Raw genomic sequence first — 54,868 nt, forward strand, 5'->3', positions numbered from 1 at the left:
GCAGCCGAGCCGTCGGCCGCCCAGCCCGGCGCAGCCGAGCCCGCAGCCGAGCCGTCGGCCGCCCAGCCCGGCGCAGCCGAGCCCGCAGCCGAGCCGTCGGCCGCCCAGCCCGGCGCAGCCGAGCCCGCAGCCGAGCCCGCAGCCGAGCCCGCAGCCGAGCCCGCAGCCGAGCCCGCAGCCGAGCCCGCAGCCGAGCCCGCAGCCGAGCCCGCAGCCGAGGGTGCCCCCGAGCCCGGTCCCGCCGAGCGGGAGCCCGGCGCAGCCGGCAGCCAGGCCGAGGCCGCCCCCAAGCCCGGCGCAGCCGAAAGCGCAGCCAACGCCCCCGAGCAGCCCGGCGCAGCCGACCGCGCAGCCGAAAAGCCTTCGGGGCACCCCGAGAACCACGACAACCCCGCCGGAGGCGACCCCGCATGAGCGACACTCTCGACGTCGTCCTGCGCCTCCTCGCCGTGTTCGTCGTCTTCCTCGTGCTGCCGCTCGTCATCGGGCAGACCGAGCACAAGGTCATGGCCCACATGCAGGGCCGCCTCGGGCCGATGTACGCCGGTGGGTTCCACGGGTGGGCGCAGCTCGTCGCCGACGGCGTGAAGTTCGCGCAGAAGGAAGACATCGTGCCCGCGGGAGCGGACCGGCGGATCTTCCAGATGGCGCCCGCCGTCGCGCTCCTGCCCTACCTGCTCGTGCTGGTCGCCATCCCGATAGGCCCCGGCAACGCCGTGGGGCAGTTCCTCGACGCCGGAATCTTCTTCGTGCTCGCCGTCATGGGCATCGGCGTCCTCGGTTCGCTGATGGCCGGCTGGGCCTCGGCGAACAAGTTCTCGCTGCTGGGCGGCCTGCGCACGGCAGCCCAGCTGATGGCGTACGAGCTGCCGATGCTGCTCGCCGCGGCCTCCGTCGCCATGGCGGCCGGCACCGTGTCCCTGCCCGGCATCGTGGACGCCTTCCACTGGTGGTGGGTGCCCTGGCAGATCGTCGGCGCCCTCGTCTTCTTCACCGCCGGCCTCGCCGAGCTGCAACGGCCGCCGTTCGACATGCCCGTCGCCGACTCCGAGATCATCTTCGGCGCGTACACCGAGTACACCGGCCTGCGCTTCGCCCTCTTCCTCCTCTCCGAGTACGCGGGCATCGTGGTTCTCTGTGGTCTCACCACGGTCCTCTTCCTCGGCGGCTGGCACGGCCCGTTCGGCGCCGACGGCCTCGGCTGGCTGTGGACGCTGCTCAAGACGGCCGTCCTCGCCTTCGTCGTCATCTGGCTGCGGGTCACCTACCCGCGGCTGCGCGAGGACCAGCTGCAGAAGCTGGCCTGGACCGCGCTCATTCCGCTCGCGCTGGCGCAGATCGCGCTGACCGGCGTCGTCAAGGTGGTGATCCAGTAATCATGGGCATTCCCGGATCCGGCCTCGCCAAGGGCCTGGCCGTCACCCTCCGCACCATGACCCGCCGCTCGGTGACCGCCCGCTACCCGGACGTCCAGCCCGAGCTCGCCCCCCGCACCCGCGGCGTCATCGGGCTGTTCGAGGAGAACTGCACCGTCTGCATGCTGTGCGCCCGCGAGTGCCCGGACTGGTGCATCTACATCGACTCCCACAAGGAGACGGTGCCCGCCGCCACCCCCGGCGGCCGCGAACGCAGCCGCAACGTCCTCGACCGCTTCGCGATCGACTTCTCGCTCTGCATGTACTGCGGCATCTGCATCGAGGTGTGCCCCTTCGACGCCCTCTTCTGGTCGCCGGAGTTCGAGTACGCCGAGACGGACATCCACGAGCTCACCCACGAGCGCGACAAGCTCCGCGAGTGGATGTGGACCGTGCCCGAGCCCCCCGCCCTCGACCCGGCGGCCGAGGAGCCGAAGGAGATCGCGGCGGCCCGCAAGACGGCCGAGAAGCTGGCAGCCCAACAAGCCCAGCAAGCCCAGGAGCAGGAGAAGGAGGGAGACGCATGACCGGCACCGGCACCCACGACGTGCTCGCCGCCCAGGCGCACGGCTTCCTCTCCCCGACGGGCGTCGAGATCGTCTTCCTCCTCGTCGGCGTCGTCACCCTCGGCGCGGCGATCGTCACCGTCACCACCCGGCAGCTGGTGCACGCCGCCCTCTGGCTGGTCGTCGCCCTCGGCGGCATCGCCGTGGAGTACCTGCTGCTCACGGCCGAGTTCATCGCCTGGGTCCAGGTGCTGATCTACGTGGGCTCCGTGGTCGTCCTCCTCCTCTTCGGGCTGATGCTCACCAAGGCCCCCATCGGCCGCTCCCCGGACGCCGACTCGGCGAACCGCCCGGCCGCCCTCGCGGTCGCCGTGGCCGCGGCCGCCGCTCTGGTCTGGGTGGTCGCCGACGCCTTCCGCACCACCTGGATCGACCTGCGCGGCGCACCCCAGGGCACCACCAAGGTCTCCGGAGAGATCCTCTTCCGGCACTGGGTGCTGCCCTTCGAGGCCCTGTCCGTGCTGCTGCTCGCCGCACTCGTCGGCGCGATCGTCCTCTCGCGCCGCACCGAGCGGGAGAACACCGAGCGGAAGAACGGAGCGCGCTGATGCACCTCGTCTACCCCGCCGTCCTCGCCGTCCTCCTCTTCTGCACCGGCGTGTACGGCGTCCTCGCCCGGCGCAACGCGATCCTGGTCCTGATGTCCGTCGAGCTGATGCTCAACGCCGTCAACCTCAACCTCGTCGCCTTCGACGTGTGGCTGCGCGACACGCTCCACGCCGGCCAGGCCCTCACCCTCTTCACCATCGCCATCGCCGCCGCCGAGATCGGCATCGGCCTGGCCATCGTGCTCCAGGTCCACCGCAACCGCGGCACCGCCGACATCGACCGGCTCCGCGACCTGCGCGAGCCGGACGGAGCCGGACCCCAGCAGCCGGCCGACCACGACGAGAAGGCCGAGGCCGCCGCGTGAGCACCACGACCACCGCCGTCCTCGTCCCGCTGCTGCCCTTCCTCGGGGCTGTCGGCGGCCTCCTCCTCGGCCGCCGCGCCCCCGGCTTCGTACGCCCCCTCGCAGTGCTGCCGACCCTGGCCGCGGCCGTCCTCGCCGTCGCCACCGCCTGGCAGCAGGGCGGCGGCCGGCCCGTCGACGCGGCCACCCGGCTCACCCCGACCGGGTCGGTGCCCATCGACCTCGCCCTGCACCTCGACGGCTTCGCCGTCCTCGTCGCCGTGCTCGTCGGTGTCGTCGCGACCTGCGTCCAGCTGTACTCGACCGCCTACCTGCGCGACGACCCGCGCTACCCCTCCTACGCCGCCCTCGTCTCCCTCTTCACCGCCGCCATGCTGCTCGTCGTCTACTCCGGCGACCTGATGGTGCTGCTGGTCGGCTGGGAGATCATGGGCATCTGCTCGTACTTCCTCGTCGGCCACTACTGGGAGACCGAGGCCGCGCGCACCGCCTCCCTCAAGGCCTTCCTGGTCACCAAGCTCGGAGACGTCCCCTTCCTGATCGGCATCCTGGCGCTGGCCGCCGACGCCGGAACGTTCCGGATCAACGGCATCCTCACCGCCGCCGTCTCCGGCCACCTCGCCCACCCCACCCTCATCGCGCTGCTGCTGCTGGCCGGCGTCGCGGGCAAGTCCGCGCAGTTCCCGCTGCACACCTGGCTGCCCGACGCGATGGCGGGCCCCACGCCCGTCTCCGCGCTGATCCACGCCGCGACGATGGTCGCGGCCGGCGTCTACTTCGTCGCCCGGCTGCTGCCGGTCTTCACCGCCTCCACGGCGGCCCTCGTCGTGCTGGCCGTGATGGCCGCCGTCACCATGACCGGCTCGGCGCTCGCCGCCCTCGCCCAGGACGACATCAAGCGCGTCCTCGCCTACTCCACCGTCGGCCAGCTCGGCTACATGACCGGCGCCCTGGCCGTCGGCAACCGCAGCGCCGCCGTCTTCCACCTCATCTCGCACGGCGCGTTCAAGGCCCTCCTCTTCCTCGGCGCAGGCGTGATCATCCACGCCGCGGGCACGAACTCGCTGGGCGCCATGGCCCGCACGGGCGGCCTGGCCAAGCGCATCCCCGACGCCTTCTGGACGATGACCGTCGCCCTCCTCGCGCTCGCCGCAATCCCCCCGTTCAGCGGCTTCTTCTCCAAGGAAGCCGTCCTCGGCGCGGCCGAGCACGCGGCAGGCGGCCACGCCCCCGGCATCCCGGCCGCGGCCGGCTGGACCGTCCTGATCGCCGGGCTCCTCACCGCCCTGCTCACCGCCGGCTACGCCACCCGCCTGTGGCTGATGGCCTTCCGCGGCACCGGCCCCGAGGCCGCCGACCACGGCCGCGAGCCGCTGGCCATGAACGGCGTGCTCTGGATCCTCTTCGTGCCCACCGCCGCCCTGGGCCTGGCCGCCTGGAAGCTGCCCCACTGGTTCGACGGGCGCCCGCTCACCCCGACCCTCACCACCTCCCTCCTGTCCACCGGCTGCGCCCTCGCCGGCGCCGCCGTGACCTACGCGGCCTGGCGCCGCACCAGCGTGCTCACCGCCCGCACCCCCCTGGGCGCCGTCGCCGCCGACCCGGACGCGGCCCCCGCCGTCTCCGAGGCCGAGGCCATCGCCAGCCACACCCTCGCCTACGGCCACATCGCCTCCGCCCCGGACCCGGGCGACCCCGGCAGGCTGCTGCTCGGCCCCCTGCACCGCCACGCCGCCACCGGCTTCCACCTGGACGCCGTCTACTCGGCGCTCTTCGTCCGGCCCGTGCGCGCCGCCGCCCGCCTCGCCGCCTTCCTCGACCGCGAGGTCGTCGAGACGTACGTACGCGGCGCGGGCAGCGCCCCCCGGCTGCTCGGCACGGCCGTCCGCCGGGCCCAGACCGGCAATGTGCAGACCTACCTCGGCGCCCTGCTCGCCGGCTCCGTCGTCCTGGCCGTCGCCGCCGTCCTCGTAGCCACCGGAGCCTGACAGTGAGTCACCCCGTCATGCAGATCCTCCTCGCTGCGATCGTCGCCCTCCCCCTGCTCGGATCCGCGGCCGCCCTGCTGCCGGCCCCGCCCGGCCTGCGGGGCAGGAGCCCCGAGCAGGCCGTGCTGCGCCACGGCGTCACCGTCACAGGCGCCGTGCTCGCGCTGGCCGTCGCCCTCGCCGCGGGCTTCGACCACGGTCACCCCGCGCGGATGCAGGCGACCACCGACATCAGCTGGATCCCGGCCCTCGGCATCCGCATCCACCTCGGCGTGGACGGCATCTCGCTCCCCCTCCTCGTCCTGACGGCGCTGCTGACCTTCCTCTGCGCGCTGTACAGCTACGGGTCACCTCCGCGTGAGCGGAGCACCAGCCCCAAGGCATTCGTCGCGCTGCTCCTGCTGCTCGAGGCCGGCACCCTCGCGAGCTTCGCCGTCCTCGACCTGATGCTGTTCTTCCTGGCCTTCGAGATGGTGCTCGTTCCCATGTACTTCCTCATCGCCCGCTGGGGCGGCGAGGGCAGGGAACGGGCGGCCCTGCGCTTCATCCTCTACACCGTGCTCGGCTCCGTCGTGATGCTGCTAGGCCTCCTCCTCGTCGGCATCAAGGGCGGCACCTTCGACATGGTGGCACTCGCCACTGACAACGGGTCGAAGCTCAGCCACACCACCCAGATCGTCGCGGTCGTGGCCATCGGACTCGGACTCGCCGTCAAGGCCCCGATGTGGCCCCTGCACAGCTGGCTGCCCGACGCCCACACCGCCGCCCCCACGGCCGGCTCGGTGCTGCTCGCGGGCGTCCTGCTGAAGATGGGCACCTACGGCTTCGTACGCATCGTGCTGCCGGTGGCCCCCGACGGCGCCCACGCCTTCGCGCCCTACCTCGCCGCCTTCGCGGCCGTCGGCATCATCTACGGCTCCCTGGTCTGCCTCTCCCTCGCCCGCTCCGGCGCCAAGGGCGATCTCAAGCGCCTGATCGCCTACTCCTCCGTCGGGCACATGGGCTTCGTCCTCCTGGGCATCGCCACCCTCACCCCCACCGGGATCAACGGCGCCCTCTTCGCCAACATCGCCCACGGCCTCATCACCGGTCTCCTCTTCTTCCTCGTCGGCGCCCTCAAGGACCGCTACGGCACCAGCGACCTCGACCGGCTCTCCGGCGAGCACGGCGCAGCCCTCTACGGCAAGGCCCCCCGCCTCGGCGGCCTCCTCGCCTTCGGCGCCGTCGCCTCGCTGGGCCTGCCCGGGCTCGCCGGGTTCTGGGGCGAGATGCTCGCGATGTTCGGCTCCTTCCGCCCCGCCGACGGCCTCAGCCGCCCCGCCTACCTCACCTTCATGGCCCTGGCGGGCCTCGGCACCCTCCTGACGGCCGCGTACATGCTCGTCGTGGTGCGCCGCGTCTGCATGGGCGGCAACGGCACCGAGACGGCCGGGCACAAGCCCGGCACCCCGCCCGTCGGCCCGCTCCTGGCGGACGTCCAGAGCTACGAACTCGTCTCCTGGACCCCGCTCGTCGCCCTCACCGTCCTCGCCGGGCTCTGGCCCGCGGCCCTCATCGGCCTCACCGACCCGGCCGTTCAGCAGCTCCTCCGAGGAGGCAAGTGATGGTTCCCCTCGCCGGAGGCGCCATCCAGTCCGTCGACTGGCTCGCCATCGCACCGCCCACCGTCACCGCCGTCGTGGCGCTGGCCGTCCTCGTCGCCGACCTCTTCCTGCCCGACGCCAGGAAGCCCCTCCTGGGCGCCCTCTCCATCGGCGGGCTGGCCGTCGCCGCCCTCGCCCTCATCCCGCTGCGCGGCGGCAACCGCTCGACGTTCTGCCTCACCGGCCCCGGCACCGCCCACGCCTGCAGCTACACGGTCGACCACTTCACGCTCGTCATCCAGTTCCTGGTGCTGGGCGGCGCCCTGCTCACGGCGCTGCTGTCCGTGGGCGCGATCGCCGACGCGAAGCTCCCGGCCGGCGAGTACTGGTTCCTGCTGCTGTCCTCCGCCGCCGGGGCCACCCTGCTGCCCGCCTCCCGCGACCTCGCCACCCTCGTCGTCGCCCTCGAAGTGGCCTCGCTGCCCGCCTTCGCCCTCGTCGGCCTGCGGCGCGGCGACGCCCGCTCCTCCGAGGCGGCACTGAAGTTCTTCCTCTCCTCGGTCACCGCCACCGCCGTCACCCTGCTCGGCGTCAGCTTCGTCTACGCGGCCACCGGCACCCTGCACCTGACCCGCATCGCCGACGCCCTCACCCACACCGACCCGCAGCTGACCGTCCTCGCCCAGACGGGCGTGGCCCTCACCCTCGTCGGCTTCGCCTTCAAGACCGCGGCCGTCCCCTTCCACTTCTGGGTGCCCGACACCTACGTGGGCGCCCCGCTGCCCATCGCCGCCTACCTGTCCGTCATCGGCAAGGCCGTCGGCTTCACCGGCCTCATCCTGGTCGCCGTCGTCGCCTTCCCCTCCTACGCGGACGTCTGGGCCCCCGTCCTCGCCGTCCTCGCCGCCCTGACGATGACCGCGGGCAACGTCGCCGCACTGCGCCAGCGCCCCGACCGCGCCCACAGCGCCGTACGTCTGCTCGCCTGGTCCTCCGTCGGCCAGGCCGGCTACCTGCTCGTCCCGATCGCGGCCGCCGGCTACGCCGACGACCCCGGGCACGCCATCGGCTCCACGGTCGCCTACGCCCTGATGTACGCCGTCGTGAACCTCGGTGCCTTCGCCGTCGCCGCGCTCGTCGCCCGTACGAGCCCGGAGCACCGGATCACCGACTACCGCGGCCTCTACGCCCGCAGCCCGCTCGCGGCCCTGGCCCTCGGCTTCTTCCTGCTCTGCCTGGCCGGGCTGCCGCCGGGCATCATCGGGCTCTTCGCCAAGGTGACGGTGTTCTCGGCCGCGGTCGACGCCGGGCTGGGCTGGCTGGCGGTCGTCATGGCCGTCAACGTCGTCATTGCCCTGTACTACTACCTCCAGTGGACGGCGGTGCTCTTCCGCCCGGCCGAGGGCGAGGCGCCCCAGGCCGTACGCGCCCCCGCCGTCCTGACGGCGGCCATCGCGCTGGCGGCACTCGCGGGCGTGGCCCTGTCGGGCGCCCCGCAGCTGGTGCTGCGCTTCGCCGAGGGCGCGCTGCTCTAGGGCGTGTCCGATGGGTCAGCACAGGCCCCGCGACCCCTGGCACGGCACCTCGCTGCGTTGTCGCACGACCCGAGTACGCCCAGTACGCGGGTCATGCTCCGCCTTGCGATGCTCCCCCAGCTACCGCTGGGAGGTGCCCCCAGCGCCAGACGCCGCGGGGCCCGCACTGACCCATCGGACACGCCCTAGCACTGCAGGAGAGCACCCGGGCGGCGGACGCCCTCCCCGCCGTGCACAAGGGAACCAGCGTCCCCCGCCTGGCGTTGACCAGTACGAAAGGTTCCACTGGTTCAAGGGTTCCCCTGCCGCACCACCTGGAGGGCGTACCGTGCACCGCCGGCACAACGGGCTCAGGACAGCCGTGCTCCTCGGCGGCCTGTCCGCGCTCATCATCGTCATCGGCAGCGCCTTCGGGCGGACGGGCTTGATCGTCGCCGTTCTCGTGGCCCTCGGCACCAACGCCTACGCCTACTGGAACAGCGACAAGCTCGCCCTGCGCGCGATGCGCGCCCGCCCGGTCAGCGAATTCGAGGCGCCGCAGCTCTACCGGATGGTCCGCGAGCTCTCCACGGCCGCCCGCCAGCCGATGCCCCGCCTCTACATCTCGCCGACCGAGGCCCCCAACGCCTTCGCCACCGGACGCAACCCGCGCAACGCCGCGGTCTGCTGCACCGACGGCATCCTGCGCCTGCTCGACGAGCGCGAGCTGCGCGGCGTCATCGGCCACGAGCTCAGCCACGTCTACAACCGCGACATCCTCATCTCGTCGGTCGCGGGCGCGCTCGCCTCGGTAGTGATGTTCCTGGTCAACTTCGCCTGGCTGATCCCCGTGGGCCGCTCCGACGACGACGAGGGCCCCGGCATCATCGGCATGATCATGATCATGCTGCTGGGCCCCATCGCGGCCTCCGTCATCCAGCTCGCCGTCAGCCGCTCCCGCGAGTACGAGGCCGATGCCTCCGGCGCCCGCCTCACCGGCGACCCGCTCGCCCTGGCCTCCGCCCTCCGCAAGCTCGAAGCCGGCACCCAGCGGCTGCCCCTGCCGCCCGAGCCGCGCCTGGAGACCGCGAGCCACATGATGATCGCCAACCCGTTCCGGGCGGGCGAGGGCATGTCCAAGCTGTTCTCCACGCACCCGCCGATGGGCGAGCGCATCCACCGCCTGGAGCAGATGGCGGGCCGCCAGGGCTGACGCCGGAGGCCCGTGGCCTCCGGCGCCCCGGCTTCGCGGTCCTACAGCAGCCCGTCCGTCGGGAGCGCCGGGACCGTGGGCAAGGTCGGCAGCGTGGGCAGGGTGGGCACTGCGGGAGGCGAGGGAGGCTTCGGCAGCCCGCTCAGATGCGTCAGGTCCGGGAAGTCCGGATCCGGCAGGTCGGTGAGGTCCGGGAAGTCCAGATCCGGCAGGTCGGGATCCGGCACGCCGGGCGGGCTGGGGTCGGCGGCGACGTGCCGGGAAACCGGCGCAGACGCCCCGGCGAAGGCCGGGCCGGCGGACCCGAGGACGGCGAGCGCGGTGGCACAGGCCGCGGCTCCCAGCGTGGTGGATGCGAATCGAGGCACGGTGAGCGTCCTTTCCCATCGGCAGACGTCCGAAGAGCGGTAACTCTCTCTCCTCGGCCCCCGGCGACACGGCCACCATGACGGCCATCCGGGGGACCGGCGCGCTGGTTACGCCGTCCGGGTGGCCGCCCGCCCACGACCCCGGGGCAACCACCACGCCGCGCCCCGGCGTCTCAGTGGCCAGGTAGCAGGTCGCGTGGAAGGCTGTTGGTCATGAGGTTCATCCTTAACGTCATCTGGTTGGTCCTCTGCGGACTCTGGATGGCCATCGGATATGTCGTCGCAGGCATCATCTGCTGCGTCCTCATCGTCACCATCCCCTTCGGGATCGCGTCCTTCCGCATCGCCGGCTACGCCCTGTGGCCCTTCGGCCGTACGACCGTGGAGCGCCGGGACGCCGGGGCGGGATCGCTGATCGGGAATGTCATCTGGTTCATCTTCGCGGGCTGGTGGCTGGCGCTCGGGCACATCGTCACCGGAATCGCGCTCTGCCTCACGATCATCGGAATTCCGCTGGGCATCGCGAACTTCAAGCTGATCCCGATTTCCCTGATGCCGCTGGGCCGCGAAATCGTGCCCACCGACCGGCCGTTCGCGACGCGCTGACGCTTGGCGTCAGTGCCGGGGCCGGGCCAGCTCTTCAACGAAGGCCCCGGCCATGGCCTGTTCGCCCCGGTCGTTGGGATGGAACGCCAAGGCGGGCCGGAGCGGGATCAGGCCCTCGATCCAGCGATCCCGGGGCGCCTGGCACGCGTCGTGCCCCGTCGTCGCCCCGTAGGTGTCGACGTAGCGCGCGCCCGCCGACTCCGCCTGCTGCCGGAGCATCGCATTCAGCCGTTTCTCCGTCGCCACCAGGTAAGGGACGTCGTCGTTGGCCATGCCCAGGGAGAGGCGGCAGTTGCGCCCGTCCTCCGTGGCCAGCGCCGGGAACCCGACGACGAGCACCCGGGCGTGCCGGGCTGCCCGCTCGCGGATGCCCGCGAGGACCGCGGCCACCTTGGGCGCCGTGGCGGCAATGCGTTCCGCGAGCCGGTCGGTGCCGCCCTCGGTGTAGAAGTCCTCGCACGGCTTGTCGCCCGGCTTGCTGCCGGCGGCCAGCCGGATGCAGTTGCCGATGATCTCGTCGAAGCCGATGTCGTTGCCCCCGATGCCGAGCGACACCAGCGTGGTGTCCTTGCCCACGGCATCCAGCTGCGCCGGATTGTCCTTGCCCGGCTGGGGCGACCACATGTCGTCGGTCTTCGCGCCTCCGCAACTGACGTCCGTGAAACTTCCGAAACCCAGCTCCTGGTGGGCCAGCGACGGGTAGTTGCGGTTGGACCGCAGGCACGGCCAGTGGACCTGGGCCGGGATCAGGGGGCCCGACGTGTAGGAGTCGCCCAAGGACACGTAATGCTCGCTCGCGGCCTTCGGGGCGCCGGGGCCGGGCGCCGCGACCGCGGGCACGCCGCTGCCCGCTGTCAGTGCCGCGCTCACTGCGAGCGCGGCGAGGGCCGAGCGGATGCCGTGTCTGCCGAAGCCTGCCATCACTGCCTCCTGGTGAAAGGGAAGCTTCACCATGGCCTTGCCGCGGCAGGCGGAGAGCGGTGTTCCACGGACGTGACCGAATGTCGGCTTCCTCCGTCCCGGAATCCCCGTACGAACGCCGAGGGCGCGCCAAGGTGGCGGAAAGCCACCCGGCGCGCCCTCGGCACACCCGTCGTACGGCCGGGATTCCCACCCGGCCCGTCGTCAGCGGTAGTTGGTGAACTGGATCGCGAAGTCCAGGTCCTTGCCCTTGAGGAGGGCGATGATGGCCTGGAGGTCGTCGCGGCTCTTGGAGGAGACGCGCAGTTCGTCGCCCTGCACCTGGGCCTTGACGCCCTTGGGGCCCTCGTCGCGAATGATCTTGGCGACCTTCTTCGCGTTCTCCTGCGAGATCCCCTCCTCGATCGAGGCGAAGATCTTGTACTCCTTGCCCGAGGCCTGCGGCTCGCCCGCGTCCAGGGACTTCAGCGAGATGCCGCGCTTGATCAGCTTGGACTGGAAGATGTCGAGCACCGCCTTGACGCGCTCCTCGGCGTTGGCCCGCATCTCGATCTTCTCGCCGGACCAGGCGATCGAGGCGCCCACGCCCTTGAAGTCGTAGCGCTGGGAGATCTCCTTGGCGGCCTGGTTGAGGGCGTTGTCGACCTCCTGCCGCTCGACCTTCGAGACGATGTCGAAACTGGAGTCGGCCATATTGAGTTGGCTCCTCGTACGTAGATCCATCAGGGGTGCGGCGCGGGGTGTCCCCGGCGGTGGCCGGGGGAGGCCGCCCCGCCAGCCTAGTCATCCGCCGCCCGATCGAGCGGCTGTGAACCGGGGTGCGGGACGGCTGTGAACCGAGTGGCGGACCACCCCAGGTCATCGGGTATGGTTTACGTCGTTGCCACAGAGCGGTTCGAAAGAGCGGCCGAGGGCGACAACCCATGGCGGTGTGCCCGAGTGGCCAATGGGAGCGGACTGTAAATCCGTCGGCTTAGCCTACCCAGGTTCGAATCCTGGCGCCGCCACGGAATGAGACCCCTGATCTTCGGATCAGGGGTCCTTTCGTTTTCCGGGCCGCGACGGGCCGCGACGGGCCGCGACGGGCCGCGGCGGTCCCGGCCCCGCGCCCTACCCCCGCGCCACCGCCTTCACCGCGCCCTCCAGCGGCACGTCCCCGCCGATCAGCTCCAGGGTGAGCCCCGCCGTCTCCGGCGCGTCCAGCAGCGCGGCCAGCGCCGCTGCCACGTCGTCGCGGGGGACCGCGCCCGGCCCCGTGGCGCCGGCGGAGAGGTTCACCAGGCCCGTACCGGGGTCGTCGGTCAGGGTGCCGGGGCGCAGGATCGTCCAGTCCAGGCCGGGGCGGGTGCGGATGTCCGCGTCGGCCGCGCCCTTGGCGCGCAGATAGGCGGCGAAGACCGGGTCCGTGCCAGGCGGGGGCTCGCTGCCGGCGCCCATGGAGGAGACGACGAGGAACCGCCGCACCCCGGCCGCCTCCGCCGCGTCGGCGAAGAGGACGGCCGCCGCGCGGTCGACGGTCTCCTTGCGCTCGACGCCGCTGCCCGGGCCCGCCCCGGCCGCGAAGACGGCCGCGTCGGCACCTTCCAAGTGCCTTGCCACATCGGCCGTCGACGCCGATTCCATGTCGCACACGACGGGCTCCGCACCTGCCGCGAGCAGGTCGCCGGCCTGCTCCCGCCGGCGGATGACGCCCGCCACCTCGTCCCCGCGCCCGGCGAGCAGCCGCTCCAGCCGCAGCGCGATCCGACCATGTCCACCTGCGATGACAATGCGCATGATCCGACCGTACGCCCCGTGCGCCGCCCGGGTGGTCAGGACGGGTCCGCCCCGCGCGGCGACTGCCGGGGCAGGTCCAGCGCCACCGCCGCCTGCGAGTCGCAGTACTCCCGCACCGCGCTCGTACGGGCCACCACCCGGCCCCGGTGCACCACCAGGCGGCTGTAGCCCAGGGACAGGACCCCGGCGATCCCCGCGCCGCGCACGGCGAGCAGCTCGGCCGGGAAGCCGGCCTCCACCCGGACCTCGGCCAGCCCCATCGCGGCCCTGGCCCGGACGCTTACCGCCTCGTAGGCCTGTGCGGGGCTCAGCTCGCCGTGGGAGGCCAGCAGGAAGGCGGCCTCCAGGGGGTCGCCGCGGCCCACCGCGTTGGCCGCGTCCCGCAGCGAACCGCTGCCCGCCGCGACCTTGACGCCCGCCGCCCGCAGCAGGCGCACCGGCGCGCACGTGGAGACGCGCATGCCGCCGCCCCAGACGCAGCAGTCGCCCTGCGGCAGGCACACCACCGTGACCCCGGCGGCGGCCAGTTGCTCCGCGACCCGGGCTGCCTGCTCGTACGGGAGGCGGGCCAGGCCGCCGCACGGGCCGAGGCCGACCCCGGGGCGCAGCCCGCCCGCCATGGCGGCGAGGCGGGCCAGCCGGACCGGGTCGGCGCCTTCGGTGTGCAGGTCGACGGCGCAGCCGTGCTCGGCGGCGACGGCGAGGGCGGCCTCTGCGAAGCCGGCGGGGTCGGGGTCGAGGTCGGGGCAGCCGCCGATCACGGTGGCGCCCATCTTCACGGCGTCCCGCAGCATGGCCAGGCCGTCGGCTCCGGCGACTCCGGTGAGCAGCCGGGGGACGGCGACGGCGGACACGTCCACGAGCCCGCGCAGGGCGCGCCGGGCCTGCAGGACGGCCTCCAGCGTCCGCAGCCCCTGGACGTCGCCGATACGCACGTGCGAGCGGACCGCGGTGGCGCCGTGGCTCAGCTGCAGCAGGGCGGCCTCGGTGGCCCGCCGCTGGACGTCCTCGGCGCCGAGGGAGACGGGGCCGGCGATGTCCGCGGTGAGCGCGGTGTCGTAGTGGGCGTGGGGTTCGGCGGGGGCGGGCAGCAGGAGATAGCCGCCGAGCTCGATGCGGGGGCCGGGCGCGAGGCTGCCCGCGGTGCCGACGGCCTCGATGCGGCCGCCGCTGAGCCGTACGTCCACCACCCGGCCATCGGCGAGGCGGGCCCCGCACAGCACCAGGGCGCCGTCACCGGAAGCGGCGGCGGCATCGCCGTCGGGACCTCTCGCGGGCTGTTGCTGACTGTCGGGCATCGCGCTCCTCCGGGGGCAAGATCACGCGGCGTGTTCCGAGCGTAGGCCGCGTAGGAAGCCGGTTCGAGCAGGCGGCGAATAGTCGTACTGGTGTGGTCGCCGGGACTGTGGAGAAGCGCTCGCCCGGGGCGGCCGGATACGGATTTCACCTTCGGCCGCAGACCGTGTAATGTCTTCCTCGCTCGCCCCAATAGCTCAGTCGGCAGAGCGTCTCCATGGTAAGGAGAAGGTCTACGGTTCGATTCCGTATTGGGGCTCTGGTGTGTGAGGTTCCCCGCCTTCGGGCGGGGGCCCCTCCCGCATCAAAGCGGTGTAGCTCAGTCGGTAGAGCAAGCGGCTCATAATCGCTGTGTCACCGGTTCAAGTCCGGTCACCGCTACATACAGTAGCCGATTGTGGGGTCGGTCCTCCGATCGGCTACTCTTTTATGCGTTCATCCGTCCATTCCGTCAAGGAGCACTCACGTGGCTGCCACCGACGTCCGCCCGAAGATCACGCTGGCCTGCGTGGAGTGCAAGGAGCGGAACTACATCACCAAGAAGAACCGGCGCAACAACCCGGACCGTCTTGAGATGAAGAAGCACTGCCCTCGCTGCAACTCGCACACCGCGCACCGCGAAACGCGATAAAGCACGTCTCGTTCATGAGGCCGTCCCCAGTCCCTGGGGGCGGCCTCATGGCGTATCCACCCACGGAATCCCAGTCCACTCAGGAGGTGCCGAGCCATGGCGCTCGACCAGTCCTTCGTCGGACGGACCTATCCGGCCACCGACCCCTATGAGGTCGGCCGGGAGAAGATCCGCGAATTCGCCGAGGCCGTCGGCGATGCCAATCCGGTCTACACCGACCCCGAGGCCGCCAAGGCGCTCGGTCACCCCGATGTGATCGCCCCGCCGACCTTTGTGTTCGCGATCACGTTCAAGGCGGCCGGTCAGGTCATCCAGGACCCCCAGCTGGGCCTGGACTACAACCGTGTGGTGCACGGCGACCAGAAGTTCGCCTACACCCGCCCGGTCCGCGCGGGCGACCGCCTGACGGTCACCTCGCGCATCGAGTCGGTCAAGTCCCTGGCGGGCAACGACGTGCTCTCGGTCCGTGGCGAGGTCCACGACCAGGACGGCGAGCACGTGGTGACCGCGCACACGACGCTGGTGGCACGCGCCGCCGAGGAGGCGTGATGGCCGCGAAGATCGCGTACGACGCGGTGGAGGTGGGCACGGAGCTGCCCGCCCAGGTGTTCCCCGTCACCCGCGCGGACCTGGTGCGCTACGCAGGTGCCTCGGGCGACTTCAACCCGATCCACTGGAACGAGAAGTTCGCCAAGGAGGTCGGGCTGCCGGACGTCATCGCGCACGGCATGTTCACCATGGCCGAGGCGATCCGCGTGGTGACCGACTGGGTCGGCGACCCGGGCGCGGTGCTGGAGTACGGCGTGCGCTTCACCAAGCCCGTCGTGGTCCCCAACGACGACAAGGGCGCCGTGATCGAGGTCGGCGCGAAGGTCGCGGCCAAGCTCGACGACGAGGCCCGCACGGTCCGCGTCGACCTGCTGGCCAAGAGCGGCGACCAGAAGGTGCTGGGCATGTCCCGCGCCGTGGTGAAGCTCGCCTGAGGCAGAGAGCTTGAAGTAAGGGGCGCCCGTCAATGGCGGGTGCCCCTTACTTCGCACTTGACGACTTAGTGAGTGGCCACTAACTTACTGGCCATGGTCAGGATGAGCGCGGAAGAACGCCGCGAGAGTGTGATCCGCGCCGCGATCACCGAATTCGCGCGCGGCGGCTACAGCGGCACCTCCACGGAGGTGATCGCGCGCCGCGTGGGCGTCTCGCAGCCGTATCTCTTCCGTCTCTTCCCGAGCAAGCGCGCCATCTTCCTGGCCGCCGCCGCCCGCTGCCTGGAGGACACCGGGCGGCTCTTCCGCGAGGCCGCCGAGAATGCGCCTCCTGGCGGCGTCCCGGCCGCCATGGGTGCCGCCTACCAGGACATGATCGAGCGCGACCGCGAAAAGCTGCTGATGCAGATGCAGATGTACGTAGCGGTCGCGTCCGCCGAGGCCTCCGGCGACCACGAGTTCGGCCACCCGATCCGCGAGGGCTGGCAGCAGCTGCGGGACACGATCCATCTCGCCCTCGGCGCCGACGAGGACGAGACGGCCGGCTTCCTGGCCGAGGGGATGCTCATGAACACCCTGGTCTGCCTGGGCTACCCGGCCGGACACCCGATGTGGGCCGGCCACTGCAAGGACTAGGCGCGCGGGGCGAGGGCCCCGCGGCCCGCCCTGCCGCATGCCGAGGAAATTTAGTAATCCATCACTAACAAATTCTCCATCACTCACCGACAAGACATCACGCTCCCCGGGGGGACTTTGTGAACCAGCGAGCCAGGGCCGTCTGGGCCCTGATCATCACGAGCATCGCCGGATTCATGGCGGCGCTGGACAACCTGGTGGTCACCACCGCCCTGCCCTCCATCCGCAAGGACCTCGGCGGGGCACTGGCGGACCTGGAGTGGACGGTCAACGCCTACACCCTGACCTTCGCCGTCCTGCTGATGTTCGGCGCCGCGCTCGGTGACCGCTTCGGCCGCCGCAAGCTCTTCCTCCTCGGCCTCGCCGTCTTCACCGCCGCCTCGGCAGCTGCGGCGTCGGCCCCCGGCATCGACGGCCTGATCGCCGCCCGCGCCGTCCAGGGCGTAGGGGCGGCGATCATGACGCCGCTCACCCTCACCCTCCTCGCCGCCGCCGTCCCGGCCGAGCGGCGCGGCATGGCGTACGGCATCTGGGGCGCCGTCAACGGCCTGGCCGTCGCCGGCGGCCCGCTGATCGGCGGCGGGCTGACCGAGCACGTCTCCTGGCACTGGATCTTCTGGCTGAACGTGCCCCTGGGCGTGGCCCTGCTCCCGCTCGCCCGGCTGCGCCTGGCGGAGTCCCGCGCCCCGCACGCCCGGCTCGACGTCCCCGGCACGCTGCTGGTCAGCGGCGGCCTCTTCGGCATCGTCTACGGCCTGGTCAACGCCCACTCCGACGGCTGGACCGGCACCTGGGTGCTCACCGGCCTCATCGTCGGCGGTGCGTTGCTCGGCGGCTTCGTCCACCACGGCTTCCGCAGCAAGAACCCCATGCTGCCCATGCGCCTCTTCGGCAACCGGGCGTTCAGCGCGATCAACGCCGCCGGCCTGCTGATGTTCCTCGGCATGTTCGGCGCGATCTTCCTGCTGTCGCAGTTCTTCCAGGGCGTCAGCGGCTACTCGCCCACCGAGGCGGGCCTCCGGATGCTCCCCTGGACCGGCATGCCCATGATCGTCGCGCCGCTGGCCGGCTATCTCTCGGACAAGACAGGCGGCCGCCCGGTCGTCACGGCGGGCCTCGCGCTCCAGGCGCTGGGACTGGCGCTCTTCGCCCTCGTCGTCAAGGCGGACGTCTCCTACGCAGCCGAGCTTCCGGCGCTGATCGTCAGCGGCATCGGCATGGCGCTGTACTTCGCGCCCGCCGCGAACCTGGTCATGTCCAGCGTCCGCCCCGCCGAGCAGGGGATCGCCTCGGGCGCGAACAACGCGCTGCGGGAGGTGGGCGGAGCGCTCGGCGTCGCCGTCCTGGGGTCGGTGTTCTCCTCGCACGGCGGCTACGAGACGCCTGCACGCTTCGTGGACGGGCTGACGCCGGCGCTGTGGGTCGGTGCGGCAGCGGTGGGCGTGGCGGCTGTTGCGGCGGCGCTGCTGCCCCGGCGGGCGCGTCCTGCGGCTCAGGAGCCGGAGCCGACAGCGGTGCGGGAACCCGTGGTGTCGGCGCAGGGCTGACCCTTCCCGGCCCCGGGGTCCCGGGGCCGGGCCCGCACCCCGGTCGCCCGGCGGCAGCGCCCCCGTACTCTTGTGCGCGTGCAGGAACGACACGAAGCCCCCCTCGCCCCCCTGACCACCTTCCGGCTCGGCGGGCCCGCCGCCCGGCTGGTCACCGCCGTCACGGACCACGAGGTGATCACCGCCGTCCGCGAGGCCGACGCGAGCGGCACGCCGCTGCTGATCATCGGCGGCGGCAGCAACCTGGTCATCTCCGACAAGGGCTTCGACGGCACGGCTCTGCATGTCGCCACCACCGGCTTCCGCCTCGACGGCACCACGCTCGAGCTCGCCGCCGGCGAGAACTGGTCCGACGCCGTCGCCCGCACCGTGGAGGCCGGGCTGGCCGGCATCGAGTGCCTGGCCGGGATCCCCGGATCCGCCGGTGCCACGCCCGTCCAGAACGTCGGCGCGTACGGGCAGGACGTCTCCCAGACCATCACCGAGGTCGTCGCCTACGACCGGCACGCCGGGGAGACCGTCGTCCTGCGCAACGCCGACTGCGGCTTCTCCTACCGGCACAGCCGCTTCAAGGCCGACCCGGAGCGCTACGTCGTGCTGCGCGTCCGCTTCGAGCTGGAGGACGCGGACGGGATGTCCGCGCCGATCCGCTACCCCGAGACGGCCCGCGCGCTCGGCGTGGAGGCCGGAGACCGCGTGCCCGCTGCCACGGCCCGGGAGACGGTCCTCAAGCTGCGCGCAGGCAAGGGCATGGTCCTGGACCCGGAGGACCACGACACGTGGTCGGCGGGGTCCTTCTTCACCAACCCGGTCCTCTCCCCGGAGCAGCACGCGGCGTTCCTGGAGCGCGTCGCGCAGCGGCTCGGGGACGACGTGCAGCCGCCCGCTTTCCCCGCCGGGGACGGGCTCGTCAAGACCTCGGCCGCCTGGCTGATCGACAAGGCGGGCTTCACCAAGGGCTACGGCGACGGCCCGGCCCGCATCTCGACCAAGCACACGCTCGCCCTCACCAACCGCGGGGCGGCCACCACCGAGGACCTGCTGGCCCTCGCCCGCGAGGTGCGCGACGGCGTGCACCGCGCCTTCGGCGTGACGCTCGTCAACGAGCCGGTGACCGTCGGCGTCACCCTCTAGGGGCAGACGGGCCGGGGGCTGCGCCTACGCGGCCGTCAGCCAGTCGTCCACGCCCGCCAGCAGCCGCTTCCGCAGGTCCTCCGGCGCCCTCGACGCCCGAATCGACTGCCGGGCCAGCTCCGCGAGCTCCGCGTCGGTGAAGGCGTGGTGCTCGCGCGCCAGCTCGTACTGGGCGGCCAGGCGGGAGCCGAAGAGCAGCGGGTCGTCCGCGCCCAGCGCTATCGGGACCCCGGCGTCGAACAGCGCGCGCAGCGGCACGTCGCCGGGCTTGTCGTAGACGCCCAGTGCCACGTTGGAGGACGGGCACACCTCGCACGCCACACCGCGCTCGGCGAGCTTGCGCAGCAGCCGGGGGTCCTCGGCGGCCCGCACGCCGTGGCCGATGCGGCCCGCGTGCAGGTCGTCCAGGCAGTCGCGGACGCTGCTGGGGCCCGACAGCTCGCCGCCGTGCGGAGCGGCCAGCAGACCGCCCTCCCGGGCGATCTCGAAGGCCCGGTCGAAGTCGCGGGCCAGCCCCCGCCGCTCGTCGTTGGAGAGCCCGAAGCCCACCACGCCGCGGTCGGCGTAGCGCACGGCGAGCCGGGCGAGGGTGCGGGCGTCCAGCGGGTGCTTCATCCGGTTCGCGGCGACCAGCACGCGCATGCCCAGGCCCGTCTCCCGCGAGGCGCTCTCCACCGCGTCCAGGATGATCTCCAGCGCCGGGATCAGCCCGCCCAGCCGCGGGGCGTACGAGGTCGGGTCGACCTGGATCTCCAGCCACCCCGAGCCGTCCCGGACGTCCTCCTCGGCGGCCTCCCGCACCAGCCGCCGGATGTCGTCGGGGGAGCGCAGGCAGGAGCGCGCGATGTCGTACAGCCGCTGGAAGCGGAACCAGCCGCGCTCGTCCGTCGCCCGCAGCTTGGGCGGCTCTCCGCTGCTCAGCGCCTCGGGCAGGTGCACGCCGTACCTGTCGGCGAGCTCCAGCAGGGTCGAGGAACGCATGGACCCGGTGAAATGCAGGTGCAGATGGGCCTTCGGCAGTTTGCGGACGTCGCGAACGTTCTTCATCCCAGGATCTTGCCGCACGCGCCCGTCAACGGGAAGACGCTTTCCCTGAACGGGGAGCGGACTGACAACCAATGCGGGCCCCCGGCCGCAGCCGGGGGCCCGCACGGGCAGGAGGGAGAGGGCGTTACGCCTTCGCCTCCGCCAGCAGCTTCTGGACCCGGCCGATGCCCTCGACCAGGTCCTCGTCGCCCAGGGCGTAGGACAGGCGCAGGTAGCCCGGGGTGCCGAAGGCCTCGCCGGGGACGACCGCGACCTCAACCTCGTCCAGGATCAGCGCGGCCAGCTCCACGGAGGTGGCGGGCCGCTTGCCGCGGATCTCCTTGCCGAGCAGGCCCTTGACCGACGGGTAGGCGTAGAAGGCGCCCTCCGGCTCCGGGCAGAGCACGCCGTCGATCTCGTTGAGCATGCGCACCATCGTGCGGCGGCGGCGGTCGAAGGCGACCTTCATCTCCTCGACGGCCTCCAGGTCGCCGGAGACGGCGGCCAGCGCCGCGGCCTGCGCCACGTTCGACACGTTGGACGTGGCGTGCGACTGCAGGTTGGTGGCGGCCTTGACGACGTCCTTCGGGCCGATGACCCAGCCCACGCGCCAGCCGGTCATGGCGTACGTCTTGGCGACGCCGTTGACCACGATGCACTTGTCGCGCAGCTCGGGCACGACCACCGGCAGCGAGGAGAACTCGGCGTCGCCGTAGACCAGGTGCTCGTAGATCTCGTCCGTCAGCACCCACAGGCCGTGCTCGGCGGCCCAGCGGCCGATCTCCTCGACCTGGGCGCGGGAGTACACGGCGCCGGTGGGGTTCGAGGGGGAGACGAAGAGCAGCACCTTGGTGTTCTCGGTGCGGGCGGCCTCGAGCTGCTCGACGGAGACGCGGTAGTTGGTCGTCTCGTCGGCCACGACGTCCACCGGGACGCCGCCCGCGAGGCGGATCGACTCGGGGTAGGTGGTCCAGTACGGGGCCGGGACGATGACCTCGTCGCCCGGGTCGAGGATGGCGGCGAAGGCCTCGTAGATGGCCTGCTTGCCGCCGTTGGTGACGAGCACCTGGGAGGCCTCGACCTCGTAGCCGGAGTCGCGCAGCGTCTTCGCGGCGATGGCGGCCTTGAGCTCGGGCAGACCGCCGGCCGGAGTGTAGCGGTGGAACTTGGGGTCGCGGCAGGCCTCGATGGCGGCCTCGACGATGTACCCGGGCGTGGGGAAGTCGGGCTCGCCGGCGCCGAAGCCGATCACGGGGCGGCCGGCGGCCTTGAGGGCCTTGGCCTTGGCGTCCACCGCGAGGGTGGCGGACTCGGAGATCGAACCGATGCGGGCGGACACCCGGCGCTCGGTGGGGGACTGTACGGGAGGAGTCGCAGCGGTCATACAGGCATCGTCGCAGACCCGCCGGGACGCGGTCACACGCCTTTCGGACCGCGAGCTGTTCGACGACGGCCGCCGGAGCACGTACACTCATCCGTCGTTGGCCTCTTAACCGGCGAATCCGCTCCGTGCATGCACACCGTGCTTCCGGATGGATGCGGTACGTTTAGGAGGAACCACAAAGGGTCGTAGCTCAATTGGTAGAGCACTGGTCTCCAAAACCAGCGGTTGGGGGTTCAAGTCCCTTCGGCCCTGCTACACGCATCGTCACCAGGGTGCGTGCATGCGTACGTACTGAAATGCACCGCCGTGCGGCTCACCCGGGCGCGGCACGGCCACGACCCGGATTCAGGTGAGGACGTAGTGACGGAAGCCCTTGGCTCCACCGCGACGCCTGAGAGCGGTCGTCCAGAGGACGAGGTGGCCTCCAAGAAGGGCCGCCGTGGTGGCAAGCGCGGGAAGAAGGGCCCTCTGGGCCGCCTCGCGCTCTTTTACCGCCAGGTTGTCGCCGAGCTCCGCAAGGTCGTCTGGCCCACCCGGAACCAGCTGTCGACGTACACCACTGTGGTGATCGTCTTTGTTGTCATCGTCATCGGTCTGGTGACCGTGATTGACTATGGGTTCAACCAGGCCGTCAAGTACGTCTTCGGCTGACGCTGAATCCGCGCGCAAGGCGGCCTCTGTCCGGGGACTTCCTGGAGAGAGCCGTCTCTTCGCACGTTCCACCCACATTGAAGCCAGGAAGAAGCAGCCACGTGTCTGACCCGAACCTGAACGACGCCGCCGAGCCCGTCGAGGCGACGGAGGCCGACGTGGACGCTCCGGCTCCCTCGGAGGAGATCGGCGAGGACACCGAGACCCAGATCCTCGAGGGTGCCGACAACGTGGACGAGCTGGACGCCGAGGACGCCGCCGCGGGCGAGCCCGCCGAGGAGGCCGCGGTCCACGCCGAGGACGCCGAGGACGCCGCCCTCTCCGGTGACGAGGCCGCCGAGGCCGAGGAGCCCGCCGAGGAAGAGGCCCCGGTCGACCCGATCGAGGCGCTCCGCGACGAGCTGCGCGGCCTGCCCGGCGAGTGGTACGTCATCCACACCTACGCCGGTTACGAGAACCGTGTGAAGACCAACCTCGAGCAGCGCGCCGTCTCGCTCAACGTCGAGGACTACATCTTCCAGGCCGAGGTGCCGCAGGAAGAGGTCGTCCAGATCAAGAACGGCGACCGCCGCACCGTCCGCCAGAACAAGCTGCCCGGCTACGTGCTGGTGCGCATGGACCTGACGAACGAGTCCTGGGGCGTCGTCCGCAACACCCCGGGCGTCACCGGCTTCGTCGGCAACGCCTACGACCCGTACCCGCTGACCCTGGACGAGATCGTCAAGATGCTCGCCCCGGAGGCCGAGGCGAAGGCCGCCAAGGAGGCCGCCGAGGCCGAGGGCCGTCCGGCCCCCAGCCGCAAGGTCGAGGTCCAGGTGCTGGACTTCGAGGTGGGCGACTCGGTCACTGTCACCGACGGCCCGTTCGCGACGCTGCAGGCGACGATCAACGAGATCAACGCCGACTCGAAGAAGGTCAAGGGCCTCGTCGAGATCTTCGGTCGCGAGACCCCGGTCGAGCTGAGCTTCGACCAGATCCAGAAGAACTAGTTCTTCCCGGACACACGCTTCCGACCAGGTCAGACGGGCTGCTCACAGCCTGTCTGACCTGCTCGGTTTTTGGCCGCAGCATGTTACCCGTTATCGTGGTGCGGTATGCCTGCGCGCATTGTGCGCAGGCAAAAAACTCTCACTAGGACCCGGAGAGAGCAATGCCTCCCAAGAAGAAGAAGATCACGGGGCTTATCAAGCTCCAGATCAACGCCGGTGCCGCCAACCCGGCTCCGCCGGTCGGCCCCGCGCTGGGTCAGCACGGCGTCAACATCATGGAGTTCTGCAAGGCCTACAACGCCGCGACCGAGTCGCAGCGTGGCATGGTCGTGCCGGTGGAGATCACGGTCTACGAAGACCGTTCCTTCACCTTCGTCACCAAGACTCCGCCGGCCGCCAAGCTGATCCTCAAGGCTGCGGGCGTGGACAAGGGCTCCGGCGAGCCGCACAAGACCAAGGTCGCCAAGATCACCGAGGCGCAGGTCCGCGAGATCGCCACGACCAAGATGCCCGACCTGAACGCCAACGACCTGGACGCCGCCGCGAAGATCATTGCCGGCACCGCCCGTTCCATGGGCATCACGGTCGAGGGCTGATCAGCTCCCGTCTGACCCCTCAGTGGCAGGACCAAGCGCTGGTCCGGACCACGACTCCCCGCTCAACCTTTCAGGAGCAGAAGTGAAGCGCAGCAAGACTCTCCGCGCTGCGGACGCCAAGGTCGAGAAGGAGCGTCTGTACGCTCCCCTCGAGGCCGTCCGTCTCGCCAAGGAGACCTCCGCGACCAAGTTCGACGCGACCGTCGAGGTTGCCTTCCGCCTGGGTGTCGACCCGCGCAAGGCCGACCAGATGGTCCGCGGCACCGTGAACCTTCCGCACGGCACCGGTAAGACCGCCCGGGTCCTGGTCTTCGCGACCGGCGACCGTGCCGAGGCCGCGCGTGCCGCCGGCGCCGACATCGTCGGTGCCGACGAGCTGATCGACGAGGTCGCCAAGGGCCGTCTGGACTTCGACGCCGTCGTCGCCACCCCGGACCTCATGGGCAAGGTCGGCCGCCTCGGCCGCGTGCTCGGTCCCCGTGGCCTGATGCCGAACCCGAAGACCGGCACGGTCACCCCGGACACGGCCAAGGCCGTGACCGAGATCAAGGGCGGCAAGATCGAGTTCCGCGTCGACAAGCACTCGAACCTGCACTTCATCATCGGCAAGGTCTCGTTCGACGACACCAAGCTGGTGGAGAACTACGCCGCGGCGCTCGAGGAGATCTCCCGCCTCAAGCCGTCCGCCGCGAAGGGCCGCTACATCAAGAAGGCGGTTCTGACCACCACGATGGGCCCCGGCATCGCGCTGGACCCCAACCGCACCCGCAACCTCCTCGTCGAGGACGAGACGGTCTGAGCGACCTCTCGTAGCGTGTGAGCTTCACGGGCCGGGCCCCGCACCCTTCTGGGTGCGGGGCCCGGTTGCGTTATCCGGTTGCCGCGGTGTCGGTGCGGGCGGATATCGTCCGTACAACATCGTTTATGGGGGGTCATATTCATGAATCGCCGTGCGGTACGCGTAACCACCGGTATGGCCGCCGGGCTGCTGCTCTGCGGGGCCACTACGGGCTGTTCGTCCTCGGGCGGCAGCTCCCCTGCCAAGTCCGCGTCCGCGGCCCCGTCGGAGGCCGCCTCCGGGGCTCCTGCGGCTGCCGTGCAGAGCGCGTCGAAGAAGGCCGCGGAGCTGAAGTCCCTGCGGGTCGAGATGAGCGGCATCGGCCCGGGTGTTCCGGGGCGGATGAAGGCCGAGCTGGCCATGAACATGGACCCGAAGGCCATGGAGATGAACGTGGAGCTCGCCGATCACGGGGAGGACGGCAGGTTCACGCTCAAGCTCGTCGGGGACGCCATGTACATGGGCGGCAACGAGAAGATATCCGACCGTCTGGACGGCAAGCACTGGCTGAAGATGCCCCTGAAGGGCAAGATGAAGGACGCCCTCGGCGGGATGGGCGCGGCCCACCAGGACCCGTCCGCCCAAACGGGCCTGCTCTCCGGCTCCAAGGACATCAAGAAGGTCGGCGAGGAGACCGTCAACGGCATCCCGGCCACGCACTACGCGGGCTCCGTCACGCTCGACGAGATGGCCGGGGCAGCCGGCAAGGACGGCAGCGACGCGACCAAGGAGCGCCGCCGCAAGACGGTCGAGCAGCTCCGCCAGCAGGGCATGCAGAAGCTCGACGTCGACCTGTGGATCGCCAAGGACAACCGGCCGGTCCAGCTGCGCGAGCGCGGGCAGGCCGACAAGGGCCCGCTCGACATGACGATGGTCTTCAAGGACTTCGACAAGCCGGTCACCGTCGAGGCCCCTGCGGCCGACGACACGGCCGACATGGGCGACCGTCCGGCCGGCGGCCTGGGCGAGGCCGGGAAGAGCCTCTGAGGGAAGAGCCTCTGAACCGCCCGGTCGGCGCCGATTTGCTTGTTCGCCCGTCGCTCGCGTACCTTTTGCCAGAAGCCAAAGACCGCTGGTCGTTGCTGCGTCTCCCTCGGGGGGTGTGGTGGCCGAAGGATCCGCTAGCTGCGGGCGACCTGCGCAGGTGATTGTGGTTGCACTCCCGTGAAAGACGCAAGTGATTGTGTCCGTACGGTCGAGTCACGCCCCGAGCGCCTGCGCCGGGGCGTTTCGTTTTGCCCAGGTCCCTTCTCGCGCCTAAGCGGTCCGAATCACCCGGAAGGAGGCCGAGGCTCATGGCGACGTCCGCCAAGGCCGCCGCGGTTGCCGAGCTGACGGACAAGTTCCGCAGCTCCAACGCCGCTGTGCTGACCGAGTACCGCGGTCTCACCGTGGCGCAGCTCAAGACGCTGCGCCGTTCGCTCGGTGAGAACGCGCAGTACGCCGTGGTGAAGAACACGCTGACCAAGATCGCGGCCAATGAGGCCGGGTTCCAGCTCGACGACCAGCTCTTCGCTGGCCCGACGGCTGTCGCCTTCGTCACCGGTGACCCGGTGGAGTCGGCGAAGGGTCTCCGTGACTTCGCCAAGGACAACCCCAACCTGATCATCAAGGGCGGTGTCCTTGATGGCAAGGCGCTGTCCGCCGATGAGATCAAGAAGCTTGCGGACCTCGAGTCCCGCGAGGTTCTGCTCGCCAAGCTGGCGGGTGCCATGAAGGGCAAGCAGTCCCAGGCTGCCGCGCTCTTCCAGGCGCTCCCCTCGAAGTTCGTCCGCACCGCGGAGGCGCTTCGTGCCAAGCAGGCCGAGCAGGGCGGTGCCGAGTAATTCGGCTCGCGCATTGATCAGCGCTGCCTGAACGCGCTGGTCACAGCGGGCCGTCCGCCCGCCGACATGTACATCCGGCACCTGCCGATTTAGTGGAAGGACCCGCCATCATGGCGAAGCTCTCTCAGGAAGACCTGCTCGAGCAGTTCGAGGGCATGACCCTCATCGAGCTCTCCGAGTTCGTGAAGGCGTTCGAGGAGAAGTTCGACGTCACCGCTGCCGCCCCGGTTGCCGCTGTCGCCGTCGGTGGCCCCGCCGCCGCCGCCGAGGCCGCTGAGGAGCAGGACGAGTTCGACGTCATCCTCACCGCCGCCGGTGACAAGAAGATCCAGGTCATCAAGGTCGTGCGTGAGCTGACCTCCCTGGGCCTGAAGGAGGCCAAGGACCTCGTCGACGGCACCCCGAAGCCCGTCCTCGAGAAGGTCGCCAAGGACGCCGCGGAGAAGGCCGCCGAGGCCCTCAAGGGCGCCGGCGCCTCCGTCGAGGTCAAGTGACCTTCGGAGTCTGCTGACTCTCTTCGCCGGCTTGCACCGGCAAACCAAGGGCGATCACCCATGCGGGTGGTCGCCCTTGGGCGTTCCCGCAGCGGCTGCGCACGGCCGACCCCGGGGGCGAGTATGGTGATCATCGTTGCCTCGCCGGGCGGCCCGCGGCCGTACGTCCGGCGCGGCCCCGCAGGAGCCACGAGAGGCGCCACGGGAGGCGTCCGGCGGCCGAGGGGCCTTGACGAACGGCACGCCGCGCGCGATTCTCTGGACGCGGTGACGAGCGGCGTTCACCCCGGGGTTCTGTCGATCCTCCGTCCGAGGCATGGATCGAGCGCGATCGGGGAAGTCTTGCGTCAGGCGACGAGGAACAAGAGGATCCCGGAGGGAGAGATTGGTATCGCACCGGTCTCCGGAAATCCGCTCTGGACATCAGTGGGCCAAGTGGCTACACTGACCCTTTGCGCTGCCTGTTAGCTGCTCCCTGCCCGTCACCAGGGGCATGCCCACTCTCGAGCACAGTTGATGGAAACCCCCTGAGCTGGGATTTCTCTCGTACGCGACGAGTGGGACCGGTACGCGCGTAGTGAGTCCGAGCCCTCGGAAGGACCCCCTCTTGGCCGCCTCGCGCAACGCCTCGACCGCCAATACGAACACCGGCGCCAGCACCGCCCCGCTGCGCATCTCTTTTGCGAAGATCAAGGAGCCCCTCGAGGTTCCGAACCTCCTTGCGCTGCAGACCGAGAGCTTCGACTGGCTGCTCGGCAATGCCGCCTGGAAGGCTCGCGTCGAGGCTGCGCTGGACAGCGGTCAGGACGTCCCCACCAAGTCCGGACTGGAGGAGATCTTCGAGGAGATCTCTCCGATCGAGGACTTCTCCGGGTCGATGTCGCTGACCTTCCGCGACCACCGTTTCGAGCCCCCGAAGAACTCCATCGACGAGTGCAAGGAGCGCGACTTCACGTACGCGGCCCCGCTCTTCGTCACCGCGGAGTTCACCAACAACGAGACCGGTGAGATCAAGTCCCAGACGGTCTTCATGGGCGACTTCCCGCTCATGACGCCCAAGGGCACCTTCTGCATCAACGGCACCGAGCGTGTCGTCGTCTCGCAGCTGGTCCGTTCGCCCGGTGTCTACTTCGACTCCTCCATCGACAAGACGTCCGACAAGGACATCTTCTCGGCCCGCATCATCCCCTCGCGGGGCGCGTGGCTGGAGATGGAGGTCGACAAGCGCGACATGGTCGGTGTGCGCATCGACCGCAAGCGCAAGCAGTCCGTGACCGTCCTCCTCAAGGCCCTCGGCTGGACCACCGAGCAGATCCTGGAGGAGTTCGGCGAGTACGAGTCCATGCGCGCCACCCTGGAGAAGGACCACACCCAGGGCCAGGACGACGCGCTGCTCGACATCTACCGCAAGCTGCGCCCGGGCGAGCCGCCGACGCGTGAGGCCGCGCAGACGCTGCTCGAGAACCTCTACTTCAACCCCAAGCGCTACGACCTCGCCAAGGTCGGCCGTTACAAGGTCAACAAGAAGCTGGCCGCGGACGCGCCGCTCGACGCCGGTGTGCTGACCGTCGACGACATCATCGCGACGATCAAGTACCTGGTGAAGCTGCACGCCGGTGAGGCCGAGACCGTCGGCGAGAACGGCACCACGATCGTCGTCGAGACCGACGACATCGACCACTTCGGCAACCGTCGTCTGCGCAACGTCGGCGAGCTCATCCAGAACCAGGTCCGCACCGGCCTGGCTCGTATGGAGCGCGTCGTCCGCGAGCGGATGACCACCCAGGACGTCGAGGCGATCACGCCGCAGACCCTGATCAACATCCGGCCGGTCGTCGCCTCCATCAAGGAGTTCTTCGGCACCAGCCAGCTGTCCCAGTTCATGGACCAGACCAACCCGCTGTCGGGTCTGACCCACAAGCGTCGTCTCTCGGCGCTGGGCCCGGGTGGTCTCTCCCGTGAGCGGGCCGGCTTCGAGGTCCGTGACGTTCACCCGTCGCACTACGGCCGCATGTGCCCGATCGAGACGCCCGAAGGCCCGAACATCGGTCTGATCGGCTCGCTCGCCTCCTACGGCCGGGTCAACGCGTTCGGTTTCGTCGAGACCCCGTACCGCAAGGTCGTCGACGGTGTCGTCACCGACGAGGTCGACTACCTGACCGCCGACGAGGAAGACCGCTTCGTCATCGCCCAGGCGAACGCCCCCCTCACCGAGGACATGCGTTACGCCGAGTCGCGCGTGCTCGTCCGCCGCCGTGGTGGCGAAATCGACTACATCGCCGGCGACGACGTCGACTACATGGACGTCTCCCCGCGCCAGATGGTGTCGGTCGCGACCGCCATGATCCCGTTCCTCGAGCACGACGACGCCAACCGCGCGCTCATGGGATCGAACATGATGCGCCAGGCCGTTCCGCTGATCAAGGCGGAGGCGCCGCTGGTCGGCACCGGCATGGAGTACCGCTGTGCGGTCGACGCCGGTGACGTCATCAAGGCCGAGAAGGACGGTGTCGTCCAGGAGGTCTCCGCCGACTACGTCACGGTGGCCAACGACGACGGCACGTACAACACCTACCGTGTCGCCAAGTTCTCCCGCTCGAACCAGGGCACGTCCTTCAACCAGAAGGTCGTCGTGGACGAGGGCGCCCGCGTGGTCACCGGCCAGGTGCTCGCCGACGGTCCGTCCACGGACGAGGGCGAGATGGCGCTCGGCAAGAACCTGCTCGTGGCGTTCATGCCGTGGGAAGGCCACAACTACGAGGACGCGATCATCCTGTCGCAGCGCCTCGTGCAGGACGACGTCCTCTCCTCGATCCACATCGAGGAGCACGAGGTCGACGCCCGTGACACCAAGCTGGGCCCCGAGGAGATCACCCGGGACATCCCGAACGTCTCCGAGGAGGTCCTCGCCGACCTCGACGAGCGCGGCATCATCCGCATCGGTGCCGAGGTCGTCGCCGGCGACATCCTGGTCGGCAAGGTCACGCCCAAGGGTGAGACCGAGCTGACGCCGGAGGAGCGCCTGCTCCGCGCGATCTTCGGTGAGAAGGCCCGTGAGGTCCGTGACACCTCGCTGAAGGTCCCGCACGGCGAGATCGGCAAGGTCATCGGCGTCCGCGTCTTCGACCGCGAAGAGGGCGACGAGCTGCCGCCGGGCGTGAACCAGCTGGTCCGCGTCTACGTGGCCCAGAAGCGCAAGATCACCGATGGTGACAAGCTCGCCGGCCGTCACGGCAACAAGGGTGTCATCTCCAAGATCCTGCCCGTCGAGGACATGCCGTTCCTCGAGGACGGCACCCCGGTCGACATCATCCTCAACCCGCTCGGTGTCCCGTCCCGAATGAACCCGGGACAGGTCCTCGAGATCCACCTCGGCTGGCTCGCCAGCCGCGGCTGGAAGGTCGAGGGCGACGAGGACTGGATGAAGCGGCTCCAGGCGATCGGCGCCGACGACGTCGCCGCCGGCACCAACGTCGCGACCCCGGTCTTCGACGGCGCCCGCGAGGACGAGATCGCCGGTCTCTTCGAGTCCACGATCCCCAACCGCGACGGCGAGCGCCTGGTGCTCCCGTCCGGCAAGGCCCGGATGTTCGACGGCCGCTCCGGCGAGCCGTTCCCGGACCCGATCTCGGTCGGGTACATGTACATCCTCAAGCTGCACCACCTGGTCGACGACAAGCTGCACGCCCGTTCGACCGGTCCGTACTCCATGATCACCCAGCAGCCGCTGGGTGGTAAGGCTCAGTTCGGTGGCCAGCGCTTCGGTGAGATGGAGGTGTGGGCGCTGGAGGCTTATGGCGCCGCGTACGCCCTCCAGGAGCTGCTGACCATCAAGTCCGACGACGTCACCGGCCGAGTGAAGGTCTACGAGGCGATCGTCAAGGGCGAGAACATCCCCGAGCCCGGCATCCCCGAGTCCTTCAAGGTGCTCATCAAGGAGATGCAGTCCCTCTGCCTCAACGTGGAGGTGCTGTCCTCGGACGGCATGTCCATCGAGATGCGGGACACCGACGAGGACGTCTTCCGCGCGGCGGAGGAGCTCGGTATCGACCTGTCCCGGCGCGAGCCGAGCAGCGTCGAAGAGGTCTGACGGGTCTGGTGGGGGGTTCCGACCCCGGAACCCCCCACCGTCCCCGGACCCCCAGACCACTGATGTAGAGCCCATATCCCGCCACGGCGGGAGGGCACGAACCCTGAAAGAGGGATTGACGACAAGTGCTCGACGTCAACTTCTTCGACGAGCTGCGGATCGGCCTGGCGACCGCGGACGACATCCGAACCTGGTCCCACGGCGAGGTCAAGAAGCCGGAGACCATCAACTACCGCACCCTGAAGCCGGAAAAGGACGGGCTCTTCTGCGAGAAGATCTTCGGCCCCACCCGGGACTGGGAGTGCTACTGCGGCAAGTACAAGCGTGTCCGCTTCAAGGGCATCATCTGTGAGCGCTGTGGCGTCGAGGTCACGCGCGCCAAGGTGCGTCGTGAGCGGATGGGCCACATCGAGCTTGCCGCTCCTGTCACCCACATCTGGTACTTCAAGGGCGTCCCGTCGCGCCTGGGCTACCTGCTCGACCTGGCCCCGAAGGACCTCGAGAAGGTCATCTACTTCGCCGCCTACATGATCACGTGGGTGGACGACGAGCGCCGCACGCGCGACCTGCCCTCGCTGGAGGCCCACGTCTCCGTCGAGCGCCAGCAGATCGAGCAGCGCCGCGACGCCGACCTCGAGGCCCGCGCCAAGAAGCTCGAGTCCGACCTGGCCGAGCTCGAGGCCGAGGGTGCCAAGGCCGACGTGCGCCGCAAGGTGCGCGAGGGCGCCGAGCGTGAGATGAAGCAGCTGCGCGACCGCGCGCAGCGCGAGATCGACCGCCTCGACGAGGTGTGGAGCCGCTTCAAGAACCTCAAGGTCCAGGACCTCGAGGGCGACGAGCTGCTCTACCGCGAGCTGCGCGACCGCTTCGGCACCTACTTCATGGGTGCGATGGGCGCCGCCGCGCTGCAGAAGCGCCTGGAGTCCTTCGACCTCGACGAGGAGGCCGAGCGCCTCCGCGAGATCATCCGGACCGGCAAGGGCCAGAAGAAGACCCGTGCGCTCAAGCGCCTCAAGGTCGTCTCCGCCTTCCTGCAGACCCGCAACAGCCCCAGCGGCATGGTGCTGGACTGCATCCCCGTGATCCCGCCGGACCTGCGTCCGATGGTGCAGCTGGACGGTGGCCGCTTCGCGACCTCCGACCTGAACGACCTGTACCGCCGTGTGATCAACCGCAACAACCGTCTGAAGCGTCTGCTCGACCTCGGTGCCCCCGAGATCATCGTGAACAACGAGAAGCGGATGCTCCAGGAGGCGGTCGACGCCCTCTTCGACAACGGCCGTCGTGGTCGCCCGGTCACGGGCCCCGGCAACCGTCCGCTGAAGTCCCTGAGCGACATGCTCAAGGGCAAGCAGGGTCGTTTCCGTCAGAACCTGCTCGGTAAGCGTGTGGACTACTCCGCGCGTTCCGTCATCGTCGTCGGCCCGCAGCTGAAGCTGCACCAGTGTGGTCTGCCCAAGGCCATGGCGCTGGAGCTCTTCAAGCCGTTCGTGATGAAGCGCCTGGTCGACCTGAACCACGCGCAGAACATCAAGTCGGCCAAGCGCATGGTCGAGCGCGGCCGCACCGTCGTGTACGACGTCCTCGAAGAGGTCATCGCCGAGCACCCGGTGCTGCTGAACCGTGCGCCCACGCTGCACCGCCTCGGCATCCAGGCCTTCGAGCCGCAGCTGGTCGAGGGCAAGGCCATCCAGATCCACCCGCTCGTCTGCACCGCGTTCAACGCGGACTTCGACGGTGACCAGATGGCCGTCCACCTGCCGCTCTCCGCGGAGGCGCAGGCCGAGGCCCGCATCCTGATGCTGTCCTCGAACAACATCCTCAAGCCGGCCGACGGCCGTCCGGTCACCATGCCGACCCAGGACATGGTGCTCGGTCTGTTCTTCCTCACCACCGACGAGGAAGAGCGCAAGGTCATCGGCGAGGGCCGGTCCTTCGGTTCCGTCGCCGAGGCGATCATGGCGTTCGACGCCCGGGAGCTCTCGCTCCAGGCGAAGGTCGACATCCGCTTCCCGATCGGCACCGTTCCCCCGCGCGGCTGGGTTCCCCCGGTCGCCGAGGAGGGCGAGCCGGAGTGGCAGCAGGGTGACTCCTTCCGTCTGCGCACCACCCTGGGCCGCGCGCTCTTCAACGAGCTGCTGCCCGAGGACTACCCGTTCGTCGACTACTCGGTGGGCAAGAAGCAGCTCTCCGAGATCGTCAACGACCTGGCCGAGCGCTACCCCAAGGTCATCGTGGCGGCGACGCTCGACAACCTGAAGGCAGCCGGCTTCCACTGGGCCACCCGCTCCGGCGTCACCGTCGCCGTCTCCGACATCGTCGTGCCGGAGGCCAAGAAGGAGATCGTCAAGGGCTACGAGGCCCAGGACGAGAAGGTCCAGAAGCAGTACGAGCGCGGTCTGATCACCAAGGACGAGCGCACGCAGGAGCTCATCGCGATCTGGACCAAGGCGACCAACGAGGTTGCCGAGGCGATGAACGCGAACTTCCCCAAGACGAACCCCATCTTCATGATGGTTGACTCGGGTGCCCGAGGAAACATGATGCAGATGCGGCAGATCGCCGGTATGCGTGGTCTGGTGTCGAACGCGAAGAACGAGACCATTCCGCGACCCATTAAGGCGTCGTTCCGTGAGGGTCTCTCCGTGCTGGAGTACTTCATCTCCACCCACGGTGCCCGTAAGGGTCTCGCGGACACCGCCCTCCGTACCGCCGACTCGGGTTACCTCACCCGTCGTCTGGTCGACGTCTCCCAGGACGTGATCATCCGCGAGGAGGACTGCGGCACCGAGCGCGGCCTCAAGCTGGCGATCGCCGTTCGCGGCGAGGACGGCGTCCTGCGCAAGACGGACGACGTCGAGACCAGCGTGTACGCCCGTATGCTCGCCGAGGACGTCGTCGTCGACGGCAAGGTCATCGCGCCGGCCAACGTCGACCTCGGTGACGTGCTCATCGGCCAGCTCGTCGCCCACGGCGTCGAGACGGTCAAGACCCGCTCGGTCCTCACCTGTGAGTCCGCGGTCGGCACCTGTGCCTTCTGCTACGGCCGCTCGCTGGCGACCGGCAAGCTGGTGGACATCGGTGAGGCGGTCGGCATCATCGCCGCCCAGTCCATCGGTGAGCCCGGTACCCAGCTGACGATGCGTACCTTCCACACCGGTGGTGTGGCCGGTGACGACATCACCCAGGGTCTGCCCCGTGTCGTCGAGCTCTTCGAGGCCCGTACGCCCAAGGGTGTCGCCCCGATCTCGGAGGCGGCCGGCCGCGTCCGCATCGAGGAGACCGAGAAGACCAAGAAGCTCGTCGTCACCCCGGACGACGGCAGCGACGAGACGGCGTTCCCGATCTCGAAGCGTGCCCGTCTGCTGGTCGCCGAGGGTGACCACGTCGAGGTGGGCCAGAAGCTCACCGTGGGTGCCACCAACCCGCACGACGTGCTGCGCATCCTCGGCCAGCGCGCCGTCCAGGTGCACCTGGTCGGCGAGGTCCAGAAGGTCTACAACTCGCAGGGCGTGTCGATCCACGACAAGCACATCGAGATCATCATCCGGCAGATGCTGCGCCGCGTGACGATCATCGAGTCCGGCGATGCGGAGCTGCTGCCGGGCGAGCTCGTGGAGCGCTCGCGCTTCGAGGGCGAGAACCGTCGTGTGGTCACCGAGGGCGGTCACCCCGCCTCCGGCCGTCCGCAGCTGATGGGTATCACCAAGGCCTCGCTCGCCACCGAGTCGTGGCTGTCGGCGGCGTCCTTCCAGGAGACGACCCGGGTTCTGACCGACGCGGCGATCAACGCCAAGTCGGACTCCCTGATCGGCCTCAAGGAGAACGTCATCATCGGTAAGCTCATCCCGGCCGGTACGGGCCTGTCCCGCTACCGCAACATCCGGGTGGAGCCCACCGAGGAGGCCAAGGCCGCGATGTACTCGGCCGTCGGTTACGACGACATCGACTACTCGCCCTTCGGCACCGGCTCCGGCCAGGCGGTCCCGCTGGAGGACTACGACTACGGTCCGTACAACCAGTAGTCGCAAGCGATACGCACACAGGGCGGTCACCCCTTCCGGGGGTGGCCGCCCTGCGGCGTGATTTCACCCATACGGCGGTCGCGGAAGCCCCAGGCCGGGCCAACCCCCCGCAGATCTGCGACATTTGCTGCACATCGGGGTGTCCTCCGCGTGTGTATTTGTTTTGACCGCAGCCCATGCGGTAGGTACGCTCTGACCTTGTGCCTGGGGTGTCCCTGGGCTCTTGTGCGTGCCGTCAGACCGCATGGGAAGCCCGGAACCGGACGGATTCCACGCCGGCTCGGAGACACCGAAATCTGCGCCATTCCGCCATGCGGCGGAGGTCCGCAGCCTTCGACACGCCCGACCGCGTGGGTCGGCGGTAGCTCCCAGGTTAGTTTTATCGTGATCGGCACACAGAAACCGGAGAAACGGTGCCTACGATCCAGCAGCTGGTCCGAAAGGGCCGGCAGGACAAGGTCGAGAAGAACAAGACGCCCGCACTCGAGGGTTCGCCCCAGCGCCGCGGCGTCTGCACGCGTGTTTTCACGACCACCCCGAAGAAGCCGAACTCGGCGCTCCGTAAGGTCGCGCGTGTGCGTCTGACCTCCGGCATCGAGGTCACCGCTTACATTCCGGGTGAGGGCCACAACCTGCAGGAGCACTCCATCGTGCTCGTGCGTGGCGGTCGTGTGAAGGACCTGCCGGGCGTTCGCTACAAGATCATCCGTGGCTCGCTCGACACCCAGGGCGTCAAGAACCGCAAGCAGGCTCGCAGCCGCTACGGCGCCAAGAAGGAGAAGTAAGAATGCCTCGTAAGGGCCCCGCCCCGAAGCGCCCGGTCATCATCGACCCGGTCTACGGTTCTCCTCTTGTCACCTCGCTGATCAACAAGATCCTGCTGCACGGCAAGCGCTCCACCGCCGAGCGCATCGTGTACGGCGCCATGGAGGGCCTGCGCGAGAAGACCGGCAACGACCCGGTCATCACGCTCAAGCGCGCCCTCGAGAACGTCAAGCCCGCTCTTGAGGTCAAGTCCCGCCGTGTCGGTGGCGCCACCTACCAGGTGCCGGTCGAGGTCCGTCCGGGCCGCGCCTCCACCCTGGCGCTGCGCTGGCTGGTCGGTTACTCCCGCGCCCGTCGCGAGAAGACCATGACCGAGCGCCTCATGAACGAGCTGCTGGACGCCTCGAACGGTCTCGGCGCCTCGGTCAAGAAGCGTGAGGACACGCACAAGATGGCCGAGTCCAACAAGGCCTTCGCGCACTACCGCTGGTAGTCGCTACCCCCATCGAGAACCGAGAGAAGACTGAGCCATATGGCCACCACTTCGCTTGACCTGGCCAAGGTCCGCAACATCGGGATCATGGCCCACATCGACGCGGGCAAGACGACCACCACCGAGCGGATCCTGTTCTACACCGGTGTTTCGTACAAGATCGGTGAAGTCCACGACGGCGCTGCCACGATGGACTGGATGGAGCAGGAGCAGGAGCGCGGCATCACGATCACGTCTGCCGCGACGACCTGCCACTGGCCGCTGAACAACGTCGACCACACCATCAACATCATCGACACCCCGGGCCACGTCGACTTCACCGTCGAGGTGGAGCGTTCGCTGCGCGTGCTCGACGGTGCCGTGACGGTGTTCGACGGCGTTGCCGGTGTTGAGCCCCAGTCCGAGACCGTTTGGCGTCAGGCGGACCGCTACGGCGTGCCGCGTATCTGCTTCGTCAACAAGCTGGACCGTACGGGTGCCGAGTTCCACCGCTGTGTCGACATGATCGTCGACCGCCTGGGCGCGGTTCCCCTGGTCATGCAGCTGCCGATCGGTGCCGAGGCCGACTTCAAGGGCGTGGTCGACCTCGTCCAGATGAAGGCTCTGGTCTGGTCCGCCGAGGCTGCCAAGGGCGAGATGTACGACGTCGTCGACATCCCGGCCACGCACACCGAGGCTGCCGAGGAATGGCGCGGCAAGCTCCTCGAGGGCGTTGCCGAGCACGACGACGCCATGATGGAGCTCTTCCTCGAGGGCCAGGAGCCCACCGAGGAGCAGCTGATGGCGGCCATCCGCCGCATCACGCTGGCCTCCAAGGGCGGCGCCGACTCCGTCACCGTCACCCCGGTGTTCTGTGGCACCGCGTTCAAGAACAAGGGCGTTCAGCCCCTGCTCGACGCGGTCGTGCGCTACCTGCCGTCGCCGCTGGACATCGAGGCCGTTGAGGGCCACTCGGTCAGCAACGCCGACGAGGTCGTCAAGCGCAAGCCGTCCGACGACGAGCCGTTCGCGGGTCTTGCCTTCAAGATCATGAGCGACCCGCACCTCGGCAAGCTCACCTTCGTCCGGGTTTACTCGGGCCGCATGGAGGCCGGCACCCAGGTGCAGAACTCCGTGAAGGGCAAGAAGGAGCGCATCGGCAAGATCTACCGGATGCACGCGAACAAGCGTGAGGAGATCGACTCGGTGGGTGCCGGCGACATCGTCGCCGTCATGGGTCTCAAGCAGACCACCACCGGTGAGACCCTCTGCGACGCGGGCAACCCGGTGATCCTCGAGTCGATGGACTTCCCGGCCCCGGTCATCCAGGTCGCCATTGAGCCCAAGTCCAAGGGCGACCAGGAGAAGCTGGGTGTCGCCATCCAGCGCCTCGCCGAGGAGGACCCGTCCTTCCAGGTCCACACGGACGAGGAGACGGGCCAGACCATCATCGCGGGTATGGGCGAGCTGCACCTCGACGTGCTGGTCGACCGGATGCGCCGTGAGTTCAAGGTCGAGGCCAACGTCGGCAAGCCGCAGGTCGCGTACCGCGAGACGATCCGCAAGGCCGTCGAGCGTATCGACTACACGCACAAGAAGCAGACTGGTGGTTCCGGCCAGTTCGCCAAGGTGCAGATGGCCATCGAGCCTCTCGAGGGCGATGGCTACGAGTTCGAGAACAAGGTCACCGGTGGCCGTATCCCGCGGGAGTACATCCCGTCCGTGGACGCGGGTTGCCAGGAGGCCATGGAGTTCGGCGTGCTGGCCGGCTACCCGCTGACCGGCGTGAAGGTGACGCTGCTCGACGGCGCCTACCACGACGTCGACTCCTCCGAACTCGCCTTCAAGATCGCCGGTTCCATGGCGTTCAAGGAGGGTGCTCGCAAGGCGTCCCCGGCTCTGCTCGAGCCGATGATGTCCGTCGAGGTCACCACCCCCGAGGACTACATGGGCGATGTGATCGGTGACATCAACTCCCGCCGTGGCCAGATCCAGGCCATGGAGGACCGTCACGGCGCCAAGCTCGTCAAGGGCCTGGTTCCGCTGTCGGAGATGTTCGGCTACGTCGGAGACCTCCGCAGCAAGACCTCGGGTCGCGCAAGCTACTCGATGCAGTTCGACTCCTACGCCGAGGTTCCGCGGAACGTCGCCGAGGAGATCATCGCGAAGGCCAAGGGCGAGTAAGGGGCTCTCGTCTCCGATGACGAGGCTCACGCTTTAGGCTTGACACCGACTGTCGGGGCATACCACCGCAAACGTGGCGGTGTGCCCCGGTGGACGGCACCCCAGCAAAGATCCCTGGCGCCGATCGAAGTAAGGCGTACAGAACCACTCCCAGGAGGACCCCAGTGGCGAAGGCGAAGTTCGAGCGGACTAAGCCGCACGTCAACATCGGCACCATCGGTCACGTCGACCACGGTAAGACCACTCTTACCGCGGCGATCACCAAGGTGCTGCACGACGCGTACCCGGACCTGAACCCCTTCACGCCGTTCGACGAGATCGACAAGGCGCCCGAAGAGCGCCAGCGCGGTATCACGATCTCGATCGCTCACGTCGAGTACCAGACCGAGTCGCGTCACTACGCCCACGTCGACTGCCCCGGTCACGCGGACTACATCAAGAACATGATCACCGGTGCCGCCCAGATGGACGGCGCGATCCTCGTGGTCGCCGCGACCGACGGTCCGATGCCGCAGACCAAGGAGCACGTGCTCCTGGCCCGCCAGTCCGGCGTTCCGTACATCGTCGTCGCCCTGAACAAGGCCGACATGGTGGACGACGAGGAGATCCTGGAGCTCGTCGAGCTCGAGGTCCGTGAGCTCCTCAACGAGTACGAGTTCGACGGCGACAACGCTCCGGTCGTTCAGGTCTCGGCGCTGAAGGCGCTCGAGGGCGACGCCGAGTGGGGCAAGTCCGTCATGAACCTCATGAAGGCCGTCGACGAGTCGATCCCGCAGCCGGAGCGCGACGTCGACAAGCCCTTCCTGATGCCGATCGAGGACGTCTTCACGATCACCGGTCGTGGCACCGTCGTCACCGGTCGTATCGAGCGTGGTGTCCTGAAGGTCAACGAGACCGTCGACATCATCGGCATCAAGACCGAGAAGACCACCACCACGGTCACCGGTATCGAGATGTTCCGCAAGCTGCTCGACGAGGGCCAGGCCGGTGAGAACGTCGGTCTGCTCCTCCGTGGCATCAAGCGCGAGGACGTCGAGCGCGGCCAGTGCATCATCAAGCCGGGTTCGGTCACCCCGCACACCGAGTTCGAGGCCACGGCGTACATCCTCTCCAAGGACGAGGGCGGCCGCCACACCCCGTTCTTCAACAACTACCGTCCGCAGTTCTACTTCCGTACGACTGACGTGACCGGTGTTGTGACCCTCAAGGAGGGCACGGAGATGGTCATGCCCGGCGACAACGCCGAGATGTCCGTCTCCCTGATCCAGCCCGTCGCGATGGAGGAGGGCCTGCGCTTCACCATCCGTGAGGGCGGCCGCACCGTCGGCGCCGGCCAGGTCACCAAGATCAACAAGTAAGTCTCTTACTTGAAGGTCTGAAAGGGCCCGCACATCCTCGGATGTGCGGGCCCTTTCGCATGCTTGCCGCCGGGGGTGCCCCGGCCTCAGGCGCGGAACGGCAGGATCTGCCGCAGCAGCCCCCGCGGGTGGCCCCTGCGCCGCCATTCGCGCGGGTAGCCGATGGAGACCTCCTCGAACCGCACCCCGTCGTGCCAGGTCGTGCGGGGGATGTGCAGGTGCCCGTAGACCACCGCCGCCACGTTGAACCGGCGGTGCCAGTCGCGGGTGAGGACGGTCCCGCACCACTGCGCGAACTGCGGGTAGGTCATGACGTCCGTGGGCTCGCGCACCAGCGGGTAGTGGTCGACGAGCACCAGCGGCAGGTCCGCGTCGTGCGCGCGCAGCCGGGCTTCGGTGGCCGTCACCCGGGCGCGGCACCAGTCGTCGACCGCCTCGTACGGCTCCGGGTCCAGCATGTACTCGTCGGTGCAGACGATCCCCGCCTCGCGGGCCTGAGCCAGCGACTCGGCCTTGGTGGCCGCGGTGGGGGTGCGGAAGCTGTAGTCGTACAGCGTGAACAGCGGCGCCACCGCCACCGGGCCGCCCTCGCCCTCCCAGACGGCCCAGGGGTCCTCGGGCGTGGCGACGCCCAGCCCCCGGCACAGCTCCACCAGACGCTCGTAGCGGGCCACGCCGCGCAGCTGCACGGGGTCGGTGTTCGGCGTCCACAGCTCGTGGTTGCCCGGCGTCCAGATCACCTTGGCGAAGCGGCCGGCGAGCAGGGCCAGGGTGCGCTCGACGTCCTCGAAGCGCTCGGCGACGTCACCGGCGACGATCAGCCAGTCGTCGTCCGTGACCGGGCGCAGCGAATCGGCGATGGGCACGTTGTCGGCCATGCCGGTGTGCAGGTCGCTGACGGCCAGGAGCCGTCTGCCGGGTGCTTCGGGCGATATCGGCGGCATGGAATCCCGTAACTCGCGTGGTGCGGGCGGAGGTGCTTCCTACGGGCCCTACGGTATCCCGGCGCCGCCCGGCGGTGATCAGCCGCCGGAGCCGGGAGCGGGCCGCCAGATCCAGGGGGTGGCGTCGGGGGCGAGGCCCACGGCGGTCAGGCGGTGCGCCGCGTCGGTGGTCAGCGCGGTGGTGCCCACGGGGACGTACTGGGAGGGGGCGTGCACCGGGCTGTCGCCGGAGTCGGTGTCGGCCAGTTGTATCTCGCCGTTCATGGCCCGGCCGAGCAGCATCAGGGCGTCCTTGCCGCCGCGGCGGGGCACGGTGCAGGCGGCCAGCGGTCCGTATCCGGCGAAGCCCGGCAGGCCCGCGCCGTTCGCCTGCGAGGTGTTCTCGCCGCCGGTGAGGCGGTAGGCGGAGGGCGCCACCGCCTCCGGGGTGCGGTAGACGACCGTGAGCGCGTCGTCGGATCCCAGAGCGGCGGCCACGGGGTCGCCGCCGGGGCCGGGCAGGCCCTTGAGCGGCATCTCGTGCACCGGCTTGCCGGTGTCGTCCTGGCTCCAGTGGTGGACGGTGTCGCGGCCGACGCCGAAGACGTGCACCCGGCCCTGCTTGTCCAGGGCGACGGTCAGGCCCTCCTGGATCTCCTGGCCGTGCAGGCTCTGCCACTTGCCCCACTTGCCGTTCGCCTCGCGGACGCGGCTGGAGAGGCCCTTGCCGGCGTTGCGGACGAAGAGGTGCACCCGGCCGTCGGAGGTGGCCACGGCGGCGGGCAGGCCCACGCGGCGGCCGCGCTCGGCCTTGTGCTCGGGGTTGCCGAGGCCCTTCCAGGCATTGAATGAGCCGCCGGGGGTGTGCTCCTCCAGGACGACGATCTCGCGGCTGTTGGAGCGGCCCTGGCCCTCCAGGCCGGAGAAGCGCAGGGCGAAGACCAGGCGCCGGCCCTCGGAGTCCTTGACGGCGGCCACGGCGGGCGCCAGGGGCCCGCCGCCGAGGTTGCGGGGCTCGCCCCAGCGTCCGCTGCCGGGGGAGGTCTCCTGCCAGCGCACGGCCTGCATGCCGAGCACGCCGAAGGCCTCCAGGCGGCCGGCCTTGTCGCTGTCGGGGACGGGCATGGCGCCGGGGTAGCGGTAGTGGGTGGAGCGGATCCAGCCCTTGCGGTTCTTGATGGGGCGGTCGCCGCCCTGGCCGTAGTCGCCGCAGCCCGCGGGGTTGGCGCAGCTCCAGGAGGGGTCGCCGCCGTAGGCCTCGACCAGGCGGTGCTTCTCCTCGACGATCTGCGGCGGGAGGTTGTGCGGCCAGCGCTGGTTGTAGTAGCCGCGGAAGGCCAGCGTCGTGAAGCGTGGGGGGTGCCCGTCGCGCCGGGTGGTGTCGGCCACCCACTGGGAGAGGGCCTTCCAGGTGAACAGCGCGGTCGGGGTGTGGTCGCGGTGGTCCGAGCACGCCCCGTAGTCGTTGTCCTTGGGGTGGGTGGCGTCGTGGACCTGGTAGTCCGGGTCGGGGTCCATGGTGTGCACCACGGTCGGCTTGAACTGCTGCATGATCGCGGCCAGCACGTCCACCAGCGTGCTGTGGTGGTACGTGCTGACGGTGGTGCACGGCGAGCCGGTGGCGACCAGGCTCTGCATCACGGCGTACGGGCGGTCCCAGAGCATCGGCAGCCGGGTGTTGCCCGCGGAGAGCATGGCGATGTTCAGGAAGATCAGCCGGATCCGGTGCTTGCCGTCGGAGAGCTCGTTGGTCTCGGCCCGCACGCCGCCGGGCAGCTGCATGACGGACTTCTGCCAGGGGGTGAAGCGGTCCTTGCCGATCATCTCCGCGTAGGCCTGGCGCAGCCCCTGGTGGCGGGCGGAGGAGTAGCCGGCCTTGTCGGGCTTGGTCTTGGGCATGCCCTCGATCCAGTTCTGCCCGACGGCCTCGCCCGCCGTCACGTAGACGGAGACGACGGGGACGCCGGAGGCCACCAGGCGGCCGGCGTCGGGGTTCATGAAGTACAGGTCGTCGTCGGGGTGCGCCATGACCTGGAGGAGCAGGGGTTCCTTGGCGTTGCTGAACGACTGCGTGGCGTGGGGGTCGACCGCGCGCACGGGCGCGGGGGAGCCCGACTGCCCGCCTTCGCCGCCGCCGCCGCTGCATCCCGCCGCACCGGCCGCGGTGACGGCGGCGATGCCGGCGAGTACGCTCCGGCGAGACATGCCCCTGCGCTGTGAGATGTTCAACAAAGCGACTCCGTCCCGAAGTGCTGCGAGCACCGTCTGGCTGCCCCAGCGTGTGAGGGGACGGCGCGGACGGTGTGCGGGTTGCCCAAGCCCTGACAAAAGCCTGTGGGGCCCATGGGGTGCGGTGGCCGTGATATCACAGGCTCCCGGGGACCATAGTGTCCCGTATGTCGGCGGGGTGGTTTGACAAGTGGGCCGCTCGGGGTACGGTCTTCAGCTGCGATTGGCGCCCCTTCGGGACCGTATGGCACACTGTTCAGGTTGCTCGGTTGAGTGCCGATGCTGTGCGCCTCCCGCCGGGAGGACTGGAAGCGAGTCCCGCAGTACTCGTCACCTCTTATCAGAGGTGGAAGTACGGGAATCTTCCGGGAAGTGTCAGCGGGGCCCCAGCCAGGCACTCGGTGGGTGTTTCTCCCCCACAAACCCCTTCATCAGGGAATTTCCTTAGGGAAATCTGCTGGAAGGGGCGCGACACGCCCGACCGCGTGGGTCGGAGGTGGAGTGGAGAGAAGCAGCGCTTCCCGGCGCAGCTTGCCGAGTTCCAGAGCGTTACGAGAGACAGGACTACGAAGTAGCCATGGCGGGACAGAAGATCCGCATCCGGCTCAAGGCCTACGACCACGAGGTCATCGACTCTTCGGCGAAGAAGATCGTCGAGACGGTGACGCGCACTGGTGCGTCGGTCGCGGGCCCGGTGCCGCTGCCCACTGAGAAGAACGTGTACTGCGTCATCAAGTCGCCGCACAAGTACAAGGACTCGCGCGAGCACTTCGAGATGCGCACGCACAAGCGCCTCATCGACATCCTCGACCCCACCCCGAAGACGGTTGACTCGCTCATGCGCCTCGACCTGCCGGCGGGCGTCGACATCGAGATCAAGCTCTGAGGTGACGCGCGAGATGGCTAAGAACATTAAGGGCGTCCTGGGCGAGAAGCTCGGCATGACCCAGGTCTGGGACGAGAACAACCGGGTTGTCCCGGTGACCGTCGTCAAGGCCGGGCCCTGCGTCGTGACCCAGGTCCGCACCAACGACATCGACGGCTACGAGTCGGTCCAGATCGCCTTCGGCGAGATCGACCCGCGCAAGGTGAACAAGCCCCTCAAGGGCCACTTCTCCAAGGCCGACGTCACCCCGCGCCGCCACCTGGTGGAGCTGCGTACCGCTGACGCCAGCGAGTACACGCTCGGCCAGGAGATCACCGCTGCTGTGTTCGAGTCCGGCGTCAAGGTTGACGTCACGGGCAAGAGCAAGGGCAAGGGCTTCGCCGGTGTCATGAAGCGTCACAACTTCAAGGGCCTCGGCGCCGGTCACGGCACCCAGCGCAAGCACCGCTCGCCCGGTTCCATCGGTGGCTGCGCCACCCCGGGCCGTGTGTTCAAGGGCCTCCGCATGGCGGGCCGCATGGGCAACGAGCGGGTCACCACCCAGAACCTGACCGTCCACGCCGTTGACGCGGAGAAGGGCCTGCTCCTGATCAAGGGCGCGGTTCCTGGTCCGAACGGCGGCCTCGTCCTGGTCCGTACCGCGGCCAAGGGGGCCTGAGGTAACCGATGAGCACCATTGACATCCTTTCGCCGGCAGGCGACAAGGCCGGGACCGTCGAGCTCCCCGCGGAGATCTTCGACGCGAAGGTCAGCATCCCGCTGATCCACCAGGTCGTCGTCGCGCAGCTGGCCGCTGCCCGTCAGGGCACGCACAAGACCAAGACCCGTGGCGAGGTCCGCGGCGGTGGCCGCAAGCCTTACCGCCAGAAGGGCACCGGTCGCGCCCGTCAGGGTTCGACCCGCGCGCCGCAGTTCGCCGGTGGTGGCGTCGTGCACGGTCCCGTGCCGCGTGACTACTCGCAGCGCACCCCGAAGAAGATGAAGGCCGCCGCCCTGCGCGGTGCCCTCACCGACCGGGCGCGCCACAGCCGTATCCACGTCGTCTCCGGCGTGGTCGACGGCGCGGTGTCCACCAAGGCCGCCAAGACCCTGTTCGGCAAGATCTCGGAGCGCAAGAACCTGCTCCTGGTCGTCGACCGGGCCGACGAGGCCGCGTGGCTGTCCGCCCGCAACCTGCCCCAGGTTCACATCCTGGAGCCGGGCCAGCTGAACACGTACGACGTGCTCGTCTCCGACGACGTGGTCTTCACCCAGGCCGCTCTCGAGTCCTTCGTGTCTGGCCCCAAGGCCGTTGAGACCGAAGGGAGCGAGGCCTGATGACTGAGGCCGTCGTCACCAGCAAGACCTTCTCGGACCCGCGCGACCTGCTGGTCAAGCCGGTTGTCTCGGAGAAGAGCTACGCGCTGCTGGACGAGAACAAGTACACGTTCATCGTCGACCCGCGCGCCAACAAGACCCAGATCAAGCAGGCCGTCGAGGCGGTCTTCTCGGTCAAGGTCACCGGGGTCAACACGATCAACCGTCAGGGTAAGCGCAAGCGCACCAAGACCGGTTTCGGCAAGCGCGCCAACACCAAGCGCGCCATCGTGACCCTCGCCGAGGGCGACCGTATCGACATCTTCGGCGGCCCGGTCTCCTAACAAGGAGTCCGAGTCGTCCGGAATCGGACGAGGACTGAGAAATGGGTATCCGCAAGTACAAGCCGACGACCCCGGGCCGTCGTGGCTCCAGCGTCGCCGACTTCGTCGAGATCACGCGGTCCACGCCGGAGAAGTCGCTGGTCCGCCCCCTGCACAGCAAGGGCGGCCGTAACAACACCGGTCGCGTGACCGTTCGCCACCAGGGTGGCGGCCACAAGCGCGCCTACCGCGTGATCGACTTCCGTCGTCACGACAAGGACGGCGTTCCGGCGAAGGTCGCTCACATCGAGTACGACCCGAACCGCACCGCGCGCATCGCGCTCCTGCACTACGCAGACGGCGAGAAGCGCTACATCATCGCCCCGGCGAAGCTGGGCCAGGGTGACCTGGTCGAGAACGGCCCCACGGCCGACATCAAGCCGGGCAACAACCTCCCGCTGCGCAACATCCCGGTCGGTACCACGATCCACGCGATCGAGCTCCGTCCCGGCGGTGGCGCCAAGTTCGCCCGCTCTGCCGGTTCCTCCGTGCAGCTGCTGGCGAAGGAGGGCGCTTACGCCCACCTGCGCATGCCGTCCGGTGAGGTCCGCCTGGTCGACGTCCGCTGCCGCGCCACTGTCGGCGAGGTCGGCAACGCCGAGCAGTCGAACATCAACTGGGGCAAGGCCGGCCGTATGCGCTGGAAGGGCGTTCGCCCGACCGTCCGCGGTGTCGCCATGAACCCGGTTGACCACCCGCACGGTGGTGGTGAGGGCAAGACCTCCGGTGGTCGCCACCCGGTCTCGCCGTGGGGTCAGAAGGAGGGTCGTACTCGTTCTCCCAAGAAGGCGAGCAACAAGTACATCGTCCGCCGCCGCAAGACGAACAAGAAGCGCTAGGAGCGGGTTTAGATGCCGCGTAGTCTCAAGAAGGGACCCTTCGTCGACGGACACCTCATCAAGAAGGTGGACGCTCAGAACGAAGCCGGTACCAAGAACGTCATCAAGACCTGGTCCCGTCGCTCCATGATCGTGCCGGCCATGCTCGGCCACACGCTCGCGGTGCACAACGGCAAGACGCACGTCCCGGTGTTCGTCACCGAGTCGATGGTCGGCCACAAGCTCGGCGAGTTCTCGCCGACCCGCACCTTCCGCGGCCACGTCAAGGACGACCGCAAGTCGAAGCGCCGCTAGGCGGGGTGTGAACGACTATGACTGACACCGAAGGGACAACCATGGAAGCCAGGGCCCAGGCGCGGTACATCCGCGTCACGCCCATGAAGGCCCGCCGCGTGGTGGACCTCATCCGTGGCATGGATGCCACGGAGGCTCAGGCGGTCCTGCGTTTCGCCCCGCAGGCCGCGAGCGTGCCGGTGGGCAAGGTGCTGGACAGCGCCATTGCCAACGCCGCGCACAACTACGACCACACGGACGCTTCGTCGCTGTTCATCAGCGAGGCGTTCGTGGACGAGGGCCCGACCCTGAAGCGGTTCCGTCCGCGTGCTCAGGGCCGTGCCTACCGGATCCGCAAGCGGACCAGCCACATCACCGTGGTCGTCAGCAGCAAGGAAGGAACCCGGTAATGGGCCAGAAGGTTAACCCGCACGGGTTCCGGCTCGGCATCACCACGGACTTCAAGTCCCGTTGGTACGCCGACAAGCTGTACAAGGACTACGTCAAGGAAGACGTTGCCATTCGTCGCATGATGACGAAGGGCATGGAGCGTGCCGGTATCTCGAAGGTTGAGATCGAGCGCACCCGCGACCGCGTCCGCGTTGACATCCACACCGCTCGTCCGGGCATCGTCATCGGCCGCCGCGGCGCCGAGGCCGACCGCATCCGCGGCGAGCTGGAGAAGCTGACCGGCAAGCAGGTTCAGCTGAACATCCTCGAGGTCAAGAACCCCGAGGTCGACGCTCAGCTGGTGGCCCAGGCCGTCGCCGAGCAGCTGTCCTCCCGCGTCTCCTTCCGTCGCGCCATGCGTAAGAGCATGCAGTCGACGATGAAGGCCGGCGCCAAGGGCATCAAGATCCAGTGCGGTGGCCGTCTCGGCGGCGCCGAGATGTCCCGCTCGGAGTTCTACCGCGAGGGCCGTGTGCCCCTGCACACGCTCCGCGCGAACGTCGACTACGGCTTCTTCGAGGCCAAGACCACCTTCGGCCGCATCGGCGTGAAGGTCTGGATCTACAAGGGCGACGTCAAGAACATCGCCGAGGTCCGCGCCGAGAACGCTGCCGCTCGTGCGGGCAACCGCCCGTCGCGCGGCGCCGGCGACCGCCCGGCCCGTGGTGGCCGTGGTGGCGAGCGTGGCGGCCGCGGCCGCAAGCCGCAGCAGGCTGCCGAGGCCCCCAAGGCCGAGGCCACCGCTGCTCCGGCTGAGTCCACCGGAACGGAGGCCTGACCGACATGCTGATCCCTCGCAGGGTCAAGCACCGCAAGCAGCACCACCCCAAGCGGAACGGCATGGCCAAGGGTGGCACTGAGCTCGCCTTCGGTGAGTACGGCATTCAGGCCCTGACCCCGGCCTACGTGACGAACCGGCAGATCGAGTCCGCTCGTATCGCCATGACCCGTCACATCAAGCGTGGCGGCAAGGTGTGGATCAACATCTACCCGGACCGTCCGCTGACGAAGAAGCCGGCCGAAACCCGCATGGGTTCCGGTAAGGGTTCTCCGGAGTGGTGGATCGCGAACGTCAAGCCCGGTCGGGTGATGTTCGAGCTGTCCTTCCCGAACGAAAAGGTTGCTAAGGAGGCGCTCACCCGCGCCGCCCACAAGCTTCCGATGAAGTGCCGCATTGTTCGGCGCGAGGCAGGTGAGTCGTGATGGCCGCTGGTATCAAGGCGACCGAGCTGCGCGAGCTCAACGACGAGGACCTCGTCGCGAAGCTCCGTGAGGCCAAGGAAGAGCTGTTCAACCTCCGCTTCCAGGCGGCGACCGGACAGCTCGAGAACCACGGTCGGCTCAAGTCCGTCCGTAAGGACATCGCCCGGATCTACACCCTGATGCGCGAGCGTGAGCTGGGCATCGAGACGGTGGAGAGCGCCTGATGAGCGAGAAGAATGTGACTGAGACGAACGAGCGCGGTTTCCGCAAGACCCGTGAGGGTCTCGTCGTCAGCGACAAGATGGACAAGACCGTCGTCGTCGCCGTCGAGGACCGCGTCAAGCACGCGCTGTACGGCAAGGTCATCCGCCGTACGAACAAGCTCAAGGCGCACGACGAGCAGAACGCTGCCGGCGTCGGCGACCGCGTCCTCATCATGGAGACGCGTCCGCTGTCGGCGAGCAAGCGCTGGCGCATCGTCGAGATCCTCGAGAAGGCCAAGTAATTTCTGAGGGGTTTTCCCTCAGATAAGTTCCGCCAGGCTCGGCGTGGGGCCTCAAGTTTTGGGGCCCCCGCCGGGAACCGGCAGACGATCAGGAGATAGACGTGATCCAGCAGGAGTCGCGACTTCGCGTCGCCGACAACACTGGTGCCAAGGAGATCCTTTGCATCCGTGTTCTCGGTGGCTCGGGTCGCCGCTACGCGGGCATCGGTGACGTCATCGTCGCCACCGTCAAGGACGCGATCCCCGGTGGCAACGTGAAGAAGGGTGACGTCGTCAAGGCGGTCATCGTTCGCACCGTCAAGGAGCGCCGCCGTCCCGACGGCTCGTACATCCGTTTCGACGAGAACGCCGCTGTCGTTCTCAAGAACGACGGTGACCCCCGCGGCACCCGTATCTTCGGCCCCGTGGGCCGAGAGCTGCGCGAGAAGAAGTTCATGAAGATCGTCTCGCTCGCGCCGGAGGTGCTGTAACCGATGAAGATCAAGAAGGGCGACCTGGTCCAGGTCATCACCGGTAAGGACAAGGGCAAGCAGGGCAAGGTCGTCCAGGCCTTCCCCGCCGACAACCGTGTCCTCGTCGAGGGTGTCAACCGGGTCAAGAAGCACACCAAGGCCGGCCAGACCGCCCGCGGTTCCAAGACCGGCGGCATCGTCACGACCGAGGCCCCCATCCACGTGAGCAACGTTCAGCTCATCGTGGAGAAGGACGGCAAGAAGGTCGTCACCCGCGTCGGCTACCGCTTCGACGACGAGGGCAACAAGATCCGCGTTGCCAAGCGGACCGGTGAGGACATCTGATGACTGCCACCACCAACGCGCCGCGCCTCAAGCAGCGCTACCGCGAAGAGATCGTCGGCAAGCTGCGTGAGGAGTTCTCCCACGAGAACATCATGCAGGTTCCCGGCCTGACCAAGATCGTGGTCAACATGGGTGTGGGCGACGCCGCCCGCGACTCCAAGCTGATCGATGGCGCCATCCGCGACCTCACCACGATCACGGGCCAGAAGCCCGCCGTCACCAAGGCTCGCAAGTCCATCGCGCAGTTCAAGCTGCGTGAGGGCCAGCCGATCGGCGCCCACGTCACCCTCCGTGGTGACCGCATGTGGGAGTTCCTGGACCGCACCCTGTCGCTCGCGCTGCCGCGCATCCGCGACTTCCGTGGTCTGTCCCCGAAGCAGTTCGACGGTCGGGGCAACTACACCTTCGGTCTCACGGAGCAGGTCATGTTCCACGAGATCGACCAGGACAAGATCGACCGCGTCCGGGGTATGGACATCACCGTGGTGACCACGGCGACCAACGACGACGAGGGCCGTGCCCTCCTTCGTCACCTCGGCTTCCCCTTCAAGGAGGCGTGACCGAGATGGCGAAGAAGTCTCTGATCGCGAAGGCCGCGCGCAAGCCCAAGTTCGCGGTTCGTGCGTACACCCGCTGCAACCGCTGCGGCCGCCCGCACTCCGTGTACCGCAAGTTCGGCCTCTGCCGCGTGTGCCTTCGTGAGATGGCTCACCGTGGCGAGCTGCCGGGCGTGACCAAGAGCTCCTGGTAACAACCCACTTGGGTTGACCAGGGCTCTCGGTAAGCATCCTGGATGGCGGGGACCCGACCCGCAGCTCGCGTAGAGTTGAAGGGTTGGGCCCCGCCGCCCATGACCGTCTTACTACGCCGTAGGTCCCCGCGCCGCACCCGCTCCGACACAGTTCGGGGAGAGGGATGGCGCAGATAGGAAACCACGGCGAGAGAGGCCGAAGGCCAAACATGACCATGACCGATCCGATCGCAGACATGCTGACCCGTCTGCGGAACGCGAACTCGGCATACCACGACTCCGTGTCGATGCCGCACAGCAAGATCAAGTCGCACATCGCGGAGATCCTCCAGCAGGAGGGCTACATCACCGGCTGGAAGGTCGAGGACGCCGAGGTCGGCAAGTCCCTGACCCTCGAGCTGAAGTTCGGCCCGAACCGCGAGCGCTCGATCGCCGGCATCAAGCGCATTTCGAAGCCGGGCCTGCGGGTCTACGCAAAGTCCACCAACCTGCCGAAGGTGCTCGGCGGCCTGGGCGTGGCGATCATCTCCACGTCGCACGGGCTCCTCACCGACAAGCAGGCCAGCAAGAAGGGCGTGGGTGGGGAAGTCCTCGCCTACGTCTGGTAACCAGGGAACAGGAGGAATAGCCAATGTCGCGTATTGGACGGCTGCCCATCCCGGTTCCCGCTGGTGTGGACGTCACCATCGATGGCCGCACGGTGCACGTGAAGGGCCCGAAGGGCTCGCTCACGCACGCCGTGGCCGCGCCCATCGAGATCGCTAAGGGCGAGGACGGCTCTCTTGTCGTCACGCGTCCGAACGACGAGCGTCAGAACAAGGCCCTGCACGGCCTGTCCCGCACGCTGGTGGCGAACATGATCACCGGCGTGACCCAGGGCTACAGCAAGGCTCTTGAGATCAGCGGTGTCGGTTACCGCGTCCAGGCGAAGGGCTCCAACCTGGAGTTCGCCCTGGGCTACAGCCACCCGATCCTGATCGAGGCCCCCGAGGGCATCACCTTCAAGGTGGAGTCCCCGACCAAGCTCAGCGTCGAGGGCATCGACAAGCAGAAGGTCGGCGAGGTCGCCGCGAACATCCGCAAGCTTCGCAAGCCCGACCCTTACAAGGCCAAGGGCGTGAAGTATGCGGGTGAGGTCATCCGCCGCAAGGTCGGAAAGGCTGGTAAGTAAGCCATGGCATACGGTGTGAAGATCGCCAAGGGCGACGCGTACAAGCGCGCTGCCAAGGCGCGCCGCCACATCCGCATCCGCAAGAACCTGTCGGGTACGGCCGAGCGCCCGCGTCTCGTTGTGACGCGCTCCAACCGTGGCATCACCGCTCAGGTCATCGACGACCTCAAGGGTCACACCCTGGCGTCGGCGTCCCACCTGGACGCGTCGATCCGCGGTGGCGAGGGCGACAAGTCCGCGCAGGCCAAGCAGGTCGGCGCCCTGGTTGCCGAGCGTGCCAAGGCCGCCGGTGTCGAGGCCGTCGTGTTCGACCGCGGTGGCAACCAGTACGCCGGGCGCATTGCCGCTCTGGCGGACGCCGCCCGCGAAGCCGGGCTGAAGTTCTAAGCCCCGGTTCCGGAGCTAGCGGACGTAACAGAGAGAGGTAAATCCAATGGCTGGACCCCAGCGCCGCGGAAGCGGTGCCGGTGGCGGCGAGCGGCGGGACCGGAAGGGTCGCGACGGTGGCGCTGCCGCCGAGAAGACCGCGTACGTTGAGCGCGTAGTCGCGATCAACCGCGTCGCCAAGGTTGTCAAGGGTGGTCGCCGCTTCAGCTTCACCGCGCTGGTCGTGGTGGGCGACGGTGACGGCACGGTCGGTGTCGGTTACGGCAAGGCCAAGGAAGTTCCGGCTGCCATCGCCAAGGGCGTGGAAGAGGCCAAGAAGAACTTCTTCAAGGTCCCCCGCATCCAGGGCACCATCCCCCACCCCATCCAGGGTGAGAAGGCGGCTGGCGTCGTGCTGCTCAAGCCCGCGTCCCCCGGTACCGGTGTTATCGCCGGTGGCCCGGTGCGTGCGGTGCTCGAGTGCGCCGGCGTTCACGACATCCTGTCGAAGTCGCTCGGTTCGTCGAACCCGATCAACATCGTGCACGCCACGGTGACCGCGCTTCAGGGCCTTCAGCGCCCCGAGGAGATCGCGGCCCGTCGTGGCCTGCCGCTGGAGGACGTCGCCCCCGCCGCACTGCTGCGGGCGCGTGCAGGGGCGGGTGCGTAATGGCTCGCCTCAAGGTCACGCAGGTCAAGTCCTACATCGGTAGCAAGCAGAACCACCGCGACACCCTGCGTTCGCTCGGCCTCAAGCGCCTGAACGACACGGTTGTCAAGGAGGACCGTCCCGAGATCCGCGGCATGGTGCAGACCGTCCGCCACCTCGTGACGGTTGAGGAGGTCGACTGACATGGCGGAGAACAACCCGCTGAAGGTCCACAACCTCCGTCCTGCCCCGGGTGCCAAGACCGCCAAGACCCGTGTCGGTCGTGGTGAGGCGTCCAAGGGTAAGACCGCAGGTCGTGGTACCAAGGGCACCAAGGCCCGTTACCAGGTTCCGGAGCGCTTCGAGGGTGGGCAGATGCCCCTCCACATGCGCCTCCCGAAGCTCAAGGGCTTCAAGAACCCCGCCCACAAGCAGTTCCAGGTTGTGAACCTGGACAAGCTGGCCGCGCTCTACCCGCAGGGTGGCGAGGTCACGGTGGCCGATCTGGTCGCCAAGGGTGCTGTTCGCAAGAACGAGCTCGTCAAGGTCCTTGGCCAGGGCGAGATCTCCGTGGCGCTGCAGGTGACGGTCGACGCCGTCTCCTCTTCCGCCCAGGAGAAGATTGCCGCTGCCGGCGGCACCGTCACCGAGCTCATCTGAGCTTGTTGATCCGACAACCGGGGATGTCCCAAAAGGGGCATCCCCGGTTGGTCGTTCCAAGGGGGGCATGGTCGCCGGTAAGGTGGCGTGCACTGCTGTTAATCTCCGCGGGGCCTGTGCCCGTGCGGGGTTGACCGATTCGTATTCGTTGATCCTCAAGACCGTCACCTCTCGCGTGGTTGCGTGAGAGGCGCAGGAGGCACCGTGCTCACCGCGTTCGCCCGGGCGTTCAAGACGCCCGACCTGCGCAAGAAGCTGCTGTTCACGCTGGGCATCATGGTGCTCTTCCGGCTCGGTGCGCACGTACCCGTGCCGGGTGTCGACTACCGGAACGTCCAGACGTGCTTGGACGAATCCAAGAGTGGCCAGGGCCTTTTCGGGCTGGTGAACATGTTCAGCGGCGGTGCGCTGCTGCAGATCACGATCTTCGCGCTCGGGATCATGCCCTACATCACGGCGAGCATCATCCTGCAGCTGCTGACCGTGGTGATTCCACGCCTCGAAGCCCTCAAGAAGGAGGGCCAGGCCGGGCAGACCAAAATCACGCAGTACACGCGTTATCTGACCGTCGCCCTCGCCGTGCTGCAGGGCACCGGCCTGGTGGCCACCGCGCGCAGCGGTGCGCTCTTCGGCAGCTGCCACGTCGGCAACCAGATCGTTCCGAACCAGTCGATCTTCACCACCATCACCATGGTCGTCACGATGACCGCGGGCACCTGCCTGATCATGTGGCTCGGTGAGCTCATCACCGACCGCGGCATCGGCAACGGCATGTCGATCCTGATGTTCACCTCGATCGCCGCGGGCTTCCCGAGCGCGCTGTGGGGCATCAAGCTCCAGGGCAAGCTGATGGGCGGCTGGCTGGAATTCAGCCTGGTGATCCTCTGCGGTCTGGCCATGGTCGGGCTGGTGGTCTTCGTGGAGCAGGCCCAGCGCCGCATCCCCGTGCAGTACGCGAAGCGCATGATCGGCCGCCGGTCGTACGGCGGTACGTCGACCTACATCCCGCTGAAGGTGAACCAGGCCGGTGTGATCCCGGTCATCTTCGCCTCGTCGCTGCTCTACATCCCGGCCCTGCTCGTGCAGTTCACCGGCTCCAAGGCCGGCTGGGCGACGTGGGTCCAGTCCAACCTGGTCAAGGGCGACCACCCCGTCTACATCGTCACCTACTTCCTGCTGATCGTCTTCTTCGCGTTCTTCTACGTCGCCATCTCCTTCAACCCCGAAGAAGTTGCCGACAATATGAAGAAGTATGGTGGTTTCATTCCGGGCATCCGGGCCGGTCGCCCCACCGCGGAGTACCTGAGCTACGTGCTGAACCGGATCACGTGGCCGGGATCTCTCTATCTGGGGCTGATCGCCCTGGTGCCCACCGTGGCACTGGTCACACTCAACGCAAACCAGAACTTCCCGTTCGGGGGAACCAGCATCCTGATCATCGTGGGTGTCGGTCTGGAGACTGTGAAGCAGATCGAGAGCCAGCTTCAGCAGCGCAACTACGAAGGGTTCCTCCGCTGATGCGAATCGTCCTCGTCGGGCCGCCCGGCGCCGGCAAGGGTACGCAGGCCGCGTACCTCGCCAAGAACCTCGCGATCCCGCACATCTCGACGGGCGACCTGTTCCGGGCGAACATCAGCCAGGGCACGCCGCTGGGTCAGAAGGCCCAGGAGTACATGCGGGCCGGGCAGCTGGTGCCGGA

General features: G+C 68.9%; 60 protein-coding genes, 4 tRNA genes and 1 pseudogene (1 of these 65 running past the window's edge). 56 read left to right on the forward strand and 9 right to left on the reverse strand.

The window, feature by feature from the left end; translation table 11 throughout:
• The 9 genes and pseudogenes from FHS39_RS17590 to htpX all read left to right on the forward strand — a co-directional run.
• Positions 1 to 414: pseudogene (locus FHS39_RS17590) on the forward strand (VWA domain-containing protein); the annotation flags it as partial.
• Positions 411 to 1,376, forward strand: coding sequence for a complex I subunit 1/NuoH family protein (locus FHS39_RS17595; protein WP_184350310.1), 966 nt, complete (start codon positions 411 to 413; stop codon positions 1,374 to 1,376). The pseudogene FHS39_RS17590 and the gene FHS39_RS17595, both read left to right, overlap by 4 nt.
• On the forward strand, positions 1,376 to 1,942 hold the full coding sequence (locus FHS39_RS17600) for a 4Fe-4S binding protein (protein WP_184350623.1): 567 nt from the start codon (positions 1,376 to 1,378) through the stop codon (positions 1,940 to 1,942). The genes FHS39_RS17595 and FHS39_RS17600 overlap by 1 nt, the downstream gene beginning before the upstream one ends.
• A complete protein-coding gene (locus tag FHS39_RS17605; RefSeq protein WP_184350311.1) occupies positions 1,939 to 2,529 on the forward strand; it encodes an NADH-quinone oxidoreductase subunit J family protein in 591 nt (196 codons plus the stop codon). The genes FHS39_RS17600 and FHS39_RS17605 overlap by 4 nt, the downstream gene beginning before the upstream one ends.
• Positions 2,529 to 2,894, forward strand: coding sequence for an NADH-quinone oxidoreductase subunit NuoK (gene nuoK / locus FHS39_RS17610; protein WP_184350312.1), 366 nt, complete (start codon positions 2,529 to 2,531; stop codon positions 2,892 to 2,894). The genes FHS39_RS17605 and nuoK overlap by 1 nt, the downstream gene beginning before the upstream one ends.
• On the forward strand, positions 2,891 to 4,882 hold the full coding sequence (locus FHS39_RS17615; protein WP_184350313.1) for an NADH-quinone oxidoreductase subunit L: 1,992 nt from the start codon (positions 2,891 to 2,893) through the stop codon (positions 4,880 to 4,882). Before nuoK ends, FHS39_RS17615 begins: the two co-directional genes overlap by 4 nt.
• A gap of 17 nt (positions 4,883 to 4,899) precedes the next feature.
• A complete protein-coding gene (locus FHS39_RS17620; protein WP_184350624.1) occupies positions 4,900 to 6,486 on the forward strand; it encodes a complex I subunit 4 family protein in 1,587 nt (528 codons plus the stop codon).
• Entirely contained in the window at positions 6,486 to 8,000 is a 1,515-nt protein-coding gene (locus FHS39_RS17625; protein ID WP_184350314.1) for an NADH-quinone oxidoreductase subunit N, read from the forward strand. The genes FHS39_RS17620 and FHS39_RS17625 overlap by 1 nt, the downstream gene beginning before the upstream one ends.
• Positions 8,001 to 8,328: 328 nt before the next feature.
• On the forward strand, positions 8,329 to 9,192 hold the full coding sequence (gene htpX, locus FHS39_RS17630; RefSeq protein ID WP_184350315.1) for a zinc metalloprotease HtpX: 864 nt from the start codon (positions 8,329 to 8,331) through the stop codon (positions 9,190 to 9,192).
• A 41-nt stretch (positions 9,193 to 9,233) separates the two neighbouring features.
• On the opposite strand, the gene FHS39_RS17635 is transcribed toward htpX, so the two are convergent.
• Positions 9,234 to 9,560 carry a hypothetical protein gene (locus FHS39_RS17635; protein WP_184350316.1) on the reverse strand — a complete coding sequence of 109 codons (327 nt, stop codon included), beginning with the start codon at positions 9,558 to 9,560 and terminating at the stop codon, positions 9,234 to 9,236.
• A gap of 213 nt (positions 9,561 to 9,773) precedes the next feature.
• On the opposite strand from FHS39_RS17635, the gene FHS39_RS17640 reads away from it, so the two are divergent.
• Entirely contained in the window at positions 9,774 to 10,166 is a 393-nt protein-coding gene (locus FHS39_RS17640) for a YccF domain-containing protein (protein WP_184350317.1), read from the forward strand.
• Between the two features lie 9 nt (positions 10,167 to 10,175).
• Here the strand turns inward: FHS39_RS17640 and FHS39_RS17645 are convergent, their stop codons facing one another.
• Together FHS39_RS17645 and FHS39_RS17650 are read right to left on the reverse strand one after the other, a co-directional pair.
• Entirely contained in the window at positions 10,176 to 11,087 is a 912-nt protein-coding gene (locus FHS39_RS17645) for an SGNH/GDSL hydrolase family protein (protein WP_184350318.1), read from the reverse strand.
• A 204-nt stretch (positions 11,088 to 11,291) separates the two neighbouring features.
• The gene (locus tag FHS39_RS17650; RefSeq protein WP_184350319.1) at positions 11,292 to 11,780 is read right to left on the reverse strand and encodes a YajQ family cyclic di-GMP-binding protein; all 489 of its coding nucleotides are present in this window, start codon (positions 11,778 to 11,780) and stop codon (positions 11,292 to 11,294) included.
• Positions 11,781 to 12,012: 232 nt separating this feature from the next.
• Here FHS39_RS17650 and FHS39_RS17655 point away from each other — a divergent pair.
• Positions 12,013 to 12,094: transfer RNA gene (locus FHS39_RS17655), tRNA-Tyr, on the forward strand.
• Positions 12,095 to 12,197: 103 nt separating this feature from the next.
• On the opposite strand, the gene FHS39_RS17660 is transcribed toward FHS39_RS17655, so the two are convergent.
• Together FHS39_RS17660 and FHS39_RS17665 are read right to left on the reverse strand one after the other, a co-directional pair.
• Complete coding sequence (locus tag FHS39_RS17660) at positions 12,198 to 12,863, reverse strand: NAD(P)H-binding protein (protein ID WP_184350320.1); 666 nt, start codon at positions 12,861 to 12,863, stop codon at positions 12,198 to 12,200.
• 35 nt (positions 12,864 to 12,898) lie between these two features.
• Positions 12,899 to 14,161 (reverse strand): amidohydrolase family protein, encoded by a 1,263-nt coding sequence (locus FHS39_RS17665; protein WP_184350321.1) that lies wholly within the window; start codon positions 14,159 to 14,161, stop codon positions 12,899 to 12,901.
• A gap of 184 nt (positions 14,162 to 14,345) precedes the next feature.
• Between FHS39_RS17665 and FHS39_RS17670 the strand changes: the two genes are divergently transcribed.
• From FHS39_RS17670 to FHS39_RS17705, 8 genes are all read left to right on the forward strand, one after another.
• A tRNA-Thr gene (locus FHS39_RS17670) sits at positions 14,346 to 14,418 on the forward strand.
• Positions 14,419 to 14,467: 49 nt separating this feature from the next.
• Positions 14,468 to 14,540: transfer RNA gene (locus tag FHS39_RS17675), tRNA-Met, on the forward strand.
• An 85-nt stretch (positions 14,541 to 14,625) separates the two neighbouring features.
• Positions 14,626 to 14,790, forward strand: a complete 165-nt coding sequence (rpmG, locus tag FHS39_RS17680) for a 50S ribosomal protein L33 (RefSeq protein ID WP_003956487.1) — start codon at positions 14,626 to 14,628, stop codon at positions 14,788 to 14,790.
• Between the two features lie 96 nt (positions 14,791 to 14,886).
• Entirely contained in the window at positions 14,887 to 15,339 is a 453-nt protein-coding gene (locus tag FHS39_RS17685) for a MaoC family dehydratase N-terminal domain-containing protein (RefSeq protein ID WP_045934485.1), read from the forward strand.
• Positions 15,339 to 15,773, forward strand: coding sequence for a MaoC family dehydratase (locus tag FHS39_RS17690; RefSeq protein WP_045934486.1), 435 nt, complete (start codon positions 15,339 to 15,341; stop codon positions 15,771 to 15,773). The genes FHS39_RS17685 and FHS39_RS17690 overlap by 1 nt, the downstream gene beginning before the upstream one ends.
• 102 nt (positions 15,774 to 15,875) lie before the next feature.
• The gene (locus tag FHS39_RS17695) at positions 15,876 to 16,409 is read left to right on the forward strand and encodes a TetR/AcrR family transcriptional regulator (RefSeq protein ID WP_184350322.1); all 534 of its coding nucleotides are present in this window, start codon (positions 15,876 to 15,878) and stop codon (positions 16,407 to 16,409) included.
• 176 nt (positions 16,410 to 16,585) lie between these two features.
• The gene (locus FHS39_RS17700) at positions 16,586 to 17,956 is read left to right on the forward strand and encodes a DHA2 family efflux MFS transporter permease subunit (RefSeq protein ID WP_184350625.1); all 1,371 of its coding nucleotides are present in this window, start codon (positions 16,586 to 16,588) and stop codon (positions 17,954 to 17,956) included.
• A gap of 78 nt (positions 17,957 to 18,034) precedes the next feature.
• Positions 18,035 to 19,090 (forward strand): UDP-N-acetylmuramate dehydrogenase, encoded by a 1,056-nt coding sequence (locus FHS39_RS17705; RefSeq protein ID WP_343069630.1) that lies wholly within the window; start codon positions 18,035 to 18,037, stop codon positions 19,088 to 19,090.
• Between the two features lie 24 nt (positions 19,091 to 19,114).
• Here the strand turns inward: FHS39_RS17705 and FHS39_RS17710 are convergent, their stop codons facing one another.
• A complete protein-coding gene (locus tag FHS39_RS17710) occupies positions 19,115 to 20,137 on the reverse strand; it encodes an adenosine deaminase (RefSeq protein WP_184350324.1) in 1,023 nt (340 codons plus the stop codon).
• A 124-nt stretch (positions 20,138 to 20,261) separates the two neighbouring features.
• Positions 20,262 to 21,500 carry a pyridoxal phosphate-dependent aminotransferase gene (locus FHS39_RS17715; RefSeq protein ID WP_184350325.1) on the reverse strand — a complete coding sequence of 413 codons (1,239 nt, stop codon included), beginning with the start codon at positions 21,498 to 21,500 and terminating at the stop codon, positions 20,262 to 20,264.
• A 179-nt stretch (positions 21,501 to 21,679) separates the two neighbouring features.
• Between FHS39_RS17715 and FHS39_RS17720 the strand changes: the two genes are divergently transcribed.
• The 14 genes from FHS39_RS17720 (at position 21,680) to tuf (ending at position 39,788) form a co-directional block, all read left to right on the forward strand.
• Positions 21,680 to 21,752: transfer RNA gene (locus tag FHS39_RS17720), tRNA-Trp, on the forward strand.
• Between the two features lie 108 nt (positions 21,753 to 21,860).
• Complete coding sequence (secE, locus tag FHS39_RS17725; protein ID WP_184350326.1) at positions 21,861 to 22,151, forward strand: preprotein translocase subunit SecE; 291 nt, start codon at positions 21,861 to 21,863, stop codon at positions 22,149 to 22,151.
• Between the two features lie 101 nt (positions 22,152 to 22,252).
• Positions 22,253 to 23,140 carry a transcription termination/antitermination protein NusG gene (nusG, locus tag FHS39_RS17730; RefSeq protein ID WP_184350327.1) on the forward strand — a complete coding sequence of 296 codons (888 nt, stop codon included), beginning with the start codon at positions 22,253 to 22,255 and terminating at the stop codon, positions 23,138 to 23,140.
• Between the two features lie 161 nt (positions 23,141 to 23,301).
• Positions 23,302 to 23,736: a 50S ribosomal protein L11 gene (gene rplK / locus FHS39_RS17735; protein WP_184350328.1), complete on the forward strand. Its 435-nt coding sequence runs from the start codon at positions 23,302 to 23,304 to the stop codon at positions 23,734 to 23,736.
• A gap of 82 nt (positions 23,737 to 23,818) precedes the next feature.
• On the forward strand, positions 23,819 to 24,535 hold the full coding sequence (gene rplA, locus FHS39_RS17740) for a 50S ribosomal protein L1 (RefSeq protein ID WP_184350329.1): 717 nt from the start codon (positions 23,819 to 23,821) through the stop codon (positions 24,533 to 24,535).
• 141 nt (positions 24,536 to 24,676) lie between these two features.
• A complete protein-coding gene (locus tag FHS39_RS17745; protein ID WP_184350330.1) occupies positions 24,677 to 25,561 on the forward strand; it encodes an SCO4651 family lipoprotein in 885 nt (294 codons plus the stop codon).
• Between the two features lie 308 nt (positions 25,562 to 25,869).
• The gene (gene rplJ / locus FHS39_RS17750) at positions 25,870 to 26,400 is read left to right on the forward strand and encodes a 50S ribosomal protein L10 (protein WP_184350331.1); all 531 of its coding nucleotides are present in this window, start codon (positions 25,870 to 25,872) and stop codon (positions 26,398 to 26,400) included.
• 110 nt (positions 26,401 to 26,510) lie between these two features.
• A complete protein-coding gene (gene rplL, locus FHS39_RS17755) occupies positions 26,511 to 26,894 on the forward strand; it encodes a 50S ribosomal protein L7/L12 (RefSeq protein ID WP_184350332.1) in 384 nt (127 codons plus the stop codon).
• 607 nt (positions 26,895 to 27,501) lie between these two features.
• Positions 27,502 to 30,984 (forward strand): DNA-directed RNA polymerase subunit beta, encoded by a 3,483-nt coding sequence (gene rpoB / locus FHS39_RS17760; RefSeq protein WP_184350333.1) that lies wholly within the window; start codon positions 27,502 to 27,504, stop codon positions 30,982 to 30,984.
• A gap of 125 nt (positions 30,985 to 31,109) precedes the next feature.
• On the forward strand, positions 31,110 to 35,009 hold the full coding sequence (locus FHS39_RS17765; RefSeq protein WP_184350334.1) for a DNA-directed RNA polymerase subunit beta': 3,900 nt from the start codon (positions 31,110 to 31,112) through the stop codon (positions 35,007 to 35,009).
• A gap of 413 nt (positions 35,010 to 35,422) precedes the next feature.
• Complete coding sequence (gene rpsL, locus FHS39_RS17770) at positions 35,423 to 35,794, forward strand: 30S ribosomal protein S12 (protein WP_003948652.1); 372 nt, start codon at positions 35,423 to 35,425, stop codon at positions 35,792 to 35,794.
• Positions 35,795 to 35,796: 2 nt separating this feature from the next.
• Complete coding sequence (rpsG, locus tag FHS39_RS17775; RefSeq protein ID WP_004950419.1) at positions 35,797 to 36,267, forward strand: 30S ribosomal protein S7; 471 nt, start codon at positions 35,797 to 35,799, stop codon at positions 36,265 to 36,267.
• Between the two features lie 39 nt (positions 36,268 to 36,306).
• A complete protein-coding gene (gene fusA / locus FHS39_RS17780; protein ID WP_184350335.1) occupies positions 36,307 to 38,430 on the forward strand; it encodes an elongation factor G in 2,124 nt (707 codons plus the stop codon).
• Between the two features lie 164 nt (positions 38,431 to 38,594).
• Positions 38,595 to 39,788: an elongation factor Tu gene (tuf, locus tag FHS39_RS17785; protein WP_184350336.1), complete on the forward strand. Its 1,194-nt coding sequence runs from the start codon at positions 38,595 to 38,597 to the stop codon at positions 39,786 to 39,788.
• A gap of 86 nt (positions 39,789 to 39,874) precedes the next feature.
• On the opposite strand, the gene FHS39_RS17790 is transcribed toward tuf, so the two are convergent.
• The gene (locus FHS39_RS17790) at positions 39,875 to 40,732 is read right to left on the reverse strand and encodes a metallophosphoesterase family protein (protein WP_184350337.1); all 858 of its coding nucleotides are present in this window, start codon (positions 40,730 to 40,732) and stop codon (positions 39,875 to 39,877) included.
• A 78-nt stretch (positions 40,733 to 40,810) separates the two neighbouring features.
• Positions 40,811 to 42,916, reverse strand: a complete 2,106-nt coding sequence (locus FHS39_RS17795) for a PIG-L family deacetylase (protein ID WP_184350338.1) — start codon at positions 42,914 to 42,916, stop codon at positions 40,811 to 40,813.
• A gap of 601 nt (positions 42,917 to 43,517) precedes the next feature.
• Between FHS39_RS17795 and rpsJ the strand changes: the two genes are divergently transcribed.
• The 23 genes from rpsJ to FHS39_RS17910 all read left to right on the forward strand — a co-directional run.
• Positions 43,518 to 43,826 (forward strand): 30S ribosomal protein S10, encoded by a 309-nt coding sequence (gene rpsJ / locus FHS39_RS17800; protein ID WP_003948644.1) that lies wholly within the window; start codon positions 43,518 to 43,520, stop codon positions 43,824 to 43,826.
• A gap of 13 nt (positions 43,827 to 43,839) precedes the next feature.
• A complete protein-coding gene (gene rplC, locus FHS39_RS17805; protein ID WP_184350339.1) occupies positions 43,840 to 44,484 on the forward strand; it encodes a 50S ribosomal protein L3 in 645 nt (214 codons plus the stop codon).
• 8 nt (positions 44,485 to 44,492) lie between these two features.
• On the forward strand, positions 44,493 to 45,143 hold the full coding sequence (rplD, locus tag FHS39_RS17810; RefSeq protein WP_184350340.1) for a 50S ribosomal protein L4: 651 nt from the start codon (positions 44,493 to 44,495) through the stop codon (positions 45,141 to 45,143).
• The gene (rplW, locus tag FHS39_RS17815) at positions 45,143 to 45,466 is read left to right on the forward strand and encodes a 50S ribosomal protein L23 (RefSeq protein ID WP_058046827.1); all 324 of its coding nucleotides are present in this window, start codon (positions 45,143 to 45,145) and stop codon (positions 45,464 to 45,466) included. The genes rplD and rplW overlap by 1 nt, the downstream gene beginning before the upstream one ends.
• Positions 45,467 to 45,507: 41 nt before the next feature.
• Positions 45,508 to 46,344 (forward strand): 50S ribosomal protein L2, encoded by an 837-nt coding sequence (rplB, locus tag FHS39_RS17820; protein ID WP_184350341.1) that lies wholly within the window; start codon positions 45,508 to 45,510, stop codon positions 46,342 to 46,344.
• A gap of 12 nt (positions 46,345 to 46,356) precedes the next feature.
• Positions 46,357 to 46,638 carry a 30S ribosomal protein S19 gene (gene rpsS, locus FHS39_RS17825; protein WP_004950443.1) on the forward strand — a complete coding sequence of 94 codons (282 nt, stop codon included), beginning with the start codon at positions 46,357 to 46,359 and terminating at the stop codon, positions 46,636 to 46,638.
• A 41-nt stretch (positions 46,639 to 46,679) separates the two neighbouring features.
• Positions 46,680 to 47,027 carry a 50S ribosomal protein L22 gene (gene rplV / locus FHS39_RS17830; protein ID WP_030359020.1) on the forward strand — a complete coding sequence of 116 codons (348 nt, stop codon included), beginning with the start codon at positions 46,680 to 46,682 and terminating at the stop codon, positions 47,025 to 47,027.
• Positions 47,027 to 47,845: a 30S ribosomal protein S3 gene (gene rpsC / locus FHS39_RS17835; protein ID WP_071964543.1), complete on the forward strand. Its 819-nt coding sequence runs from the start codon at positions 47,027 to 47,029 to the stop codon at positions 47,843 to 47,845. The genes rplV and rpsC overlap by 1 nt, the downstream gene beginning before the upstream one ends.
• A gap of 5 nt (positions 47,846 to 47,850) precedes the next feature.
• The gene (gene rplP / locus FHS39_RS17840; protein ID WP_030368409.1) at positions 47,851 to 48,270 is read left to right on the forward strand and encodes a 50S ribosomal protein L16; all 420 of its coding nucleotides are present in this window, start codon (positions 47,851 to 47,853) and stop codon (positions 48,268 to 48,270) included.
• Positions 48,270 to 48,494 (forward strand): 50S ribosomal protein L29, encoded by a 225-nt coding sequence (gene rpmC, locus FHS39_RS17845; protein WP_030368408.1) that lies wholly within the window; start codon positions 48,270 to 48,272, stop codon positions 48,492 to 48,494. Before rplP ends, rpmC begins: the two co-directional genes overlap by 1 nt.
• Positions 48,494 to 48,775, forward strand: a complete 282-nt coding sequence (rpsQ, locus tag FHS39_RS17850) for a 30S ribosomal protein S17 (protein WP_030026328.1) — start codon at positions 48,494 to 48,496, stop codon at positions 48,773 to 48,775. The genes rpmC and rpsQ overlap by 1 nt, the downstream gene beginning before the upstream one ends.
• A gap of 101 nt (positions 48,776 to 48,876) precedes the next feature.
• Positions 48,877 to 49,245 (forward strand): 50S ribosomal protein L14, encoded by a 369-nt coding sequence (rplN, locus tag FHS39_RS17855; protein WP_099199421.1) that lies wholly within the window; start codon positions 48,877 to 48,879, stop codon positions 49,243 to 49,245.
• 3 nt (positions 49,246 to 49,248) lie between these two features.
• A complete protein-coding gene (gene rplX / locus FHS39_RS17860; RefSeq protein WP_184350342.1) occupies positions 49,249 to 49,572 on the forward strand; it encodes a 50S ribosomal protein L24 in 324 nt (107 codons plus the stop codon).
• The gene (gene rplE, locus FHS39_RS17865) at positions 49,572 to 50,132 is read left to right on the forward strand and encodes a 50S ribosomal protein L5 (RefSeq protein WP_184350343.1); all 561 of its coding nucleotides are present in this window, start codon (positions 49,572 to 49,574) and stop codon (positions 50,130 to 50,132) included. The genes rplX and rplE overlap by 1 nt, the downstream gene beginning before the upstream one ends.
• A 5-nt stretch (positions 50,133 to 50,137) precedes the next feature.
• Positions 50,138 to 50,323 carry a type Z 30S ribosomal protein S14 gene (locus tag FHS39_RS17870; protein ID WP_071964550.1) on the forward strand — a complete coding sequence of 62 codons (186 nt, stop codon included), beginning with the start codon at positions 50,138 to 50,140 and terminating at the stop codon, positions 50,321 to 50,323.
• A 209-nt stretch (positions 50,324 to 50,532) separates the two neighbouring features.
• Entirely contained in the window at positions 50,533 to 50,931 is a 399-nt protein-coding gene (gene rpsH / locus FHS39_RS17875; RefSeq protein ID WP_184350344.1) for a 30S ribosomal protein S8, read from the forward strand.
• Positions 50,932 to 50,954: 23 nt separating this feature from the next.
• Positions 50,955 to 51,494 (forward strand): 50S ribosomal protein L6, encoded by a 540-nt coding sequence (rplF, locus tag FHS39_RS17880; protein ID WP_184350345.1) that lies wholly within the window; start codon positions 50,955 to 50,957, stop codon positions 51,492 to 51,494.
• A 3-nt stretch (positions 51,495 to 51,497) separates the two neighbouring features.
• On the forward strand, positions 51,498 to 51,881 hold the full coding sequence (rplR, locus tag FHS39_RS17885) for a 50S ribosomal protein L18 (RefSeq protein WP_184350346.1): 384 nt from the start codon (positions 51,498 to 51,500) through the stop codon (positions 51,879 to 51,881).
• 46 nt (positions 51,882 to 51,927) lie between these two features.
• The gene (gene rpsE, locus FHS39_RS17890) at positions 51,928 to 52,530 is read left to right on the forward strand and encodes a 30S ribosomal protein S5 (RefSeq protein WP_116212431.1); all 603 of its coding nucleotides are present in this window, start codon (positions 51,928 to 51,930) and stop codon (positions 52,528 to 52,530) included.
• Entirely contained in the window at positions 52,530 to 52,712 is a 183-nt protein-coding gene (gene rpmD / locus FHS39_RS17895) for a 50S ribosomal protein L30 (protein WP_184350347.1), read from the forward strand. The genes rpsE and rpmD overlap by 1 nt, the downstream gene beginning before the upstream one ends.
• Before the next feature lies 1 nt (position 52,713).
• Positions 52,714 to 53,169 carry a 50S ribosomal protein L15 gene (gene rplO, locus FHS39_RS17900; protein WP_071964536.1) on the forward strand — a complete coding sequence of 152 codons (456 nt, stop codon included), beginning with the start codon at positions 52,714 to 52,716 and terminating at the stop codon, positions 53,167 to 53,169.
• Positions 53,170 to 53,373: 204 nt separating this feature from the next.
• Positions 53,374 to 54,687 carry a preprotein translocase subunit SecY gene (secY, locus tag FHS39_RS17905; protein WP_184350348.1) on the forward strand — a complete coding sequence of 438 codons (1,314 nt, stop codon included), beginning with the start codon at positions 53,374 to 53,376 and terminating at the stop codon, positions 54,685 to 54,687.
• A protein-coding gene (locus tag FHS39_RS17910) for an adenylate kinase (protein ID WP_184350349.1) crosses the window boundary here: on the forward strand, positions 54,687 to 54,868 show its 5' portion. Its footprint extends 475 nt past the window's final position; 182 of the gene's 657 nt are visible here — the first part of the coding sequence; the start codon lies at positions 54,687 to 54,689; its stop codon lies off the right edge, out of view. Before secY ends, FHS39_RS17910 begins: the two co-directional genes overlap by 1 nt.

Origin of the sequence: Streptomyces olivoverticillatus (assembly GCF_014203555.1) — a bacterium.
Classification (GTDB): domain Bacteria; phylum Actinomycetota; class Actinomycetes; order Streptomycetales; family Streptomycetaceae; genus Streptomyces; species Streptomyces olivoverticillatus.

Coding starts and splice junctions, on each gene's coding strand:
- FHS39_RS17700 (WP_184350625.1), top strand. CDS start 16,586: ATGGCGGCGCTGGACAACCTGGTGGTCACCACCGCCCTGCCCTCCATC.
- rpsQ (WP_030026328.1), top strand. CDS start 48,494: ATGAGCGAGAAGAATGTGACTGAGACGAACGAGCGCGGTTTCCGCAAG.
- FHS39_RS17710 (WP_184350324.1), bottom strand. CDS start 20,137: ATGAAGAACGTTCGCGACGTCCGCAAACTGCCGAAGGCCCATCTGCAC.
- rplF (WP_184350345.1), top strand. CDS start 50,955: ATGTCGCGTATTGGACGGCTGCCCATCCCGGTTCCCGCTGGTGTGGAC.
- rplJ (WP_184350331.1), top strand. CDS start 25,870: ATGGCGACGTCCGCCAAGGCCGCCGCGGTTGCCGAGCTGACGGACAAG.
- FHS39_RS17645 (WP_184350318.1), bottom strand. CDS start 11,087: ATGGCAGGCTTCGGCAGACACGGCATCCGCTCGGCCCTCGCCGCGCTC.
- rplP (WP_030368409.1), top strand. CDS start 47,851: ATGCTGATCCCTCGCAGGGTCAAGCACCGCAAGCAGCACCACCCCAAG.
- rplB (WP_184350341.1), top strand. CDS start 45,508: ATGGGTATCCGCAAGTACAAGCCGACGACCCCGGGCCGTCGTGGCTCC.
- rpmC (WP_030368408.1), top strand. CDS start 48,270: ATGGCCGCTGGTATCAAGGCGACCGAGCTGCGCGAGCTCAACGACGAG.
- FHS39_RS17640 (WP_184350317.1), top strand. CDS start 9,774: ATGAGGTTCATCCTTAACGTCATCTGGTTGGTCCTCTGCGGACTCTGG.
- rpsS (WP_004950443.1), top strand. CDS start 46,357: ATGCCGCGTAGTCTCAAGAAGGGACCCTTCGTCGACGGACACCTCATC.
- rplO (WP_071964536.1), top strand. CDS start 52,714: ATGGCGGAGAACAACCCGCTGAAGGTCCACAACCTCCGTCCTGCCCCG.
- FHS39_RS17625 (WP_184350314.1), top strand. CDS start 6,486: ATGGTTCCCCTCGCCGGAGGCGCCATCCAGTCCGTCGACTGGCTCGCC.
- rplC (WP_184350339.1), top strand. CDS start 43,840: ATGGCTAAGAACATTAAGGGCGTCCTGGGCGAGAAGCTCGGCATGACC.
- rplE (WP_184350343.1), top strand. CDS start 49,572: ATGACTGCCACCACCAACGCGCCGCGCCTCAAGCAGCGCTACCGCGAA.
- FHS39_RS17745 (WP_184350330.1), top strand. CDS start 24,677: ATGAATCGCCGTGCGGTACGCGTAACCACCGGTATGGCCGCCGGGCTG.
- rpsJ (WP_003948644.1), top strand. CDS start 43,518: ATGGCGGGACAGAAGATCCGCATCCGGCTCAAGGCCTACGACCACGAG.
- rpsH (WP_184350344.1), top strand. CDS start 50,533: ATGACCATGACCGATCCGATCGCAGACATGCTGACCCGTCTGCGGAAC.
- FHS39_RS17870 (WP_071964550.1), top strand. CDS start 50,138: ATGGCGAAGAAGTCTCTGATCGCGAAGGCCGCGCGCAAGCCCAAGTTC.
- rpsC (WP_071964543.1), top strand. CDS start 47,027: ATGGGCCAGAAGGTTAACCCGCACGGGTTCCGGCTCGGCATCACCACG.
- rplK (WP_184350328.1), top strand. CDS start 23,302: ATGCCTCCCAAGAAGAAGAAGATCACGGGGCTTATCAAGCTCCAGATC.
- rpsE (WP_116212431.1), top strand. CDS start 51,928: ATGGCTGGACCCCAGCGCCGCGGAAGCGGTGCCGGTGGCGGCGAGCGG.
- FHS39_RS17790 (WP_184350337.1), bottom strand. CDS start 40,732: ATGCCGCCGATATCGCCCGAAGCACCCGGCAGACGGCTCCTGGCCGTC.
- fusA (WP_184350335.1), top strand. CDS start 36,307: ATGGCCACCACTTCGCTTGACCTGGCCAAGGTCCGCAACATCGGGATC.
- FHS39_RS17665 (WP_184350321.1), bottom strand. CDS start 14,161: ATGCCCGACAGTCAGCAACAGCCCGCGAGAGGTCCCGACGGCGATGCC.
- rpmD (WP_184350347.1), top strand. CDS start 52,530: ATGGCTCGCCTCAAGGTCACGCAGGTCAAGTCCTACATCGGTAGCAAG.
- FHS39_RS17650 (WP_184350319.1), bottom strand. CDS start 11,780: ATGGCCGACTCCAGTTTCGACATCGTCTCGAAGGTCGAGCGGCAGGAG.
- FHS39_RS17695 (WP_184350322.1), top strand. CDS start 15,876: ATGAGCGCGGAAGAACGCCGCGAGAGTGTGATCCGCGCCGCGATCACC.
- nuoK (WP_184350312.1), top strand. CDS start 2,529: ATGCACCTCGTCTACCCCGCCGTCCTCGCCGTCCTCCTCTTCTGCACC.
- rplD (WP_184350340.1), top strand. CDS start 44,493: ATGAGCACCATTGACATCCTTTCGCCGGCAGGCGACAAGGCCGGGACC.
- FHS39_RS17595 (WP_184350310.1), top strand. CDS start 411: ATGAGCGACACTCTCGACGTCGTCCTGCGCCTCCTCGCCGTGTTCGTC.
- FHS39_RS17795 (WP_184350338.1), bottom strand. CDS start 42,916: ATGTCTCGCCGGAGCGTACTCGCCGGCATCGCCGCCGTCACCGCGGCC.
- FHS39_RS17605 (WP_184350311.1), top strand. CDS start 1,939: ATGACCGGCACCGGCACCCACGACGTGCTCGCCGCCCAGGCGCACGGC.
- FHS39_RS17715 (WP_184350325.1), bottom strand. CDS start 21,500: ATGACCGCTGCGACTCCTCCCGTACAGTCCCCCACCGAGCGCCGGGTG.
- rplL (WP_184350332.1), top strand. CDS start 26,511: ATGGCGAAGCTCTCTCAGGAAGACCTGCTCGAGCAGTTCGAGGGCATG.
- FHS39_RS17690 (WP_045934486.1), top strand. CDS start 15,339: ATGGCCGCGAAGATCGCGTACGACGCGGTGGAGGTGGGCACGGAGCTG.
- FHS39_RS17660 (WP_184350320.1), bottom strand. CDS start 12,863: ATGCGCATTGTCATCGCAGGTGGACATGGTCGGATCGCGCTGCGGCTG.
- rplW (WP_058046827.1), top strand. CDS start 45,143: ATGACTGAGGCCGTCGTCACCAGCAAGACCTTCTCGGACCCGCGCGAC.
- rplR (WP_184350346.1), top strand. CDS start 51,498: ATGGCATACGGTGTGAAGATCGCCAAGGGCGACGCGTACAAGCGCGCT.
- rplV (WP_030359020.1), top strand. CDS start 46,680: ATGGAAGCCAGGGCCCAGGCGCGGTACATCCGCGTCACGCCCATGAAG.
- rplX (WP_184350342.1), top strand. CDS start 49,249: ATGAAGATCAAGAAGGGCGACCTGGTCCAGGTCATCACCGGTAAGGAC.
- FHS39_RS17685 (WP_045934485.1), top strand. CDS start 14,887: ATGGCGCTCGACCAGTCCTTCGTCGGACGGACCTATCCGGCCACCGAC.
- FHS39_RS17620 (WP_184350624.1), top strand. CDS start 4,900: ATGCAGATCCTCCTCGCTGCGATCGTCGCCCTCCCCCTGCTCGGATCC.
- rpsG (WP_004950419.1), top strand. CDS start 35,797: ATGCCTCGTAAGGGCCCCGCCCCGAAGCGCCCGGTCATCATCGACCCG.